Raw genomic sequence first — 54,825 nt, forward strand, 5'->3', positions numbered from 1 at the left:
CCGCGCTCGTGCCCCTGACCCTGTACATCGCGCCGTTTATCGCGCGACTGATCGAGCAGTCCCTCCTCGAGGTCAACCCGGGCATCACCGAGGCGGCCGACTCCATGGGTGCCAGCATGAGCCAAACCATCCGCTACTTCCTGCTGCCGGAGGCCAAGTCCTCTATCATCCTCGCCGTGACCACGGCCACCGTCGGCCTGATCTCCGCCACGGCCATGGCCGGCACCATCGGCGGCGGTGGTGTGGGTGACTTGGCGATCTCGTATGGCTACCAGCAATTCGACTCGGTGGCCATGCTCACCACGGTGATCATCCTGATCATCGTCGTCCAAGCGATCCAGTCGCTGGGCAACAGGCTCGCGCACCGCGCGCGGGCGTAGGTTTCGCGTATACGCCGCTGCAGCTTTATGGGCTGCGGCGGCGTTTTTCGTTGCGGGTCTGCTTGGTCGGGGCTGCTTGACCGTAACCCTGCTAGATGTCGAGACCGGCAGGTCGAGTTCATTGGTTTTTGTAAGGGTTCTCGACAACCAGGTCTCGACATTTGCGGTCGTTCCACGCAGGTAGCGCAAGCAGGACAGCGTTTATCCCGGTTTGGGACCGACTAACGCTGTCCAACTTGCGCTGTCTAGCCGCGCCCGGCGACCCGACCCGCACGCGCCCACCCCGCGGCAACCTCACGCGCAATTCGCTACGCTGCAGGGGCATGAGCTCCCACGCCATGACCACAAGCAAATTCCCTCCCGCCGACGGCATCTACGAGGCCGACGAAATCACCAGCCAGATTTCTCTCATGCTCTGCCACGGATGGCACCCCGATGAAATCACCGCGTGGCTGGAGGACGACATGGACTCCGACCCAACACCCCTGGTAGAGGAAGTCAGCGCAGAATACGCCTGCCTCGTGCCGGAGGCCTCCGAGGACGCCAAGCGCATCGAAGCCCTGCACGAAGCGCTGGCAAAGCGCAACATCTCGTTCTCCTTCGACGAGGGCTACACCAAGGCCGAAGCCGTTGAGGGCGGCGGCAGGGCCGCCGAAGAGGACGGCCACCGTGGCTATGCCTACTGCACCCAGCAGGACGTAGACAGCCTCATCCACAGCGGGCTGCTCTACTTCGGCTTCGGGGACAGAGAAAACCCCAGCCTGGAAACGGATGCCGAGGTTGCCACCCTAGTCGTCGAAGCGCTCAAAGAGATTGGCCTCAACCCCGTGTGGGACGGCAACGCAAATGCACGTATCACGTGCGAGAACCTTGTCTTTGAGCTGCCACTCAACCACTAACCCCCAACGCGAAAAGCCCGCCACCCCTTACACAGGGGCGGCGGGCCTTAAAGCGTTCTCAGACCCTGAGAGGCGCTTACGCCTCAGTGATGGAGCCGCCAGCAGCCTTGATCTTCTCGGCTGCGGACTTGGAGAACTTGTTGGCGGTGACGTCGAGCTTGACGTCGATGTCGCCGTTGCCCAGGACCTTGACCGGCTGGTTCTTGCGAACCAGGCCAGCTGCGACGATGTCCTCGATGGACACGGCGCCGCCGTTCGGGAAGGCCTTGGCCAGGTCGTTGACGTTGACAACCTGGAATACGACGCGGTTCGGGTTCTTGAAGCCCTTCAGCTTCGGCAGGCGCATGTGCAGCGGCATCTGGCCGCCCTCAAACGCTGCGGAAACCTGGTAGCGAGCCTTCGTACCCTTGGTACCGCGGCCGGCGGTCTTGCCGCCCTTGCCGGCTTCACCGCGGCCAACGCGGTGCTTCGGCTTGTTCGCACCCTTTGCCGGGCGCAGATCATGAAGCTTGATGATGTCAGCCATGTGCTATCTACTCCCCTGCAACTTCTTCGACGGTGACAAGGTGACGAACCTTGAGCACCTGGCCGCGAGTTGCGGCGTTGTCCTTCTTGATCACGGACTGGCCGATCTTGCGCAGACCAAGAGCCTCGAGGTTCTTGCGGGTCTGCGGCTTCTCGCCAACCTTGCCGTGGTGCAGTGTGATCTTCAGTGCCATTGTGGTTTACGCCTCCTGTCCTGCACGTGCGCGCAGCATACGGGCCGGAGCGACGTCCTCGAGGTCCTTGCCACGCTTTGCGGCGACCTCTTCGGGGCGCACCAGTTCCTTCAGGCCGGCAACGGTTGCCTGAACCACGTTCAGGGCGTTGTCGGAGCCGAGGGACTTGGCCAGGATGTCCTGGACACCTGCGCACTCGAGCACCGGACGGACTGCGCCGCCGGCGATCACACCGGTACCGGGAGCTGCCGGGCGCATCATGACGACGCCTGCGGCCTCTTCGCCCTGGACCGGGTGGGGGATGGTGCCGGCAATCATCGGGACGCGGAAGAAGTTCTTGCGAGCCTCTTCTGCACCCTTCTGGATTGCGGCGGGGACTTCCTTCGCCTTGCCGTAGCCGACGCCGACCATGCCCTGGCCGTCGCCGACGACAACGAGCGCGGTAAACGACATGTTGCGGCCACCCTTAACGGTCTTTGCGACGCGGTTAATGGTGATGACGCGCTCGATGTACTTATCGCGGTCGTCGTTCTGGTTGCGGCGGTCGTCGCGGCGGCCGCGGCCACCGCGCTCGTTCCTGTTGCCCTTGTTGTTCTGGTTGTCGGCGGAGCGTCCGCCGTCACGCCGTTCACGTTCGGCCATTACGCGATCCTTCCGTTGATGGTGATGGTTGCGGTGATCATTAGAACTTCAGACCACCTTCACGAGCTGCTTGTGCAAGAGCTGCGATGCGGCCGTGGAACTTGTAGCCGCCGCGGTCGAAGACAATGGCTTCGATGCCGGCTGCCTTGGCACGCTCTGCGACGAGAGCGCCAACCTTGGCTGCCTTGTCCTTCTTGTCCCCGTCCAGGTTGCGCACGTCCGGCTCCATCGACGATGCGGCAACGAGGGTGTGGCCGGCGAGGTCGTCGATGACCTGGACGTGGATGTGGCGGGAGGAGCGGTGCACGACGAGACGCGGGGTCTCCGGGGTGCCACGCAGGGTCTTGCGAATACGGTTGTGGCGACGTGCGCGGGCCTCGCGGCGGCGGGACGAGATGTCCTTGCCGACCGGGGTGCGCTTGGTGTTCTCTGCAGTATTGCTCATGATTACTTACCCGTCTTTCCGACCTTGCGACGTACCTGCTCGCCTGCGTAACGGATGCCCTTACCCTTGTACGGGTCATCCTTGCGCAGACGGCGGATGTTCGCCGCAATCTGGCCAACCTGCTGCTTGTCGGTACCTTCGATCGAGAACTTGGTGTTGCCGTCGACAGCGAATGCGACGCCCTCCGGAGCCTCGATGAGGATCGGGTGGGAGTAGCCGAGGGAGAACTCGAGGTCCTTGCCCTTCTGCTGGACACGGTAACCAACGCCGAAGATCTCCATGTTGATCTTGTAGCCCTCGGTCACGCCGACAACGAGGTTGTTGATCAGCGAGCGCGACAGGCCGTGCAGCGAGCGGTTCTTACGGTGGTCATCCGGACGAGACACCACAATCTGGCCGTCCTCGACGGCTGCGGTGATCGGGGCCGGGATGTCGACGGTCATGGTGCCCTTCGGGCCCTTCACCTCGACGGTCTGGCCGTCAATCTTGGTCTCGACGTTGTTCGGGATTGCGATGGGTGCATTACCTACACGCGACATAGTCTATTCAACCTCCCCTTTACCAGACGTAAGCGAGGACTTCCCCGCCTACACCCTTCTCTTGGGCCTGTCGGTCGGTCAGGAGACCGTGGGACGTGGAGATGATGGCCACGCCCAGGCCGCCAAGGACCTGCGGCAGGTCGGTGGACTTTGCGTACACGCGCAGACCCGGCTTGGAAACGCGGCGCAGACCGGCGATGGAAGCCTCGCGGGTCGGGCCGTACTTGAGGTCCAGGGTCAGGGCCTTGCCCACCTTGGCGTCCTCAACCTTGTAGTCAGCGATGTAGCCTTCCTGCTTCAGGATCTCGGCGATGTTCACCTTGATCTTGGAGGACGGCATGGACACGGTCTCGTGGCGCGCGTTATTTGCGTTGCGCACGCGGGAGAGCATGTCCGCAATCGGATCAGTCATGGTCATAGCGAGTGACCGGTTCCTTTCTCGTTGCGGTTCCCTGCGATTTTCATCAACCCACCTGACCCATAAAGGTCGCGTTTTCCGCATGGTCTGTCGGGGGCTACTTCACGCTCCCCACGCTCAGTAACGTGGGGCGCTCGCCGCCTCCCTTGCACGCGGTCCGCAAATCGGGCGGGGGGCCTGCAACAAAGTTGGATGTACATTTGGTCTTGTCGGCTTGTGGTTTTCACACAAGTCCGACGGATAACCCTATACGCAGGTCACCGCGCAGGGCAAATCGCTTATCGACGCCCACGCGTACACTCTCGCACATGAGCCCCCAGCCCGCACTGCAACCTATCCTCAACCATCTCGACAGCACCCGCGAGGCACGCGAAGCGGCGTACCGGTGGTTCCACCAGCACCCGGAACTGTCGATGCAGGAAGTGCAAACCACGCAGCGCATCGTGCAAGAGCTCGAGGCTGCCGGAATTTCGTTCACCCAGCCGAGTGAGACTGGCGTCGTCGCCACCATCGAGAACGGCCCTGGCCCCGTCGTCGCGCTACGGGCCGACATCGATGCGCTGCCGGTCCGCGAGACCTCCGGCAAGGAGTACGCCTCCACCGCCACCCAGGTCGACGAGGCAACAGGGACGGAGTACCCGGTCGCGCACGCCTGCGGCCACGACGCCCACCTCATCTCACTGCTGGGCGCGCTCGAAGCCTTCCACGCGCACCGCGACGCGTGGTCGGGCACGCTCGTCGGCGTGTTCCAGCCCGGGGAGGAGACCGCCTCGGGGGCTCGCGCCATGGTGGAGGCCGGCATCGCAGAGGCCATCCCGCGCCCTGACGTCTACCTCGGCCAGCACGTGCTCTCCTCGCTGCCCGGCGGCACGGTCGGCACCCAGGTCGGGCCGGTGCTGTCACAGGCGTTCTCCGCAAAAGTCACGGTGCACGGGACGGGCTCGCACGGCTCGATGCCGGAAAAGAGCGTCGATCCGGTGCTGCTCGCCTCCACCATCGTCACCCGGCTGCACCACGTGGTCAGCCGCGAGATCACCGCGGCGGAGACGGCGGTGCTGACCGTTGGCGCGATCAACGCCGGCTTCAAGTCCAACATCATCCCGGACTCCGCCACGCTGCTCATCAACACGCGCGCGTACTCGCAAGAGGTCAGCGACCACCTTAAAGAGGCGATCGAACGCATCGTGCGCGCGGAGTGCCTTGCTGCGCGCAGTCCCCGCGAGCCCGAGTTTGAGTACTACGACGTCTACCCGCTCATCAGCAACGACGAGGCTGTCACCGAAAGGGTGCGCACAGCGTTCGAGGCCCACTTTGGCGACGAGGTGACCGACCTGGGACGGGTGCCGGCCTCGGAGGACTTCTCCGTCATCCCCGACACGCTCGGTGTCCCCTACAGCTACTGGGGTCTGGGCGGGTTCGCCAGCTACCCAGATGCGCCGGGCAACCACTCGCCCGAGTTCGCGCCCGACCTGCAGCCCACCCTGGACCGCGGGGCGGAGGCGCTCATCGTCGCGGCGGGGGCCTGGCTGGTCCGAAACTAACGCCTGAAACTAACGCGCGTCAGAACGGCAGCGCAGGTCGCGCTGCAACCCGCTGCTGCCCGATGTCGGAGGCGTCGCCCGCCTCGTGTCCTTGCCGGTAGGCGTCCGGGTCGAAGGAGCGCTTCGAGGTGTCCGCATGCAGGTGGAGGCCGCGGTCTGCGGCGAAGTCGGCGAGGGCGTTGCGGGCCTGCTCGGCATCGTCGATAAGCGCAAGCGCGTAGGCCTGCGAAGTGTCGGTGACGCGGCGCTCGGACTGCGCGAGGCGCTGGCCGATGCGGGTGGCGAAGCCGGTCATGTACGAGCGGCGGGTCACGATGATGGATTCGCCCAGGTGCGTGGCGTGCAGGCGACGCGCGCCCGCCATCATGACCGGGACGAGCAGGCTATAGAGCGCGTCAACTCGCGCCAAGTGGTCGGTGTGACCGAAGAGCGTGGCCTGCTTGACGCGCGTGGAGTTGTAGGCGCGGTGGTAAAAGCCGGTGCAGTGCAGACTGTCGGCAATGGCGAAAAGGAGCTTGGCCTGCATGTCGGTGTACGCGCCGCTGATGTCGTAGGTGCGGCGCTCGATCGCGTTGCCCTGGCCAACGCTGGTCACGTCGCGCTCGCTCAGCCCGTAGACGGCCATGAGATCGAAGGCCTTGGCGTAAAAGGAGTCGCCTTCCGGTGTGCCTTCCCTATCGGCTGCCTGGCGCAGCAGCTTCTGGACGCGTGCCTTGAGCTTGTGAATGTCTTTCATGAGCTTTACCTTTCGTACGTTATGGTTGGTGCGTTTATTTTTACTACACATCGCCTATTCGCGCTACCCCTACGAAAAGCGCGCCGGTGGCTACTGTGGGAGACACACGATCAACGAAAAGGAGCACCCATGGCACGAGAGGAAAGCCTCCAATCCACCCACGCCTGGCTCGCGGCGCTGGCAGAGGAGTTCGACATCTCGCCGACGCTGGTGCGCGAGCTCGTCGGCGACATCCTGGAGCTGACTGCCGACGTCGCCCACAACGGCCCGTCGCGCCCAGCCGCGCCCACCACCGCCTTCCTCGTGGGTCTCGCCGCAGGCCAGGCCGGCCTACCCCAGGACGACACCGCGCAGGCAGAGCAGGTCCGCGCCCTGATCGCGCGCACCAGCGAGCTGCTCAAGCGCTACGACACGGGGAGCGCGGATGAGCAGGATTAACCGCCGTTTCGCCGTCACCAAGGTCACGGTCCCCGAAGAGGGGGAAGACGGGCCGAAGTTCTACACGGACACCCGCGCGGACACCGTCACGGTGGAAGAGCCCCTAGAGATCCGCGCGCAGGGAAAAACGCTGACCTCCACCATGCGCACCCCGGGGCATGACGTAGAGCTCGCGCACGGGTGGTGCTTCGCCGAAGGGCTGATCACCTCAGCGGAAGACGTGCGCACCGCCCGCTACTGCGCGGGCGCGGTCGGCGCGGGCGGGGAAAACACCTATAACCTGCTGGACATGGAGCTCGCCGAGACGGCGCAACCTGTCACGCCGGAATTCATCCGACTCACCCCCACCACCAGCGCGTGCGGGGTCTGCGGCACCCAGTCCATTAGCGAGCTACTCCACAAGGTGCGCACTCCGATTACACCAATCGAGCTGGACCCAGAGCTGATCGTCGAGCTGCCCGAGCGGCTGCGCGCCGAGCAGAAACAATTCCGCAAAACCGGCGGCATCCACGCCGCCGGGGCCTTCGACTTGAAGGGCAACCCGATCGTGGTGCGCGAGGACATCGGCCGCCACAACGCAGCCGACAAGGTCATCGGGCATTTGCTTCTCGACGGCGCGCTCCCGGCCCGCGACATGATCCTGGTCATGAGCTCACGTGCGTCCTTCGAGCTCGTGCAGAAGGCGGCGGTGGCGGGCTTCCCCGCGCTCGTGGCGGTCTCCGCGGCCTCTTCGCTCGCGGTGGAGCTGGCGCGCGAGGCGAACATGGCGCTCGCCGGCTTCGTGCGCAACCGCAGATTCAACCTGTACGCGGGCAACTTGCGTTCAGTAGAATCATAGGCATGACGCCCCGCCACGTACCCAAAGAAATCATCGAGATGTTCTACCCGCCTATGCAATTCTTGCGGGACAACACCGACCCGGACCACGCCCACCTGGTGTGCGTGCGGGCGACGGCGGTTAACGGGTGCCCGGTATGCACTGCGATTCACCGCCGCAACGCACGCGAGCACGGCTGGAGCGAGGACTACATCCTCAAGGTGGAGCAGTGGACTCGCCACGCGCGCGAGTTCAGCGAGACCGAGGCGCTTGTCCTCGAGCTGGCGGACGCGCTGACGGAGTTGGAGGACACGCCTGAGTCCTTGTCCGAGGACCTGTGGGAGCGCGCGACGGAGGCTTTCGGCGAGGAGTACGTGCGCGCGCTGATCGTTGGCGCGGTCGGGGTCAACAGCTACAACCGCCTCGGCATCGCCTTCCAGCAGGACCCGAAGAAGGTCCTGCGCGTGACGGAGTTCGATTTGGTGCCGGCGGAGGAGCGTTAGGCGTCGATAAGCGGGCGGGCGCTTAGTCCTTGTAGACGGTGTTGGTCTTGTTCAACCAGGCGTAGACCGCGCCGATGCCCAGGCCGCCGCCGACGAAGTTGCCGACCCACACGATGATCCAGTTCAGGGCGACTGCGCCGAAGGTGAAGCTCTCTGCCTGCGGGTCAGCGAACAGCTCCATCCCCATCAGGCAGAAGTTCGCGATGACGTGCTCGAGCCCGAGGCCGACGAAGATGGCGATCATCGGCAGGATCACGATGAACTTGGAGATGACCTCCTTGGACAGCAGCGCACCCACGATAGCCATGTTGACCACGAAGTTCGCCAGGACCGCCTCGATGAACGTGCCCCACGGACCCTTGTTCAACTTGCCCTCCACGAGGGTGGAGATCAGGTGTGTGTCATCCAGCGAACCGAACTTGGCCGACTGGCTTAAGATCCAGGCGATCAGCAGCGCGCCCACCAGGTTGCCCACGGTCGCGACAACGACGATCCAAATGCCTTTCCCCCAGGAGAACTGTCGCACGGTGGCGGCCCAGGAGGAAAACATCATGTCGCCGGTGGCCAGCTCGGCCGCGAGCACGACGATGGCGAACAGGCCGAGGCCGAAGAGCATGGCGAAGACCACTGCGCCGGAGCCGGGGAAGAGCTGCTCGGTCATGTTGCCCACCACGGCAGCGAAAGCGGTGCCCACCATGAGGTAGATACCGCCGAGGATCGAGCGCACGAAGAAGCGGGCGGGCTCGTTGTCCAGCAATTCCTCCTTCTTGCCTGCACCGGCTTGAATTGTGTCGTTGAGCGCCATCGCTCCTCCTTAGCTCGCGTACGCCCCAGTTTGCGTACATATGCGTGTAATACAGTGCATGATGCTAACGCATCGGCCGCCGATCCTTCGCCCGCAGCAGGGGTATCCGCGGGGGTGATCCCACCAGCGTGACCGCGCGGGTCCGTGCCCGCGCCCCTGTGCCAGAATGGTGGGCGTGAGCACTCCCCAATCCCCCGCCGAGCTGATCGCCGCAGTGCGCGAGCTGCGCGAGGCACTCGCCGGCACCGCGCTGCCGAGCGATCCGGCCGCGGCTGCCGACGCCCGCGCCGTGGTCAACCAACTCGACGATTACATCCTGCCGCGTCTGAGCAACCTCGACGCCCCGCTGCTCGCCGTCATCGGCGGATCTACCGGCTCCGGCAAGTCCACGCTGGTCAACGCGGTACTGCGCGAGCGCGTCTCCAACCCGGGGGTGATCCGCCCCACCACTCGCCAGCCGGTGCTGGTGGCCAACCCCGCCAACGCGGACTGGTTCAACTCGCCCGAGGTCCTGCCAGGTCTTGCCCGCTCCCACGGCGCGGGCGACGAGCAGTCCACCACGCTGCGGGTGGTGGAAACAGCCACCATCCCCGCAGGGCTCGCGCTTGTCGACGCCCCCGATTTCGACTCCATCGACGACCACAATAGGGCCCTGGCCTCTCAGCTTCTCGCCGCCGCCGACCTGTGGATCTTCGTCACCACGCCAGCACGCTACGCGGATCAGCTGGTGTGGAACTTCCTCCACGACGCCGCCGGTCGCGGCATCGAGGTCGTCGTCGTGCTCAACCGTCTCGACGAGGCCTCCGCCGAAACCGTGCCGTCCGACCTGCGCCGCATGATGGACGAGGCGGGCCTGAGTGGTGCGACCGTCTTCGAGGTCCCCTTCGTCACCGACCTCGGCGGGCAGGCAGGCGGGGAGTTTCTGCCGGATGAGCTGGTTGCGCAGCTGCGCGACTACCTCAACCGGCTTGCCGGGGATACCGCAGCGCGCCGCGAGGTGGCGGGCAAGACGGTGGCAGGTGCGCTGGGCGGGGTGCTGGTGCGCGTCGAGAAGCTTGGGGCACGCCGCGAGCAGCAGGAGGCCTTCGCTGCGCAGATCGACACCGCGATCGACGCGCACTACCGCAGCGCCTGCGACCACGTCATCGACGCCACCAGCGACGGCAAGCTTCTGCGCACCGAGGTCCTCGACCGCTGGCAGGACGTGGTGGGCACCTCGGACGCCTTCCGCGGGGTGGAGCGCTGGTTTAGCCAGGCCGTGGACAAGGTGGGCAGTTTCTTTACGGGCCAGCCCGCGCCGCTGCGCGAGGTGGAAACCGAGATCGAGTCGGGCCTGCACGCCGTAATCGTCGACGCCGCCGAAACCGCCGCCGCGAAATCCTGGTCGCACGTGGGTGCCGTCGCCCCCGAGCTGCGTGCGCAGGCCGCGCCCGAGCTGGCCCGGGCGAGCGAGACGATCTCCGAGGACGCCGCAGCACTTGTGCGCCAGTGGCAACAGGCACTGCTGACACGCATCCAGGAGACCGCAGGCCAGAAGCGGCAGCGCGCCCGCGTGATGTCTTTCGGCCTCAACGTGCTGACCGTCGCACTGATGCTCGTGGTCTTCGCCTCCACCGCCGGGCTGACCGGCGGCGAGATCGCCATCGCGGGCGGCTCCGCCGTCGTCGGCCAGAAACTCCTGGAGACCATCTTCGGCGAGGACACCGTCCGCCGCATGGCTGCGGACGCCCGCGCCGATCTCAACGAGCGCCTCGAAGCGCTGCTTGGGAGCGAGCGCGAGCGCTACCGCGAGATCACCGCGCCACTGCACGCTGGTACCGACGCCGCCGAGCTGCGCGCGCTTTCCGCCGAGGCTCGCACACAGGCCAGCGCGCGTTTCCCCGAAACGATGCCAGCAGCAGCGGCCGTGCCCGCGGTTGCTTCCGCGCCCGCGCCCGCTGCAACGCCCGACGCCGAGGCCGACTCCAAGCTGCGCGGCCTACTCGACCAGCTGCGTGGCACGTTTACCCGCCCGGCCCCGGAGGGAGACGCCAATGGCACTGCTGAGCGCTAAGCCGACCCTTGGCGAGCGCCTCACCGCGCTCGAGGAGGCCGCAGAGATCGGCCGCGGCTACCTCTCCCCCGCCCAGCGCGAGCGGCTGGAAAAGGTCGCCCGCGCCGGTGCCGAGCGCCGCGCCTTGTCCGCCGAGCACACCGTCGTCGGTTTCTTCGGCGCGACCGGCTCCGGCAAGACCTCGTTGTTTAACGCCATCGTCGGCGAGGACCTTGGCAAGGCCGCCGCCCGCCGCCCCACAACGTCCTCCCCGCTCGCCGCGATTTGGCAGCCCGCCGGCTCCGAGGAGCTGCTCGACTGGCTCGGGGTCGAGGACCGCCGCGCCCGCCCGGGCGAGTTCGCCCCCGACGCTGGCCCGCTCATCCTGCTCGACCTGCCCGACTTCGACTCGGTCGAAGCTTCCAACCGCGCGATCGCCGAGCGCCTCGCCGGCCAGGTCGACGTGCTCGTCTGGGTCTCCGACCCCGAAAAGTACGCCGACAGCGTCATCCACGAGCAGTTCATCCGCCCGCACGCAGGCCACGCCGCGGTCACGCTCGCCGTACTGAACAAGTCCGACTTGCTGGCCCCCAGCGACGTCGACACCGTCAGCGCGTCCTTCAAGGGGCTTTTGCTTGACGACGGCCTGTCCAACGCCCACGTCGTCCCCACCTCCACCCGCACGGGCGCCGGGATTGATGACCTGCGCGCCGCCATCACCCGCGTCGCCCGCGCCCGCACCGCGCAGTCCGCCCGCATCGAGGCCGACATCCAGTCCGCGACCGCAGACTTACTCCCTCCAGCCACCGGCAAGCAGCTGGCCAAGCAGGAGAAGAAGACGCGCCCGGACAAGCAGGCCAAACGCGATATGGACGCCACCCTCGCCGAGGCCGCGGGTGCCGACCGTCTGGCCAACAACGCCGCCGCCGCGTACCGCAAGCGCCTGCGCGAGCGCACCGGCTGGCTGCTGACCTCCTGGATCACCCGCTTCCGGCCGGATCCGCTCAAGCGCATGGGCGTGCGCGAGCAGTCCGACGAGGTGGGCGTACACCGCTCCTCCATGCCGGAACTCGACGCTGCATCCAAGGCCGTAGCCAACCGGGGCGTGCGCGACTACGCGGAAGCCATCGCGGCCGGGCTTCCCGAGCAGTGGGCCGCAGCCGTGACCGACCGCGCGAGCCAGGCTTCCGAGCAGGTACCCGAGGCACTTGACCGGGCGGTCGCGCGCACCCGCGTCCCGGCCCAGCCGTCGAAGGCCTGGTCGCTGCTGACCATCGTGCAGTGGCTCGCCCTGGTCGCCGCGCTCATCGGCGTGCTGTGGTACCTGCTCGTGGCGTTCGTACCCGGCATCCTCACTCCCCTGCTCGGCACCGACCTGGTCCCGGACGTCGAAGGCTGGCCCATCCCCACCCTGCTGATCATGGCCGGGCTCCTCACCGGACTGATTATCGGCCTGATCAGCGCCGTCTTCGGCGGGATGCTCGGGTCCGGAGTGCGCAGGCGCACGAAGACGGCGCTACGCCGGGAGATTGCCATCGTTTCCGAGGAAACTGTGGTGGCCCCGCTCAGCGAGATCCGCGAGGACTATGCCCGTTTTGCGCAGCGCCTCGCCTTCGCGCGCGGGTAGCGTGAAATTTTCCGCAGCGCGATCTTGCCGGTTCCTGCTGACCTGGGAAAATTGAATATAGCTAGTCTAACTATGCGAAATCTTTCACAGCCTGCGCCGATACCTTCCACTATCCGCACGGTGGGCGCAAAATATCTCTCGTATGCCAGACACCCAGTGGTAGGGTGGGCCGCACTTGGCAAGAAACCGAGGAGACCAACGGCAGAAATGTTTTACGACGAAGCAATCCAAAAGGCCGGTTCCGCCACCACGAAAGCCCTCGGTGCCCTCCAGACCGCGAAGGTGTTGCTCCACGGTTTCGCCCGCCCTTGCACGGCAAGGTGGCCGGAGGTCACCGCCATTATCAACAGCATCGAGTTCGATGAAGCGACAAAGGATTTCTCGCTTTCCGAAGCAGCCCAGGAGCGCATGGACGATTGCTATGAACAGCTCGACAAGGCGGCAGATGATGCATGGCCCGAAGACCCAGACCCGTCTGATCTCATAGCCACAAATGCGTTGGATGCCGTCGCAAATCTCGCTTCAAACACGGTGAAGTATTGGGAGCAGTTAGGGGTGGCATTGTCGCCCGATAAAGACGACCACCTCCACTTCCTTCGCCTGCTTGCCGCCGCACGCAGCCGGGTCACCGGGGAAACGCTCCACTTCGCTGAGATCGACAACGTGGGCAACGTGTTTGTCTTCGAGGAGTTCCTTCCCCCGGCACTGGCGGAGGCGGCTGGGGGCGGGAGCGCGACGTCGACAAGCACGCGCTTGGCCGACGTAATGATCAAGCGCGCAGACATAGAAGCAACCACCATCGCTGTCGCCGCTGAACCGGGAATGGTCTCCATCGTCGGAGACGTCAACACGGCGCGGGCCATCTACGACGCAAACTTGGAAGCCGAGGCAGCAGCACGCGCCAAACCCCCTGTTCAACCAGCCGAAGAGCGGGCGAACTACGAGCCACTCGTCGACTTCACCACCGACGCCCCGTTGAGTTTCAGGGACGTATTACACGCGATGGGAAATCCTGAGCCGAAGCCCATCATCGACCGTATGAATTGGAACACATTCCTCGGAAACGGATACCGGGCGAGCGTAACCGTCGGCGGGCACAAGTTTGCCGCCCAAGCAACCGAAAAGGACGGTGTGGTGGCTGAGTTGGAGATCAGCCCGGAAAACAACGCTAGTTTCCTCGGAATCCCGTTCCACATCCCCACGTCGAGGTTTACCGAAAAACTCGACGCCCTCGGCATACCGTGGGCCGACGATGGGCGATCAGGAATTGTCCTTTACGAGCACTGGGTAACGCTCTACAACGACGAGGGCCGGATCGAAGCCGTATTGTGGTACAACCCTGCAACGCTCACCGATATTGAACTGCTCGATATCGCGTTTCCGCCCGACTCGCAGAAAAGTTAAGTAAGCCGCATACACGAAAAATGCCCCCGGTTCTTCTAGTGAACCGGGGGCATCTGTGGAGCGCTCAAGCGAAGGCTTAAGCCTGCTTCATCTTGCCGTCCTTGTCCGCGAACGGGAAGCCGAGGTGGGTCAGCAGTGCGCGACCCTCTTCGTCGTTCGTGGCGGTGGTGACGACGGTGATGTCCATACCGCGCGGGCGGTCGATCTTGTCAATGTCGATCTCGTAGAACATCGTCTGCTCAGACAGGCCGAAGGTGTAGTTGCCCGCACCGTCGAACTGCTTGTCGTTCAGGCCGCGGAAGTCGCGAATACGCGGGAGTGCAACCGTCAGGAGACGATCCAGGAACTCCCACATGCGGTCGCCACGCAGGGTGACCTTCGCGCCGATCGGCATGCCTTCACGGAGCTTGAAGTTTGCGATGGACTTCTTCGCGCGACGCAGCTGCGGCTTCTGGCCGGTGATCGCGGTGAGGTCCTCGAGTGCGCCGTTGATGACCTTGGAGTCACGCGCAGCGTCGCCAACACCCATGTTGACAACAATCTTGGTCAGACCCGGGATCTGCATGACGTTGTCGTAGCTGTACTTGTCGTTCAGCTTGGTGCGGATCTCGTCCTGGTAGCGGGTCTTCAGACGCGGAGTGTAGTTCTCGCTCATGCTAGATGTCCTTCCCGTTCGACTTGGCAACGCGGACCTTCTTGCCGTCCTCGTCAAAGCGGTAGCCGACGCGAGTCGGGTTGCCGTCGGAGTCCAGGAGCATCACGTTGGACACGTGGATTGCTGCTTCCTGGGTGACGATGCCGCCGGACTCTGCGCCGCGCTCGTTGTAGGAGTTTGCGACGTGCTTCTTCACACGGTTGACGCCCTCGACGAGGACCTTGTCACGCTTCGGGTAGGCCTCGATGACCTTGCCCTGTGCGCCCTTGTCCTTACCGGCGATGACCTGGACCATGTCGCCCTTCTTGATCTTCATTAGTTAGATCACCTCCGGTGCGAGAGAAACAATCTTCATGAACTTCTTGTCGCGCAGCTCGCGGGCAACGGGGCCGAAGATGCGGGTGCCGCGGGGCTCGGTGTCGTTCTTGATCAGAACGGCAGCGTTCTCGCCGAAGGAGATGTAGGAGCCGTCCGGACGACGGGTTTCCTTGGTTGCGCGGACGATAACCGCCTTGACAACCTCGCCCTCCTTGACGTTGCCGCCCGGGGCAGCTTCCTTCACGGTGGCGACGATCGTGTCGCCGATGCCGGCGAAGCGTCGAACAGAGCCGCCGAGGACGCGGATGCACAGAATTTCGCGTGCGCCCGTGTTGTCGGCGACCTTCAGACGCGATTCCTTCTGAATCACAGTTGGTCTCCTGACCTGGATCGATGTGCGTCAGATTTCCGTCCTGTACGCACGTGGTCATGTGCTCATTGTGCCTTCGCTTATCGACGAACCACGTAAACGGTCGAAGGGTCTCGGACTTCCAACTCGGAAACGCGCTGCAAGCCCGACCAGCGAGAGACAACTGCAGTATTAAAGCATGTGTGGTGGGGAAACACCAAATCCCATCCGCCCCACAGCCGGTGGCGGACATCACCCGTTTTCAATTGGTAACCCCAATCAAAACCACGTATGGTGTTACCTATGAACTTTGACAGCACGTTGGCCGAATCAATCGGCTTCAAGGCGTACCTCTTCAACAACGAACTCCCCAAGTTCGCCGTACGCTCCATGCTCGCCGGGCTGTTCCTCACAATCATTACCGCGTTCGCCGCCGTGGCGGCCACAGCGGTCGAGGCTGAGGCACCTGGCTTCGGCAAATTTGTCTTCGCCGCCATCTTCGCTACGGCACTGTACGTCATGGTCGTCCTCGGTGCCGAACTAGCCACCGGCAACATGATGTTTGCCACTTACGGCTCAACCACCAAACGGCTGGGTTGGTTCAACGGCTTCGTTCTCGTTGTCGTGTGCACCCTGTTCAACCTGCTCGGCGTCCTGCTCACCGCGTACTTCATCACCAAATCCACCGCGTTTGAGGCGGTGGACCCGGAGAACTTTCTCGCCGGGCTCACCAACGTCAAGCTAGCCAAGGATCCCTGGCACCTCTTCTTGGAGGGCATCTTCGCCAACATCGTGGTGAACATCGGCATCCTCATGGCGGTACAGGCTGGCAAGGACTACACCGCCAAGCTCATCGCCATCGTTCTGGTAATCCCAGCTTTCGCTGCGATGGGTTACGAGCACTCGATCGCGTCCTTCGTCATCTTCTCCCTGTCCGGTTATGGCATCGGACCGGAGCACTTCGAAGGCTTCACCCTGGTCAACGGCCTGTCCAACTGGCTGTTCGTGTGGCTGGGCAACTACGTCGGCGGTGGCCTACTCATGGGCGGCGTCTACGCCTGGCTGAACAAGGGTGCCGCGCCTAAAGTCCGTTCGAACTAACCTCAAAGCGCCTTAGACAAACTGCCGCACCAGCGCGACCAACGCAACAACGACGATAATGCCGCGCAGCACGGAGTTTGGAAGGCGCTTTGCTATCTGCGAGCCGCCAATCCCGCCGATCAGCCCGCCCACGGCCACAATCGCCACCCCGGCCCACACGATCTCCGCACCATAGAAGGCCCAGGCCACGAGGTAGACCACGGCCGCGGTGACGTTGACAAAGAGCGAGAGGAAGTTCTTCACGGGGTTGACGTCTTTCAGCGAGCGCCCCGTGGCCACCGACATGATCGCCATGTACAAGATGCCCTGGGCGGCGGTGAAATAGCCGCCGTAGATGGCGGCCGCCCCCATCGGCGCGATCAGCTGCGGGCGCTTCCACGCCTCACCGACCGGCTCCCCCGCCGCAGCCGCCCCCACGGTGGTGCGCCGCGACAGCCACGCGGTCAGCTTCGGTTGGAAGACCACCATCAGAAGCGCCACCACGATCAGCACCGGCACGACGAAATCGAGCGTGCTGGACGGAGAAGCCAGCAGCAACAGCGAGCCCGTCGCCGAGGCCACGATGGTCACCACCACCATCGGCCCGAGGTAGGGCAGCTCCCGCGCAATCTCTTTGCGGTAGCCCAGCACCGAGCCGACGGAGGCGAACACCATACCGGTCGTGTTCGTACGCACCGCCACTCCGGGCGGCAGCCCCACCGCCATGAGCACCGGCAGGGTGAGCAAAGAACCGGAGCCCACCGCTGAGTTGATCGCCCCCGCCATAATGGCCATCACAAACAGCAGCAGCGCGCTGACCGGTTCCATCTGTTCCTACTCCTTTGTTGCTCCCGCCGGTTTTTCGGCAGACTCAGCCGCCGGCTTGGGTTCTACGTTAAAGCACGCCTCGCCAAAAGCGAGTTTCCCGGGGAGGTGGAGCGCGGGGTTGATCGCGCCGACGCGCTTGGTGTTGGACACCACAATTGGGGTGGTGACCTCGTAGCCTGCGTCCACGATCGCGTCGATATCAAAGGTGGCGAGCAGGTCGCCCGCGCGCACCTCGTCACCCTTCTTCACGTGCGCCGTGAAGTGCTCGCCCTTGAGGTTCACGGTGTCGAAGCCGATGTGCATCAGCACGTCGACAGCCTTGCCGTCGGTGCCTGTACCGCGGATGGCGTAGGCGTGGCCGGAGGGGAAGGTCACGGCCACCTTGCCGTCGAGAGGCGCGCGCAGCTCGCCCACGGTCGGCACAATCGCGATGCCTTCGCCAAGCTTGCCCTGCGCGAACATCGGATCCGAGACCTGCGCCAGCGCCACTGCCTCGCCGGTCAGCGGCGAGACCACGCGCAGCGCGTCCGCAGAGGGCGCAACCAGCGGTGTCTGCTCTGGCTCCGCCTGCTCCGGCGCGTCCGGGTCGATGGTGCCGTTCTTGCCCACCAGGTAGCGTCCGTAGCCGTAGGCTGCACCGAAGCTCAGCACGAAAGTCACCACCGCCAGGACGAGGAAGATGCCCATGTCGCTCGCGCGCATCGAGACCACGCCGATGAAGCCCGCGGCTCCGAGGGCCATGGCCTTGACGTCGAAAATCGCGATGAGCATTGCGCCTATCGACGCCGCGCCCATCCCCACATAGAACGGCCACCGCAAGCGCAGGTTCACACCGAAGATCGCAGGCTCAGTAATACCGAACACCGCCGAGATGCCCGAGGAGCCCGCCAGGCCCTTGAGCTTCGCGTTGCGGGTGAGGAAGTACACGGCCAGCGCCGCCGCGCCCTGTGCGATATTCGCCATCGAGGCGGTGGCGAAGATGAAGGAGCCGCCCTGCTTAAAGAGCTCGAGCTCGATGGGCGGGAAGGACTGGTGCAGGCCGGTAATCACGATCGGCGAGTAGACCAGACCGAAGAGGAAACCGCCGATCGGACCGCCGACCTCGTACAGGTTGGCCAGGCCGTGGATGAGCAGGTCGCCGAGCCAGCGCACGGCCGGGCCGACAGCGATGAAGGTGATAAACCCGGTGATCAAAAGCGTCGCCAGCGGGGTGACCAGGAAGTCGACCGTGCCCTTGAGGCGCTTGTGGAACCACTTTTCTATCGTGGCCAGGATCCACGCCACCGCCAGCACCGGCAGCACCGCGCCCTGGTAGCCGGCCTGGGCGACCGGGAAGCCGAAGAGGTCCCAGTAGGTCATGGAGCCGTCGGCCATGGCGTTTGCCACCTCGTAGCCGTTGATCAGCTCCGGGTGCACCATCGCCATGCCGATGCCCGCGCCGAGGTACTCGTTGCCGCCGAAGCGCTTCGTGGCGGAGAAACCAACCAGCACCGGCAGGAAGGCAAACGGCGCGGAGGCCAGCACGTTGATGATCTGGGTGAGCCCCTCGATCGCGGGGAACATACCCACGAGCGACTCACTACCAAACAGGCCCTCGGCGGTGAGCACGTTGTTTAGCGCCATCAGCAGACCGCCTCCGACCAGGATCGGGATCAGCGGCACGAAGATGTCGGAGAAGACCTTGATGAATCGCGTGAACCAGTTGCCCTGGTTCGCCGCCACCGACTTCAGCTCCTCGGTGGACACCGCAATGCTTTTCGACGTCAGCGCGTCCAACTCTTTAAACACCAGGTCCACATCGCCGGGGCCGACGATGATCTGGAACATGCCGCCGGTTTCAAACACCCCCTTGAGGTCCGGGTCGTCCTCCAGTGCGGCGGTGTCCGCCTTGCTCGGGTCCTTCAGCACCATACGCAGGCGGGTGGCGCAGTGGGCGGCGCCGACAATGTTGTCCTCGCCTCCCACCCCCTCCAGCACCCGGCGCGCGACAGCAGCGTGCTCCATAGCGTGGTCCTTTCCGGCAGGGGCTTACCCCCTGCTCATCTGGGAAAAGTAGGTTCTTCCCCAGTCAACCACGCGAGTGTCATACCTTCGCTGAACAAACTATAAAGTTCCCCTATTCGGGGCTATACGGAACGAAACAATGCCCATTCGTTTCCGTTTGGCGCGAAAACGGCGGAGGAGAACGCCACTTCCCCGCCACCGGCGGTCAGCTCCACGGCCGCGCCGTCGGCCGTGCACACCAGCTCGCCAGGCCCGCACTCAGCCCAGCGCACCAGCCCGTCCACGGTCAGCGAAAGCGTGCCGCGCCCTGTGCCCTCCTGTGGGGTCCACGCAAGGGTCGCGCCGACGTTGTCTTCCACGTCAACCAGTTCGACCTCCAACGGATCGGACCCGAGCTCGCAGCGCCAGACCACCATCTCGTCCTGGGCTTTGGGGAGACAGAGGGAGGTGTGCAACGTGGCGTCGATAAGCTTGAGCTCCCGCGGCAGGGTGAGCTGGTGGACCCAGCCCTCGGCCTGAATCGTGGGGGTGTCGTCGCGCGCGGGCAGGCCCATCCAACCCAGCATCAGTGCGCCGGAGCGGTAAGGGATGAGCTGCGGGGCGTAGAACTGGTGGCCGTAGTCCAGCGGGGTGAAACCGGTGATGACTTCGAAGCGCAGGCCGTCGAGACGGCCGACGACGTAGCCGCACTCGTCGGAATCCAGGAATTGGGGACAAAACACCAGCACATCAAGTACTTCGCCGGTGGTCTGGTCCTCCACGCGCATAAGGTTCGGGCACTCCCACATGTAGGCCGAGGCCGTGTTGTAATCCAGCCCTATGAACTCGATTGGGCCTGCCAGCTCCCAGGTATCCAGGTCCTGGGAGGTATAGACCACCACCGCGCCCGTGTTGTTCTCCCGGCGCGCGCCGATGACCATGCGCCAGGACCCGTCCGGGGCCTGCGTCACATGCGGGTCGCGGAAGTCTGCGGTAAAGCCCTCCGGGAAACCCTCGATGACAGGATTGTTCTCGCGGCGGCGGTACACCCCGCCCAGCGGGCCCTGCACATCCTCCACATCGACGATGTTCTGGCTGGTCACTCGCTCACCGTCCACCTTCAGGTTGCCGGTGTAAAACAGCCGCATCCGCCCCTCGTGCACCACCGAGGAGCCCGAGTAGCAACCGTTCGCGTCATAGGGAAAGTCCGGGTAGAGCGCATCCGGCAGGTGAAAATAGCGGCCGTCGCCCAGACGCGTGACCGCGTGCCCCCACCCGGTGCGCTTCGGGGTGCGCGGGAACGAGGGGTCGTGCTGGTAGAACACGTGCAGCTCGTCGCCGATCAGGGTCAGCCCGTTCGGGTCGTTCAGGCGCCCCTGCGGCGGAGTGAGGTGGAATTTCGGCCGGTACGTCATGGTGCATAGTCTACGGTGGGAAGCATGATTACTGTGTACGGCGAAGCGCTCGTCGACCTCGTGCCCACCTCTACTGACCCGCTCGCCCCGCTGCAGCCCGCGCTCGGCGGCGGCCCCTTCAACGTCGCCCGCGCGCTTGGCCGCCTCGGCGCGGATGTGGAGTTCCAGTCCCGGCTCTCGTCAGACGCCTTCGGCACCGCGCTTAAGCGCTCGCTTCTCGACGCCGGCGTGCACCTTTCCAACTGCCCCACCGGCCAAGAGCCCACCACACTCGCCGTGACCGCCCTGGCCGCGGACGGCTCGGCCACCTACACCTTCTACGTCGACGGCACCGCCGACCGGCTCGCCACCCCCACCCCGGTAACCGGTGGCTACGCCGTCTTCGGCACGCTCTCGCTCGCGCTCGAACCGGCCTCGCTGCGCTACGCCGAGGCAGCCTCCGCCTCAGCTAAGGCGGGTGCCGTAGTTTGCTTGGATCCGAACATCCGGCCCGCCTTCGCCTCGGAGAAGCACCGCCTGTTCCTGCGCGGCATGCTCGACGACGTCACCGTGCTCAAACTCTCCGACGAGGAGGTCGACTTCCTGGGCGACACCTCGCGGGTGCCCGTCGTAGTGACCACCCTTGGTGGCGAGGGCATCAGCGTGCGCGCCCCCTTCGGCACGTGCACTGTGCCTGCGCCAAAAGTGCAGGTGGCCGACACGATCGGCGCGGGCGACACCATCATGGCCGCGCTGACCTACCAGTTCCAGCACCGCGGTCTCGACCGCGCGGGCCTGCTCGAGCTGAACGAGCAGCAGTGGGAGGAAATCCTTAGCTTCGCGGTACACGCCGCAGCACTGACTGTCTCTCGTACCGGCGCAGAAACGCCCCGCTTGGAAGAAGTACTTTCCTTCCAGCGGGGCGAGTAAAAGCTCGCGGCGAACTACTCCACGGTCACGGACTTCGCCAGGTTGCGCGGCTGGTCCACGTTCAGGCCGCGGGCCTCTGCTACCGCGCAGGCGAAGATCTGCAGCGGCACCGTCGACAGGATCGGCTGCAGCAGACCTGCGGACTCCGGAATGCGGATGACATCGTTGGCGTAGTCGGTGACGTCCTCGTCGCCCTCCTCCGCGATCACGATGGTCACGGCACCACGCGCGCGCACCTCCTGGATGTTGGAGACGACCTTCGCGTGCAGGTTATTGCGCGAGTGCTTGGACGGCACGATGATGAAGACCGGCTGGCCCTCCTCCACCAGCGCGATCGGGCCGTGCTTGAGCTCGCCGGCGGCGAAGCCCTCGGAGTGCAGGTACGCCACCTCCTTCAGCTTCAGCGCGCCCTCGAGCGCCACCGGGAACCCGACGTGGCGGCCCAGGAAGAGCACGGACTTCGAGTTCGCCAGGTCCTTGCCCAGCTGCTTGACCTGATCCTCGTTGTCCAAAACCGTCTGCAGCTTGTCCGGCATCGTCTGCAGCTCGTTCACGATGGTGCGGATCTCGTCCGCGTACTTGTTGCCGCGCACCTGCGAGAGGTACAGCGCCAGCAGGTAGGAGGCGACGATCTGGGAGATGAACGCCTTCGTCGACGCCACGGCGATCTCCGGGCCCGCGTAGGTGTAGAGCACCGCGTCGGACTCGCGCGGGATGGAGGACCCCACCGTGTTGCAGATCGCGATGACCTTCGCGCCCTGCTCGCGGGCGTGGCGCACCGCCATGAGCGTGTCCATGGTCTCGCCCGACTGGGAGACAGCCACCACAAGCGTCTGCTCGTTGACGATCGGGTCGCGGTAGCGGAACTCGTGCGCGAGCTCCACCTCCGTAGGAATGCGGCACCAGTGCTCAATGGCGTAGCGCGCCACCTGGCCCGCGTAGGAGGCAGTACCGCAGGCCACGATGACGATCTTGTTGATGGAGCGCAGCGTCGACTCGTCGATACGCAGCTCGTCCAGCGTCAGTGCGCCGTTCTCGTCGAAGCGGCCGTAGAGCGTGTCGCGCACTGCCGCGGGCTGGTCGTGGATCTCCTTTTCCATGAAGGAGTCGTAGCCGCCCTTCTCCGCGGCGGTGACGTCCCACTCCACGCGGAAGGGCTTGCCCTCCGCCGGCTCGCCGTCGAAGGTGGTGATCTGGTAGTCGTTCGCGGTCAGGGTAATGACCTGGCCGTTATCAATCTCAACCGCGTCGCGGGTGAACTCAATAAAACCGGAGACATCCGAGCCGAGGAAGTTGCGGCCCTCGCCCAGGCCAATGACCAGCGGGGAGTTCAGGCGCGCAGCGACGATGCGATCCGGGTGATCCTCCTCGATCGCCAACAGCGTGAACGCGCCCTCGAGGCGGTTGGCGGTCAGCTGCATCGCCTTGGTCAGGTCGCCTGCGGCCTCGTTGTCGTAGGTGTCCAGCAGCAGGGTGGCCGCCACCTCAGAGTCCGTATCGGAGATGAAGGTGTAGCCCTTGGCCTCGAGCTGGTTGCGCAGGGTGGCAAAGTTCTCGACGATGCCGTTGTGCACCACCGCGAGGCGGCCACCGCCCACCACGTGCGGGTGCGCGTTCGCATCGGTCGGCCCGCCGTGGGTGGCCCAGCGAGTGTGGCCAATGCCGAGGTGGGAGTCCGGCAGTGGAGACTTTGCGATCTCCGCCTCCAGGTCGGCCACCTTACCGGCCTTCTTGCGGCATTCAATGGAGCCCTGCCCCATCACCGCGACACCAGCCGAGTCGTAGCCGCGGTACTCCAGACGACGCAGGCCTTCAATGATGACGCCCAGCGCGTCGTGCTCACCCGACGCCGGGTCACCTACATATCCAACGATTCCACACATAACGACCACGATACACGGGGCAGACCTTTTCCCCGATTTCGCGCGCGCCTAATGGAACCTAATTGGACACGACCACCTTCGCCTCTTCCCCTTCGCCGTCCAGACGCACCTTGAAGGTGGCAAGGGCGTGGTCATCGCCCTGCAGCGACGTACCGTCGTCAAGGAAGAACTTCTGCTTCAGCAGCGGCGAAGCAATCGTGGGACGCCCATCGACCTCGCCGACGATCCCGCGCGAGATCACGCCCACGCCGGTGTAGGGGTCCACGTTGTCCACCGCGAACAGCTGCTCGCCGTCCGCCGTGTGCAGCCGGAAGATCGCCACCTGCTGCTCACCGGGCAACAGCGCCGCAGCACCGACGCCCACTGAGAGATCCCGCAGTGCGCAAATTACTGTGTCAGCCATTTTTCTTGTACTCCCTTGCTCTACTTCGCGCCGACGGTCGGGGTCATCAGCGGCACCTTGCGGCCGCCCTGCGGGTGCTCTTCGAACTGCACCGTCGGATCCGGCGTATCCGGCGCGTTGATAAAGGACACGAAGCGCTTAAGCTTCTCCGGGTCATTGAGCACGTCCTGCCACTCGTCCGAGTAGTTGGCCACGTGGTTATCCATGAAGGACTCCAAGTCATCGGCGATGCCCAGCGAGTCGTCAACGACGACATCGCGGATGTGGTCCAAGCCGCCCTCGACGTCCGCCTGCCAGGCTGCAGTGCGCTGCAACCGGTCCGCGTTGCGGATGTAGAAGGCCAGGTAGCGGTCGATGTAGCGAATCAGCGTCGTATCGTCCAGGTCCTTGGCCAGAAGCTCCGCCTGCCGCGGCGTGGCACCAGCGTTGCCGCCCACGTACAGGTTCCACCCCTGCTCCGTGGCGATCACGCCGATGTCCTTGCCGCGCGCCTCCGCGCATTCGCGGGCGCAGCCGGACACGCCCATCTTCAGCTTGTGCGGCGAGCGCAAGCCGCGGTAGCGCAGCTCCAGGTTGATCGCCATGGCCACCGAGTCCTGCTGCCCGTAGCGGCACCAGTCCGTGCCCACGCAGGACTTCACCGCGCGCAGGGACTTGCCGTAAGCCTGCCCGGACTCCATGCCGACGTCGATCAGGCGACGCCAGATCTCCGGCAAGTCCTCCGTGCGCGCGCCGAACATGGCGATGCGCTGGGCACCCGTGATCTTCAAGTACAGGCCGAAGTCCTCGGCGATGCTGCCCATCTCCTGCAGCTGGGCGGGCGTGATGTTGCCGGCCGGCTGGCGCGGAATCACGGAGTAGGTGCCGTTCTTCTGCATGTTGCCCAACATGCGGTCGTTGGTGTCCTGCAGGCCCGCGGTCTCGCCCTCCAGCACGTGGCTTTCCGTGTGCATGGAAGCCACGATGTTGGCAAAGGTTGGCTTGCACACCTCGCAACCGCCGCCGGTGCCGAAACGCTCGATGAAGGTGGGGAAATCCGTAATCCCGGTGGAACGAGCGATTTCGAAGAGCTCGGCGCGCGACTGGCTAAAGTGCGGGCACACCGCCTTGGACTGCTCGATGCCCTCGGCTTCCAGGATGCCCTTCATCAGCGGGATGCACGAGCCGCAGGAGGTACCTGCGCGGGTGGCACCCATCAGCGTTTCCACCGAGTGGCAGCCCTGCCCGATTGCCTCGCGCACATCCCCCTTGGACACGTTGTTGCAAGAGCAAATCTGTGTCTCGTCCGGCAGGTCGCCCGCGCCAATCGCGGTGGTACCCGCACCCGTCTCGGGCGCGATCAGGCTCACCGGGTCGCCCGGCAGCTCGGAGCCGACCATCGGGCGCAGCACCGAGTAGTTCGAGGCCTCGCCCACCAGGATGCCGCCGATGAGTCGCTTGCCTTCCGCATCCAGGATGAGCTTCTTGTACACACCGGACACCGGGTCCTGGATGTGCAGCTCCTTATGGTCCGCCTCAGTGGAGAAGGCGTCGCCGAAGGAGGCCACGTCCACGCCCATGAGCTTGAGCTTGGTGGACATGTCCGGGTCCTCGAAGTCGGGCGCAGGCTCGCCTGCGAGGCGCGCGGCCACGATCTCCGCCATCGTGTTGCCCGGCGCGACCAGGCCGTAGGTCTTGCCGTCGACGGCCGCGCACTCACCAATCGCGGAAATGTGCTCGATCGAGGTGCGGCACTGCCGGTCGGTGAGGAAGCCGCCGCGCGGGCCGAGCTCCAGCCCTGCGTCCGGGCCCATCGTGTCGCGCGGGCGGATGCCGGCGGAGAAGATCACCAAGTCCGTCTCAATCACGCCGTCCTCACCCAGGTCCAGGGTCACCGCGCCTTCGCGCTCCGTGGAGGGCGTAATCGAGCGGGTCGTCGCGCCGACGTGCACGTCCACACCCATCTGGCGGATCGCCTGCGAGAGCATCTCGCCGCCCGCGTCGTCTACCTGCAGCGGCATCAGGCGCGGCGCCATCTCCACCACGTGCGTTTTTGCGCCCATGTGCTGTGCCGCACCAGCCGCTTCCAGCCCGAGCAGGCCACCGCCGATAACCACCGCGGTCGCCTCGCCGTGCTTGCCCACCACGCCCTCGATCGCGGCGCGGATGCCGTCCATATCGTCCAGCGTGCGGTAGACGTGCACCTGCGGCAGGTCATTGCCCGGCAGGCGCGGCACGAAAGCGCGGGAGCCGGTGGCGAGGACGAGTTCTTCGTAGGAGAACACGTTGCCGTCGGCAAGCACGAGCTCGCGCACCTCCGGCTTGATCGACACCGCGCGCCCCGGCACAACCGTGACGTTGTCCGGCAGTGTGTCAAGGTAGAGCGCCTCGCGGTCCCAGTTGCCCACATAGCTGGACAGCTGCACGCGGTCGTAGGCGTAGTCCTCAGTCTCGCGGTTGATGATGGTGATCTGCGCCTCCGGGCGGCGCTGCGCAAGCTCCTGGGCGAAGCGATGGCCTACCATGCCAAAGCCGACGACCAGGATCTCTGCGGGGTTGGTCTGCGTAGTCATGAATCTGTCCTTCTCGATGTCGGGGGACTTACTCCCGACTCTACCCAGGTAAATGGTCGTACGCTTGGGGGCTGCTTAGCCCACCGCGCCCGTGAGGCGGCCGTGGAAGGCGCTCGCCTGCTCGCTCATGCCGACAAACCGCACCCGCTTGTCGTACTGCGCGTAGCGCTGCTCAATGGAGTCCAGCGCCGCGATGGTCGAGGCGTCCCACAACGTGGCCTCAGTCAAATCCACTACGACCTCTTCCGGATCGGAGGAGTACATAAACAGCGTGGTCAGGTCGTTCGAAGACGCAAAGAGCAGCTGGCCGCGCACCGCGTAGTGGGCCACGCCGTCGATCTCCTCGCGCGTCACCTCCACCAGGTGCGCCACGTTGCGCACAAACACCACCGACGCGACCAGCACACCGACCACCACGCCGATCGCCAGGTTGCTGGTCACCAGCACTACCGCCACGGTGATCAGCATCGTGACGGTCTCAGAGACGGGCAACTTCCGCAGCGTCGCGGGCGTAACCGAGTGCCAGTCGAAGGTGCCCACGGAGACCATCACCATCACCGCCACCAGCGCGGCCATCGGGATCTGGCCGACCAGGTCGTTGAGCAGCAGCATGAGCCCCAGCAGGAATGCGCCGGCGAAGAACGTCGACAGGCGCGTGCGCGCCCCGGAGGCCTTCACATTGATCATGGACTGCCCGATCATCGCGCAGCCGCCCATGCCGCCGAAGAGCGCGGAGACGATGTTCGCCGTGCCCTGTCCGAAGCCTTCGCGGGTTTTGTTGGAATGGGTGTCGGTGATCTCGTCGATAAGCTTGGCTGTCATCAGCGACTCCATCAGCCCCACCAGCGCCACGCCCAGCGCGTAGGGCGCGATGATCTGCAGCGTCTCCCAGGTGAGCGGGACGTGCGGAATCACCAGCTCCGGCAGGGTGTCCGGCAGCTCGCCGCGGTCGCCCACTCGGGGCACGTCGATACCGAAGGCCATGCACAGCGCCGTGACCACCACGATCGCCACCAGCGGCGCGGGCACCACCTCGGTCAGCTTCGGCATGCCCACCATGATCGCCAACCCCAGCGCCACCAGCGGGTAGACGGCAAAGGGCACGCCGAACAGCTCGCCGAGCTGCGCGGAGAAGATCATGATGGCCAGCGCGTTGACAAAGCCGACCATCACGCTGCGCGGGATAAACCGCATGAGCTTCGCCACGCCGAGCACCGCCAGCACAATCTGAAACACGCCGGCGAGCATGATCGCGGCCAGCATGTACTCGTAGCCGTAGTCGCGCACGAGCGGCGCGATGACCAGGGCGACTGCCCCCGTGGCGGCGGTAATCATCGCGGGGCGACCGCCCGTAATCGCCACCACCATCGCCATGATGAACGAGGAGTACAGCCCCACCTTCGGGTCCAGCCCCGCGATGATGGAGAAGCTAATCGCCTCCGGGATCAGGGCGATGCCCACCACCAGCCCGGCCAGCACCTCTTTGCTCAAGATTCGCGGGTTTCGCAGGGCCTCGCGCACGGTGGGCCGTGGCGCGTAGCGCACGCCCTCCTGCGCAGTCAGCACGGTGGCAGCCATGATCTCCTCTTTGGTAGCGGGTACAACGACCCACATACTCTAGCCCCGCCCGCTTATCGACGCCCGCGCTCACCCCGCCTTACGCAAGTAGTAATGCGGAGACTCCGCGTAGAGCAGCGTGTTGCCGGTGAGCCCGCACCAGGCGCGCAGGTCGATGTCGATGGCCTCGTTGACCGAGCGCAGATGGAGCACCTCGCCTGCGGCAACCTGGTCGCGGAACAGCAGGAAGAGCCGCACAAGCACATCTCCGCACGCAATGTCTTGCGCGTCCCAATAGTGCTGCGAGGCGGGCGGCTCCTGCTGCGTTTTCACTGCTGCGCGTCCCCCGCTTGGTGCAGGTAGGTATCGCGGGCCTCGACGATCTGCGCCAGCTGCTGCTGCGCCAGCGTATCGGCCACGATCGGGTTATCCGCAAAGGTGGCGAACCCGCAGTCGGTGCTCAGCAGCACGCGCTCTTTGCCAAAAGCCTCCACGGCAGCTGCGATGCGGGCCACGACGTCCTCGGTCGGCTCCAGCACTTGCTGCTTCTGGTTGAGTACGCCGACGCAGACGCGCTGGTCCTCCCGGATCCCGTGCAAGGCATCCAGGCTGCCAGCGCGTGGTGTGGCCAGCTCGAGCGAAAGCGTGCCCACGTTCAGCGCCGCAAACAGGTCGACGAAGGGGGCGAAGTCGCCCTCGAGCGCGGCCGACTCGTCCGTGGTCCAGTTGCCGCGGCACACGTGCAGTGCGAGCCGCTCTGGGTCGAAACCCTCGGTGAGCTGGTCCAGCAGCGACTGCGCAAAGGCGAGCTCCTCGTCCACGCTACCGGCAAGCTCGTCGAGCGCGCCGCACATGAAGGTGCGCCCGCCGCCGTCGTGGCGGCCGTAGACCACCTCGGTGAGCACAGGTTCATCGATCTGGATCATGGCGGTGCCCAGCGAGTACAGCTCGTGGAGCTCCTCGCGCAGCACGCGCACAATGTCGGTGGTCATCTCCTCGCGGCTTTCGTACGCCCGGTCGGAGACGCACTCCATCCACATCGTGCGGGTCAGCAGATAGGGCCCCGGGAGGCACACCTTCACCGGCGCATCGGTGATGGATTGCAGGAAGCGGACCTCGTGCGCCACGAGCGGCTTGTCACGCCCGAGCGGGCCGAAGACCGCAGGGTGGCGAACCTCGCCGGCAGGCACGTCCAGCGCGCGCAGTTCGCGCTCGAAATCCTCCGGGTCCTCCACGTACGGAAGCAGGTCCGTAATGGGGATGAGCTGGCAGTTTTGCAGCCTGCCCGCAACGAAACTGGAGTAGTTGTCGCGGCGCATCTCCCCGTCGGTGACCACGTCCACGCCGGCGCGCTGCTGCGCCGCGAGCACGAGCTGCACCGCATCGTCCGCGGTGGCCTGGAACTCCTCTTCCGGCATCCGGCCCGCGAGGTGCTCGTGGACCGCGTGGAGCAGCCAGGGCTTGCGCGGCCACGACCCCATGGTCACGACCGAAAGCGGCGCGAGCTTCGGCGCGGGAGTAGGTGCAGGGAACTCGGTAGGCACCGTCGGGGTAACCACTTCCTGGGTCACCGGCATCTGCGGGCGCTTGCGCTGCTTCTTGGCGCGCTTCTTCGGTGTGGGTTCCTGCGCGGGCTCAGCTGCCGGTGTTTCCGTGGGTGCTTCCGTAAACGCCCCCTTGCACACCAAAAAGCGCCAGCGGGCCTGGTCGGGTTCCTCGATCACGTTGACCAGCTCGTTGCCGGTGAGTCGGCACCACGAGGGCAGGTCGACTGGCACGGTCGGCTCGTAGGAGATGATCTCCAGCAGCTGGCCCGGATCGAGCGGATCAATGTGCTGGCGAATCAGTAACAGCAGGCCGTTGCCGCAGTCGAGGTCTCCCCCGTCAAAGCTCGAATGGGGCGGGTACGGATGTTGAGTCTGTGGCACTTGCTGCGCGCCCTAGTAGGAGACGCTCGGCGTGCCGTCGGCGAGGAACTCGACGAGCTTCGCGCCGCCGACGATCTGTGCGCCCTCGATGAGCTGGTCCTCGGTGTAGCCGCGCTTCTTAATGCACGGTGCGCACACGTAGAGGGTGCCACCGGCAGCGATGAAGTTGTCGATGAGCTCCTTGAGCGGGGCGAAGCCCTCCTCGTGGATGTCGTCGGCGTAGCCGTCGACTGCCAGGTAGGCACCCTCGGAGGAGAGGAAGACCATGGTGTCCTGGGCGGATCCGACCGCAGCGTTCGCTACGACGAAGCCGACGGTGGCCAGGTCAGTGTCGTTCTTGGCGTGGGCAATGGTGACGCAAAATTTTCCGGTAGACATGCGTCCCACCATACGCAGAAATCAAAGGACGTGTGGACGTCGATAAGCATGCAAAAAGCCGCACCCCCGAAATTGGGGGTGCGGCCTTGGCGCGCTAGAGACTAGCGAGCCTTCTCGACGATCTCGACGAGACGGAAGTGCTTGTCCTTGGACAGCGGGCGGGTCTCCTCGATAAGGACCAGGTCGCCGACACCGGCGGTGTTGTCCTCGTCGTGAGCCTTGACGCGGTTGGTCGTGCGGACGATCTTGCCGTAAAGGGCGTGGGACTTACGATCCTCGACCTCGACGACGATGGTCTTGTCCATCTTGTCGGAAACGACGTAGCCGCGGCGGCGCTTCTGCACTGCCTTCTGGGTGTTCTGTTCAGTCACGTTTGCCTCACTCATGATTAAGCCTCAGCTCCCGGGACGACGGACAGGCCGAGCTCACGCTCGCGCAGCACGGTGTAGATGCGTGCGATGTCGCGCTTCACGGTGGAGATGCGGCGGTTGTTGGTCAGCTGGCCGGTCGCGAGCTGGAAGCGCAGGTTAAACAACTCTTCCTTCGCGTCGGACAGGCGGCTCTTCAGCTCTTCATCGGTGAGTTCGCGGAACTCAGATGCGGGGGTACCGTTCGCCATTAGTACTGGTCCTCCTTCTTGATGATGCGAGTCTTGCACGGAAGCTTCGCAGCCGCACGGCGCAGAGCCTCGATAGCAACCTCGTCATTCGGGTAGGACATCTCAAACAGGATGCGACCCGGCTTCACGTTGGCAACCCACTTCTCCACCGGGCCCTTACCGGAACCCATACGCACGCCGAGCGGCTTCTGGGTCAGCGGGCGGTCCGGGAAGATGTTGATCCAGACCTTGCCGCCACGCTTGACGTGACGGTTGATGGCAATACGGGATGCCTCAATCTGACGGTTGGTGATGTAGGCCGGCTCGAGTGCCTGCAAAGCCCAGTCACCGAAGTTGATGGTGTTACCGCCCTTGGACACGCCACGACGGGTCGGGCGGTGCTGGCGGCGGTACTTCACGCGCTTAGGGATAAGCATGTGTTTAGCCCTCCTGCTTCTTCTCGGCGCGCTGGCGGCGCTGGCCGCCACGACGCGGGCGGCGGTCGCCGCGGCCACGGCGCTCGTTGGACGGAGCGTTGAGCTCAGACTCGCGGACACCGCCAACGACGTCGCCCTTGTAGATCCAGACCTTGACGCCGATGACGCCGAAGGTGGTGTGGGCTTCTGCGGTGCCGTAGTCGATCTCCGCACGCAGGGTGTGCAGCGGCACACGGCCTTCGTGGTAGCGCTCGACGCGGGACATTTCTGCGCCGCCCAGACGGCCAGAGGTCATCACCTTGATGCCCTTGACCTGCGGGTTGCGCATTGCGGACTGGATGGCCTTGCGCATCGCGCGACGGAACGCGACGCGGTTCACCAGCTGCTCAGCGATGGACTGAGCAACGAGGGTCGCGTTGGCGTCAACGTTCTTTACCTCGAGGATGTTCAGGGCAACCATCTTGCCGGTGAGCTTCTCCAGCTCGCGGCGGATGCGCTCTGCCTCGCTGCCGCGACGGCCAATCACGATGCCCGGGCGGGCGGTGTGAATGTCGACGCGGACGCGGTCGCGGGTGCGCTCGATGACGACGTCGGCGATGCCGGCGCGCTCGAGGCCCTTGGACAGGAACTCGCGGATCTTGATGTCCTCGTGGACGTAGTCAGCGTAGTTCTTGTCGGCGTACCAGTGGGACTTGTAGTTAGCGGTGATACCCAGGCGCAGGCCGTGTGGGTGGATCTTCTGGCCCATTACTTAGCCCCTTCCTTGGACTCGACAACGACGGTGATGTGGGAGGTGCGCTTCCGGATCTGGAAGGCACGGCCCTGGGCGCGCGGCTGGTAGCGACGCATGGTGGGGCCTTCGTTGGCCCAGCACTCGGACACGACGAGCGTGCGCGGGTCCAGACCGAAGTTGTTCTCAGCGTTGGCGGCTGCGGATGCAACAACCTTCGCGACGTCCTTGGCCGCACCCTGCGGTGCGTACTTCAGGATTGCGAGGGCCTCGGAGACGGACTTCCCGCGGACGAGAGCCAGCACGCGGCGGGCCTTCATCGGGGAGGTGCGGACGAACTTGGCAGTCGCGGATGCAGTGGTGATTGTGTCAGCCATTGCTTATCGACGTCCCTTCTCTGCCTTGACGTGACCCTTAAAGGTCTTGGTGGGTGCAAACTCGCCGAGCTTGTGACCGACCATGGACTCGTCGACAAACACCGGGACGTGCTTCCGGCCGTCGTGGACGGCGAAAGTGTGACCGATGAAATCGGGGAGAATGGTCGAGCGGCGGGACCAGGTCTTGATGACCTGCTTGGTACCGGCCTCGTTCTGAGCATCCACCTTGTTGAGGAGGTGCTCATCGACGAACGGGCCCTTCTTCAGGCTGCGTGGCATGTCTGTTTACCTCCTCTTAGCGCTTCTTGTTCTTCGAGCGACGACGGCGCACGATCATGTTGTTGGAGTAACGGTTCGGGTTGCGGGTACGGCCTTCCTTCTGGCCCCACGGGGAAACCGGGTGACGGCCACCGGAAGTCTTACCCTCACCACCACCGTGCGGGTGGTCGACCGGGTTCATGACAACACCGCGGACAGTGGGCCTCCAGCCCTTCCAGCGCATACGGCCGGCCTTGCCCCAACGGATGTTGATCTGGTCTGCGTTGCCCACCTCACCGACGGTTGCACGGCAGCGGATGTCCACGCGACGAATCTCGGAGGACGGCATACGCAGCACGGCGTAGGAACCTTCCTTACCCAGCAGCTGGATGGAAGCACCAGCGGAACGGGCAAGCTTGGCGCCAGCACCGGGCTTGAGCTCCACAGCGTGGATGGTGGTACCGGTCGGGATGTTGCGCAGCGGCAGGTTGTTGCCAACCTTGATGTCCGCGTTTGCGCCCGACTCGATAACGGTGCCCTGCTTCAGGCCCTTCGGCGCAATGATGTAGCGCTTCTCACCGTCAAAGTAGTGGAGCAGTGCAATGTTTGCGGTGCGGTTCGGGTCGTACTCGATGTGAGCGACCTTCGCCAGCACGCCGTCCTTGTCGGAGCGGCGGAAATCGATCACGCGGTAGCGACGCTTGTGGCCGCCGCCGCGGTGACGAGTGGTGATGTGGCCGTGGGTGTTACGGCCACCCTTCTTCGGGAGCGGGCGCAGCAACGACTTTTCCGGAGTCGAGCGAGTGATCTCCTCGAACTCGGAAACGGAGCTGGCGCGGCGACCCGGGGTTGTCGGCTTGTACTTACGAATAGCCATATTGTGTCCTTTTCTATCGAGTCTTCTTAGGCAGTTGCGCCGAAGATGTCGATGGAGTCGCTGCCCTCGCGGAGAGTGACGTAGGCGCGCTTGGTGTCCTTGCGCTTACCGAAACCGGTGCGGGTGCGCTTGCGCTTGCCCTCGCGGTTGACGGTGTTCACCGAAGCGACGTCAACGCCGAAAATCTCTTCCACGGCGATCTTGATCTGGGTCTTGTTTGCAGACGGAGCGACGTAGAACGTGTAGGTGTTCTGCTCCATCAGCGCGTAGGTCTTCTCAGAGAGGACCGGAGCGATGATGATGTCGCGCGGGTTAGCAGTCTTAGCCATTTACTTCTCCTCCTCCGCTGCGGTGGCGGAAGCCTTCGCCGCGTCGCGGTTAATGAAGGTGTGCAGTGCCTCGACCGAGAAGACCACGTCGTCTGCGTTGAGGACGTCGTAGGTGTTCAGCTGCCCCGGCTCAAGGATGCGAACGCCCGGCAGGTTCCTTGCGGAAAGACGGGAGTTGACGTCCTCACGGCCGATGACCAGCAGAACGGACTTACGGTCGGTCAGGCGCTCGATGAAGGCGCGTGCAGACTTGGTCGAGGGCTTCTGACCCGGGACCAGGTCCTCAACGACGTGGATGCGTGCGTTACGCGCGCGGTCGGTGAGGGCACCAACGAGAGCTGCCTTAATCATTTTCTTCGGGGTGCGCTGCGCGTAGGAACGCGGCTGCGGACCGTGAACGGTGCCACCGCCGGTGAACTGCGGAGCGCGGATGGAACCCTGACGGGCACGACCGGTGCCCTTCTGGCGGAACGGCTTCTTGCCACCGCCGCGCACGTCGGCGCGGGTCTTGGTGGCGTGCGTTCCCTGACGTGCGGCTGCCAGCTGTGCGGTCACAACCTGGTGCAGCAGCGGGATGGAAGCTTCGCGGTCAAAAAGTTCTGCCGGAAGCTCTACGGAACCGTTGGTCTTTCCGTCAGCGGTGTGGACGTCAAGCGTCAGGTTCGTCATGCGTGAGCACCGCCCTTCACTGCGGTCTTGACGGTAACAACGCTGCCCTTGGCACCCGGGATTGCGCCCTTGACCAGGATCAGGTTGTTGTCGCCGTCGATGCGTTGGATCTTCAGGTTCTGGGTAGTAACGCGGTTACCGCCCATACGGCCAGCCATGCGCTTGCCCTTGAAGACACGGCCCGGGGTAGCAGCGCCACCGATGCCGCCGACGCGGCGGTGTGCTGCCTGGTTACCGTGTGCGGCACCCTGGCCGGCGAAGCCGTGGCGCTTCATAGCGCCAGCGTAGCCCTTGCCCTTGGTGGTGCCAACGACGTCGACGTAGGTGTCGCCGTCGAAGATGGTCGCGTTGTACTCCTGGCCGACCTCGTACTCGGAGGTGTCGTCCATGCGGATCTCCGCAACAACGCGGCGCGGCGTCACGCCAGCCTTCTTGAAGTGGCCGGTCTGCGGCTTGTTGGACTTACGGGGGTCAATGTCGCCGTAAGCAATCTGGATGGCGCTGTAGCCATCGGTCTCTTTGGTACGAATCTGGGTGACCACACACGGCCCAGCCTCGACGACGGTGACCGGAATTACACGGTTCTCCTCGTCGAAGACCTGGGTCATGCCGAGCTTCTTGCCCAGAATGCCCTTGATCTGGTTCTCAGACATGTATTGGTTCTCCACTACTTAAAAGTTCGGGGATCTCTACTGCTTACTGGATGTTCACGTCGACGCTTGCCGGAAGGTCGATGCGCATGAGCGCGTCAACGGTCTTCGGCGTCGGATCGAGAATGTCGATGAGGCGCTTGTGAGTGCGCATCTCGAAGTGCTCGCGAGAGTCCTTGTACTTGTGGGGAGAACGAATAACGGCGTACACGTTCTTCTCGGTGGGCAACGGCACCGGTCCAACGACGCGGGCACCCGTGCGGGTGACCGTAGCAACGATCTTCTTCGCAGATGCGTCGATCGCCTCGTGGTCGTAGGCCTTGAGCCTGATGCGGATCTTCTGTCCCGCCACGCTTACCTCTTCCTCGCATCCCCACGTTCAACTCCTCGCCCCGCTCGAATGTCGATCGGAGTGAGAAACGAAATCGAAGCGGTGGGGTTTGTAGCTTCTAGTTTCTCTATAACGTTGTCCGGGCTGGGCCCATGGCTCAACGCCAGTGTCGTTTCATTGACTTCTTGACACTTCCGGAAGATGCAAGGCACCGCAAATAACTGCTGCGCAATCAGTGCTTCCGCCGCGACCCAAAGGCCGGGGTGCAAGACTCGGAAGGGTGCGTGACCCTTGCGTACTGCCGCTGTTTATTTGCCATGGCGCCTTCTCCGGCCCTCCCCAAGGGGAAGGTCCTTCTACCGAAGGTGTCATGTTTGCCGGACCATCGCGCTTGCGCGCCATGTTTCGGCAACCCGAGTATTAAAGCACGTCGCGCTATAAAGCGCAAGCTCAGCTTTTCGACGCCCACCCGTCCCCCATCACCCGTCGAGAAGAATGTTGCGAAACGGTACCAATTCGCTGCCGGCACTGCTCCATCCCGAGCGAGGTGTAAGAATCTGTGTAGAGTTGATGAAAGCCCGGGTCCCCGAGGATTGCGGCGTTCGCAACGCCGATGTACCGGGCCCTTATATATAGGAACAAAATCCGCAGTGAAGGAAGGACCGTCATGGCCGATCACACTCTGAACGACAACACCCTCGCAACCACCGATTCCGCTACCGGCGTCGACGCTGAGCAGACCCGCCCGCGTAACGAGAACCTGGAGTCCGACAGCGGCACCACCGTCATCGACGACAACGTTGTGGGCAAGATCGCTGGTATCGCGGCCCGTGAGGTCTCTGGCGTGTACAACCTGGGCGGCGGCGCTGCCCGTATGTGGGGCGCAGTCCGCGAGTCGCTGACCTCCTCCACCAACGTCCAGCAGGGCGTCAACGTCGTCGTGGAGGACGGCCACACCTCCGTCGCCGTCGCCATCATCGCTGAGTACGGCGTGGCAATCCACGAGCTGGCAAACGCCATCCGCGAGAACATCACCGTCGCGCTGACCCGCATGACCGGCCTGATCGTCGACCGCGTCGACGTCACCGTGCACGACGTGCACCTGCCGGAGCAGGAGACCAACGCTGATCAGGACGAGTTCCAGCCGAACAACCAAGCACTGGGTCAGTAGTCATGGCGCGGACCCCCATCACCCTTGAGGTCGGGGAAGCCGTCCGCGACAGTGCGCTCGGCGTTCCTGGTGTCGCCGGTCTGCACCGCGGCCGCGTCGGCGAGGTGGCCCTGCTGCTCCCCAATGCCCGCATTGACGGGCTGCGACAGGCCTACCGAGACGGCGAACGGGGCATCGAAGTACACATCGTCTTTGATACCGCCTCGGGGCGCGACATCCAGTCCGTAGCTACAGATGTCCGCTCCGCGATTCTGGACGCGGCGGATCTCCCGTTCGTCGACGTCGTCGTCGCTGACGCGCAGTAGGCACCCGACCCCACCCGCGGCTACGCGCCCCTCCCCTCTCTCCATTTGCGGGGGAGCCGCGCGCGGCCACCAATACCTCCGAAATGTGGTTTTAATATGAATGCTTTTTCCAATAAGGCGGTAACCGGTGCCCTTATCGGCGTGGTTATCGCGTTCTTTGTGACCTTCGGCGGTTGGCTGGGTCTTCTGTGGCTGCTGCTGTTTAGCGTGGTCGGCGGCGTCATTGGTGCGCAGCTGGACGGCCGCCTCGACATTGCCGAGATCTTCAACACCAACTCCGGCAAAGGCCGTAGCTAATGGGTACGACGTTCTACCACATCAGCGAGCGCGCGGTAGAGCGCGTTGCTGAGGTGGCGGCCTCGTCGGTGCCAGGCACCCTTGCGGTGGACGCGAAGCTGGCCGGACTTGCCGGCCGCAGCTTCCCCAGGATTGATGTCCACCTCGACCGACAGTCGGGTGTCGCGGCGATCGAGGCCGAGATCGCGACCGCTTACCCAGCACCCATTGCGGCGATTACCGACGCCGTTCGCGCGACCGTCATCTCACACGTGCGCACCCTGACCGGCCTCGACGTCTCGCGCGTGAACGTCTCCGTCGCCAGTGTTGAGGCCCAGGGCCTCGACGGACGTGTGACCTGGGACGAGGTGGCGAGCCACTCCGCGTTCGCCATCCCCACCCCGATCCGCGTCCACCAGTTATCGGTGGAGTCCCCGCGCACGAAGCAGCGTGCGCCGCTTACGGAGATCCACGCGCGCTCGCTGGCAGACGACATGTGGGAATTCAACGCCCCTCGTCCGGCTGCAGTGCAGAGTGTGAAGGCACCTCGTCCGGCGAAGGTGCGCACCGAGGGCTTCGCGCCGGACGCAGTCCGGGTGTCCTCCGTGGACACGCCCACTCCGGCCAAACCGTGGACGCCGCACACGCCCGAGCCGCGTGTACCCGCGCCGTTCACCGTCACGCCGACGCAGCTGCGCCGCGTGCGCGTGCCGGAGCCTGCGGCAGTTCGCCGTGCCGACGTACCGCCGCGCCGCCCGTTGACCAAGGTGTCTGCTTCCGCCCCGGCGCAGCTCACCCCGGTGCGCACCGCGCCCAAGCGCCCGTTGACCAAGATCAAGGTCAACGCGACGCCGCTGCGCGAGGTTGCACCTCCTGCACCGGCACCGCTGGCGCGCCCGCGTGCACCGCGCCCGGCACCGCTCAAGCAGATCTCTATTATTCCGGTGGTGAATGACTATGACCGCACCCGCTAACGCTCAGCCCGCGGACCAGCCGGAGCCTACGCAGCCAGTCGGCCCGCACCCGGGTGATGAGCCCCGCGCCAACCCGGCAGCCCGCTGGCTCACGATCCTCATCGCGATTGTGTTGCTCGCCTGCGCCGTCGTCGTTGGCCGCGACCTCTGGTACTACTTCCAGAACGACGACTTCTCCGACTCCTGGCTACGCCCCGTCTTCGAGTTCGTTGGCCGTGCGGTTATCGACGTCCCCGCAGTCACCGTCGGCATCATCATCGCCATCGTGGGGCTGTTCCTGATCATTTACACCTTCATGCCGCGGGCGCACACCCACGTGCGTGTGAACTCGCCGGCCTCGATCTGGACCCGCCCGGTGGACATCGCCCGCAAAGCGACGCACGTGACCCGCTCCGAGGTAGGCAACTCCCGGATCCAGTCCCGCGCGGACCGCAAGAAACTGCGCGTCCAGGTGGAGGACGACGGCACGGGCGCATCCCTCCAGGAGCGCCTCTCCTACACGCTGCAGAACGAACTCCAGGGGCTCAAGACGCCGCCGGCGATCTCGGTCAAGGTGCTCCCGAAGGCACAGGACCCAGCTGCGGCAGCGGGTGCGCCTGGCACGTCTGCCGGGGCTGATGCGGCCGGCACGCCTGCTGCAGCAGACGCAGGGTCCACCGCGGTCCAGCCGCTTCCAGAGCAGACCCAGGGGGTACAACGATGAGCAAGACACTTTCCTTCTTCGACCGGCTGGTCGTCTTCCTGACCGGTCTGCTGCTCCTGGTCGCAGGCCTGGTCCCCGTGGCCTACTACTGGGAGATTCCCTACGCCAGCGAGTACCTGAACCGCTTCGACCGCGAATCTCTCGGTTACGTCCCTGACGAGACCTGGTACCGCAACGCGCTGATCGCCGCTTTCGTGGTGCTACTGGTGCTTGGCGTATGGTTCTTCCTGGCCAATATCCGCAGCCGCGCCTTCAGCACCCGCGAGATCCTCACCGCGGACTCCCAGCACGGCGAAAGCACGATTAACGTCGCCCGCGTCGCCGCTGCCGCGTGCGAGTTCTTGGAGAAATCCGAGATGATCAACCAGGCCAAGAGCAAGGTCGCGGTAGTGGGCAACCGGCCCACCGCCCGCTTTACTGTCACCGCGGATCCCAGCTACTCCTACGAGGACCTCACGCGCTTCCTGGAGGGCGCTGACGAGGACTTCCGCCTGGCCAACCACACGATGGAGATCGACACCGTGTGGGAGCTACAGCTCGACCGCATCACTGCCTAGGGATCAACCAGCACCACGCGTGCGACCCGCCCCAGCGAGACCGGATCACCGCCGGCCGCTGGGGCGATGTAATTTGGCTGGGTGCATGGCGCAGGCACATCTCCCAGGGCATTATCTTCTCGCTGGCTAGCGCGCCGCACACATTCCACCAACAGTCGCCTCAGTCACGCACGCTCAGATCTTCGCTGGGCTGTGCAGCATGCGATCTCTAGGCGAAAGTGCCGCCAGCCGGGCCCCCATTGCCGGTGAGAAGACAAGAACAGGCCTGCGTCTCATCGCGAGAAACAGACCTGTCATGTTGGAGTCGACTATACACTCGTCAATATCTACGGGGCCAAGGGCCACCAATGACTCTAGAGAAAATCCCTAGATGTAGACGCGCACACAAGCCTCCTCAGCGCTAAGACCACAAGGCACTTTCTTCACGAGTGACTGAGACCAATTCCGTCCGCCTCATACGCGAAAAGCACGCTAAGCAGTAATGCTTCCTCCACCGCCCACCGTCTAAAGGTCAACCAGCACGACGTGCGCTACCCGCCCCAGCGAGATCGGCTCACCGCCGCCAGCTGGGGCGATGTACATCTCAGCCCCCTGCTCGCAGGAGAGTACGCGTGCAAACTTATACGACTCCTGCGACGTCGCCCGTCGGCCCTCTGACCTCCACAGGGTGATCCGCTTTCCAACAATCGCGCGGGCTCCGTCTTCGAAGCCCACAAACCACCTAGCTCCACCGACGTCTGGCTGTTCCAGGCCTTCCAGCGGAGGCACCTCGTCGGGATCCAAAGCGTGCACAAGCGTGACGACACCTAACCTGTGCTCGATGCCTTCCGAGTCCGTCACGATGAGGCTTCGCCCGGGGCCGACTGCACGGAAGTGTGTCGCTTTCCACGCGCTCGGCATCCTTGCGTCCTCCCCCACAGGCCGCACGACGACGTCCGAACCGCTTAGCGTAACCCGCTGCTCTGGTGCAGTGGTTTGGACCGTCATAGGTGTCTCCGCGGGCCAGCGAACCAGCGATGGGTGCTCGGCCTCCATCGCGTTGAGAATCTCCAACATCTCTTCGTCGCTCGTCCCCCACCCGGCTCCGCGGTTACGCAGGGTGCCGAGTAGCGCGGAGAGGCTTAGATCCGGCTGGCCTTCCCAGACCCGCTGAAGCGCGTCGATAAGCTTCGGGATGCGTGTTGGGTCGTAGTTTTCCACGCCGGTGAATTCTAGCGGGCTCTCGTTGGCCCCAGACGCCGAGATCCAGGCATGCGAAAAGGGCCGCTCCCTCGCGGGAAGCGGCCCTGTTTCTATGCTCTGGTCAGTACCAGATCAGCGGCTGGAATTAGCCGAGGATCTTGGTGACGCGGCCAGCGCCAACGGTGCGGGAGCCCTCGCGGATAGCGAAGCGCAGGCCCTCGTCCATAGCGACCGGCTGGATGAGCTCAACGGTCATGTCGACGTTGTCGCCCGGCATAACCATCTCGGTGCCCTCCGGCAGCTTCACAACACCGGTCACGTCGGTGGTGCGGAAGTAGAACTGCGGACGGTAGTTGTCGAAGAACGGGGTGTGGCGGCCACCCTCGTCCTTGGACAGGACGTAGACGGAACCCTCGAACTTGGAGTGCGGGGTGTATGCGCCCGGAGCGATGATGACCTGACCACGCTCAACGTCCTCACGCTTGAGGCCACGGAGCAGCAGTGCAGCGTTGTCGCCAGCCTCAGCGGAGTCGAGGAGCTTGTTAAACATCTCGATGGAGGTGACGGTGGTCTTGGTGGCCTTGTCGCGGATACCGATGATCTCAACCTCGTCGTTGACGTTGAGGACACCGCGCTCGACACGGCCGGTCACGACGGTGCCGCGGCCGGAAATGGTGAAGATGTCCTCCACCGGCATCAGGAACGGCTTGTCGGTCTCGCGCTCCGGATCCGGGATGGAGTCGTCGCAAGCCTGCATGAGGTCAACGACGGACTGTACCCACTTCTCGTCGCCCTCGAGGGCCTTCAGAGCGGAGATCTGAACGATCGGAGCTTCCTCGTCGTAGTCCTGCTCAGCCAGCAGCTCGCGGACCTCCATCTCGACGAGCTCGATGATCTCCTCATCGTCAACCATGTCGCACTTGTTCAGTGCAACGAGGATGTACGGAACGCCAACCTGGCGAGCGAGCAGCACGTGCTCGCGGGTCTGCGGCATCGGGCCGTCGGTCGCAGCGACAACGAGGATCGCGCCGTCCATCTGTGCCGCACCGGTGATCATGTTCTTGATGTAGTCGGCGTGGCCCGGGGCGTCAACGTGTGCGTAGTGGCGCTTCGGGGTGTTGTACTCAACGTGGGAAATGTTGATGGTAATACCACGCTCGCGCTCCTCCGGAGCCTTATCGATCATCGCGTAGTCGAAGGCCTTGTTCTCCTCCGGGTACTGGTCTGCCAGCACCTTGGTGATCGCGGCGGTGGTGGTGGTCTTGCCGTGGTCGACGTGACCGATGGTGCCGATGTTCACGTGCGGCTTAGTGCGCTCGAACTTTTCCTTTGCCACTGATTGTCCTCCTGGACTTCATGGTGGCTACGACCTTCGCAGCCACGTAGTTTACATTTGCCCTGCCCTTGGCGGCGTTTTCACGCATCCGAGAGCAATGACCATTTCACAATGTGCCAGTTACCTGATCCTAGATAGTTCGTGACCGTTTTTCAAACCGGCCGACCCGAGAAAATCCGGATCCACCTAGTGCGTAACGGCCGGCTCAAGCTCCAACGCCGCAGCTCATAAGAGCGTTGAGAGCCTCAGCCCGACCGCTACCCACCGGCGAGTTGTGTCTACCCCCGTCACCCGGCCCTACCGCTGGCACGCGGTTGGGCCGTCAGGGAGTAGCACTTTCGGGCGAACGACTAGTTGCCGTTGCGCTCGTCGATGATCTCCTGCGCGACGCTCTGCGGAACCTCAGCGTAGGAGTCAAAGACCATGGTGAAGTTCGCACGGCCAGCGGTCGAGGAACGCAGGTCGCCGATGTAACCGAACATCTCGGACAGCGGAACCTTTGCCTTGACGACCTTCGCGCCGGAGCGGTCCTCCATAGCGAAGACCTGGCCACGACGCGAGGAGATGTCACCGTTAACGGTACCCATGTACTCCTCCGGAGTGACGACCTCGACAGCCATCAGCGGCTCGAGCAGGACCGGCTTTGCCTTGGCCACTGCCTCCTTGAGCACCTGGGAGCCAGCCATCTTGAAGGCCATCTCCGAGGAGTCAACCTCGTGGTAAGCACCGTCTTCCAGGGTGGCCTTGATGTTGACCAGCGGGAAGCCTGCCAGGTAACCGTACTGCATTGCGTCCTGGATACCAGCGTCGACCGACGGGATGTACTCCTTCGGCACGCGACCACCGGTGACGGCGTTCTCGAACTTGTAGGAAGCGGACTCGCCCTCCTCCAGGGTCTCCGGGTCCGGGTTGTACGGCTCGATGGTGACGATGACCTTTGCGAACTGGCCGGAACCACCAGTCTGCTTCTTGTGGGTGTAGTCCAGGGACTCGACCTTCTTACGGATGGTCTCGCGGTAGGCAACCTGCGGGTTACCGATGTTCGCCTCGACCTTGAACTCGCGCTTCATACGGTCGACCAGCACGTCGAGGTGGAGCTCACCCATGCCGCCGATGACGGTCTGGCCGGTCTCCTCGTCCAGCTGGACGGTGAAGGTCGGGTCCTCTTCAGCGAGCTTCTGGATAGCGGTACCCAGCTTCTCCTGGTCAGCCTTGGTCTTCGGCTCGATGGCCACCTGGATAACCGGATCCGGGAAGTCCATGGACTCCAGGATGATCGGGTGATCCGGGTTGCACAGGGTGTCACCGGTGGTGGTGTGCTTCAGGCCAATGAACGCGTAGATGTTACCGGCGTCAGCGTGCTCGACCGGGTTCTCCTTGTTCGCGTGCATCTGGAAGAGCTTGCCCACGCGCTCCTTGTTCTGCTTGGTGGAGTTGAGCATGTTCTCGCCCGGGATAGCCTGGCCGGAGTACACGCGCACGTAGGTGAGCTTGCCGAAGAACGGGTGCACAGCGATCTTGAACGCTAGTGCGGAGAAAGGCTCATCGACAGACGGCTTACGAGTCATCGGGGTCTCGCCGTCGACAGCGGTGCCCTGGACCTCGCCCACGTCGAGCGGGCTCGGCAGGTAGTCAACCACAGCGTCAAGAATCGGCTCGACGCCCTTGTTGCGGTATGCGGTACCACAGAAGACCGGGTAGACCTCGGAGTTGACGGTGAGCTTGCGGATAGCGCCCTTGATCTCTTCCTTGGTCAGCTCCTCGCCGCCGAAGTACTTCTCCATGAGCTCTTCGTCGGACTCTGCGACGGTCTCGAGCAGCTTCTCGCGGTACTCCTCAGCAAGCTCCTGCAGGTCCTCCGGAATCTCGGTGATCTGCGGCGGCGTGCCGGTCTCGACCTTGCCCGGCCACTGGAGAGCCTTCATGTCGATCAGGTCAACAACGCCGTCGAAGTTGTCCTCGGCACCGATCGGGATCTGCATTACCAACGGCTTCGCACCGAGACGGTCAACGATGGTGCCAACGGTGTAGAAGAAGTCCGCACCGAGCTTGTCCATCTTGTTGACGAAGCAGATACGCGGCACGTCGTACTTCGCAGCCTGACGCCACACCTGCTCGGACTGCGGCTCGACGCCCTCCTTGCCGTCGAAAACAGCAACAGCGCCATCGAGCACGCGCAGGGAACGCTCCACCTCAACGGTGAAGTCCACGTGACCCGGGGTGTCAATGATGTTGATCTGGTTGTTGTTCCAGAAGCAGGTCACGGCAGCGGACGTAATGGTGATGCCGCGCTCCTTCTCCTGCTCCATCCAGTCGGTGGTTGCGCCACCGTCGTGGGTCTCGCCAACCTTGCGGTTGATACCCGTGTAGAACAGGATGCGCTCGGTCGTGGTGGTCTTACCAGCATCGATGTGGGCCATGATGCCGATGTTGCGAACCTTGTGCAGGTCCTTAAGCACTTCTTGTGCCACGTTATTACCCCAACTTAAAAGTCGTCGACGCGCTGGGCCGAAACCCAGCGTGCGCCTATGGCGAATAATTTCTTTGTCAATTCTGCCACTTCTTGAAGCAAATGGCAGGATAAGTCGCATTCATCACTATGAGAAACACCCGGGTGCCACCTCACAACGCGACTGTGGGAAGCAGGTATTCAATTTGCTTCTGCTGTCTTGTTGCAGGTGACGTCCGGGTGTCATAGCTACCGTGCGCGCAGGTATTACCAGCGGTAGTGGGCGAAGGCGCGGTTGGCCTCTGCCATCTTGTGCATATCCTCGCGGCGCTTCACGGATGCACCGAGGCCGTTGGAGGCATCGAGGATCTCGTTAGCCAGGCGCTCAACCATGGTGTTCTCACGACGCTGGCGGGTAAAGGTAACCATCCAGCGCAGTGCGAGGGTGTTGGAGCGGCCAGGCTTGACCTCAACCGGCACCTGGTAGGTAGCGCCACCAACGCGGCGGGAACGAACCTCGAGGTCCGGGCGGATGTTGCCCAGAGCCTTCTCCAGGGTGCCGACCGGGTCGGTGCCGGTCTTCTCGCGACACTGCTCGAGGGCACCGTAGACGATGCGCTCGGCGGTGGACTTCTTGCCGTCCTGGAGGACCTTGTTGACCAGCTGGGTCACCAGCTCGGACTGGTATACCGGGTCCTTGACTACGGGACGCTTCGGAGCTTGCTGCTTACGCATATCTGATTACTGTCCCTTCTTTGCGCCGTAACGGGAACGAGCCTGCTTACGGTCCTTCACGCCCTGGGTATCCAGCGCGCCACGGATGATCTTGTAGCGAACGCCCGGGAGGTCCTTCACACGGCCACCACGCACGAGCACCATGGAGTGCTCCTGGAGGTTGTGGCCCTCGCCCGGGATGTATGCGGAAACCTCAATACCGGAGGTCAGGCGCACACGTGCGACCTTACGCAGTGCCGAGTTCGGCTTCTTCGGGGTGGTGGTGTACACACGGGTGCACACGCCGCGACGCTGGGGCGAGCCCTTCAGCGCAGCGGTAGCCACCTTCTGGCTCTTATCGTGGCGGCCCTTGCGGACCAGCTGCTGAATAGTAGGCATTCACGCTCTTTCTTGTTCTCGCGATCCGTGCGCAAGGTGGCCGTACATGCAAAAATGAGGGCTCTTCTTCGGGGCCCTGCCGATGCATGAACTACCAGCACTTTCACGAAACCGCTTGGAGTTCGTATTTTTCCGCCACGCGATAGGTCGCGAGCGAAACCTCGTATACCTTACAACACGCCAAGGTGGCACGGCAAATCCGTGCTATTCTGCGTTCCATGAGCGAGCCGAACCTCCCCCGCAAGCGACTCAGCAGCGCCGAGCGTGCTCGTGCTGAAGCCTCCCTCCACGACGCATTCGTCGATGGCCAGCTCACGGTCACAGAGTTCGACGAGCGATCCGCCGCCCTCTACAGAGCCACCTTTGTCGATGAGCTTCCTGCGCTTATCGACGATCTCTCCCCCGTCACTCCCCAACACAACCAACCCGCCCGGCAAGACGGCACCATGGCTCGCTACGCCACCGGCGAATCGGGCGGTTCCCCGTTCAGCCTTTCCATCATGGGCGGCAGCGAACGCGGCGGTGATTGGCTCGTCGCTCCGAATCACACGTCCATCACGGTCATGGGCGGCAACTCCCTCGACCTGCGCGAAGCGCGACTGAGCGCACACGAGACCATCATCAACGCGTTTGCAGTCATGGGCGGCATTGAAATCATCGTGCCGGAAGACGTGCGCGTGGTGGACGCCGGACTGGGAATCATGGGCGGATTCGGGGTGGAAACCCACCCGTCCTGCACCATCGCACTCGCAGACCTTCCGGTGGATGCGCCTGTCATACGCGTGCGCGGGCTCGCGCTCATGGGCGGGGTAGGCATCGTCCGCGCCGCCCGTGGCGCACGTGTTTAGTGAACGGCGCGGCGAATGAGCTCGCGAATGCGCGCCCGGGTATCGTCGTTAAGTTCTTGGATGGCGTAACTGGTCGGCCACATCGCGCCGTCGTCAAGATGGGCGTTCTCCTGGAACCCGAGCGTGGTATAGCGGGCGTCGAATTTCGACGAGACCTGCAGGAAGAGCACGACGCCGTCTGACCCTTCCCAGGCGGGCATGCCATAGAACGTCCGCGCGTCGAGTTGGGGCGCTTCCTCCGTGACCATCGTGTGGACTGCGGCGGCGAGGTCGCGGTCTTCCGGCGGCATGGCGTCGATCAGCTCCTGCACGGCCTCGAGATTCTTGGCCTTCTTGTTGCCGCCTTTTTCGCGACGCAGTTCTTCTGCGCGCTGGCGCATCGCCTCGCGCTCGGCTTCGCTAAATCCGCTCATGCCGCCACGATACGCATGGATTGACTTGCGCTGTTCAACGCCCTGATCGCGTGTCGGCGGTCTTCCTAAAAGTGTCTTCCTAAATGGAGCTAGCTCCATTTGAACCTACGCCGGTTACAAAAGCCCAGGTCGCACTTCGCCGAGCCCCCTAAATGGAGCTAGCTCTATTTGGGCCTGCGGCGTCGAGAAAACGCCAGGTCGCGCCTCAGCGATCTCTCTAAACGGAGCTAGCTCCATTTGGCCCCGCGCCGGTTGCAAAACACCAGGTCGCGCATCGGCGATTTCCCTAAACGGAGCTAGCTCCATTCACCCCAACCGCTCCCGGCAGCAAAGGTCCTCAAAAGCCACCCCAACGCTTTGGGGCCCACGCAGCCAGCAACGCCAACGGCCCGGCCCCCACGAAGGGAGCCGGGCCGTTAGCAGCAGACCGGAAAAGACCTAGCAGTCAGCCAGAAGGCTAGATCTGGTCGAGCCCGTACTCGTCGAGCGGGACGGAGGCACCGGTGTACTCGCCGAAGCCCTCGTCGCCGTAGATGCCCTCGCCGAAGCTCGGGATGGAGTACGCGGCGGAGCGCGCAGCCTCGGTCGGCTTGACCTGGATGTTGCGGTAGCGGGAGATGCCCGTACCGGCCGGGATCAGCTTACCGATGATCACGTTCTCCTTCAGGCCGATGAGCTGGTCGGAGCGCTTGTTGATCGCGGCGTCCGTGAGCACGCGGGTCGTCTCCTGGAAGGAGGCGGCCGACAGCCAGGACTCGGTAGCCAAGGAAGCCTTGGTGATACCCATGATCTCGGAGCGCATCTCTGCCGGCTGGCCTTCGTCCGCGACGGTGGCGGCGTTGACCTGGCGTGCCTCGGCGAGGTCGATCAGCGTGCCCGGCAGGAACTCGGTCGAGCCGGAGTCGATGACCGTGCCGCGGCGCAGCATCTGGCGGATGATGATCTCGATGTGCTTGTCGTGAATCGACACACCCTGAGTGCGGTAGACAGCCTGGACCTCGTCGATGAGGTGCTTCTCCACACCGCGGCGGCCGAGAACCTCGAGCACGTCGTGCGGATCCGCAGCACCGCGGAGCAGGCGGTCGCCGACCTCCACGTGGTCGCCCTCGCGCAGGGAGCGCTCGATCATGGCGTCCGGGTTGGACTCCATCGGGCGGCGCACCTGGGCCAGGCCCTGGCGCTTGGACAGCTTCTCGTAGACCACGTCGTCGGAGCCGTCGTCCGGGTGGATGGTCAGGGTCCAGAAGTTGCCCTCGTCCTCCAGCGAGATCGTACCGGCTACCGACGCGATCGGAGCGCAGTTCTTCGGCACGCGGGCCTCGAACAGCTCCTGCACACGCGGCAGACCACCGGTAATGTCGCCGCCGACACCACCCTGGTGGAAGGTACGCATGGTCAGCTGGGTACCCGGCTCACCAATGGACTGTGCAGCGACGATGCCGACGGCCTCGCCGATGTCCACCAGCTGGCCAGAGGCCATGGACTTGCCGTAGCACTTGGCGCAGACACCGGTCGGGGTCTGGCAGGTCAGCACGGAGCGGACCTTGAGCTCAGTGATGCCCTTCTCCACGAGCGTGTCGATGCGCTCCTCGGACAGCTCGGTGCCGGCCTCGAAGACCACGTTGCCCTCGGCGTCCTTGACGTCGGAAGCCAGCACGCGGCCGGAGACGGAGGTTTCGACCAGTTCGTGGCGGACGAACTTGCCCTCAGAAGCTTCAACCGCAACCGGAACCTTGACACCCTGGTGGGTGCCGCAGTCCTGCTCGCGGACGATGACGTCCTGGGCCACGTCAACCAGACGACGGGTGAGGTAGCCGGAGTCAGCGGTACGCAGCGCGGTATCGGCCAGGCCCTTACGGGAACCGTGAGAGTTGTTGAAGTACTCCATCACGGACAGGCCCTCGCGGAAGGAGGTCTTGATCGGGCGGGTGATGTACTCACCGCGCGAGTTCACAACCATGCCCTTCATGCCGGCCAGGGTCCAGATCTGGCGCATGTTACCGGCAGCACCGGACTTCACGATCATCGGAATCGGGTTGTCGTCTGGGTACAGGTCCTCGACGGCCTGACCGACCTTGTTGGTGGCGTCCTGCCACAGCTCGACCAGACGGTCGTAGCGGTTCTCCTCGGTCAGCGCACCCTTCTCCCAGTACTTGCGCTCGATCTCCTCGGCTTCCTTCTCGTAGCGCTCCAAGACCTCGGTCTTGTTTGGCAGCACGAGCACGTCGGACATCGTAATGGTCACGCCCGAGCGGGTGGACCAGTAGAAGCCAGCGTCCTTCAGCTTGTCCAGGGTCTGCGCAACAGTGATCATGGGGTACTTCTCCACCATGCCCTGGATGATGTCGCCAAGCAGCACCTTGCCGGAGCCGCCGCCCTTACGCACCATCGCGCCTTCCTGGTACGGGAAGTTGTACGGCAGCAGCTCGTTGAACATGATGCGGCCGAGCGTGGTGTCCATCATCCACGGCTGACCCTTGGTCCAGCCGTCCGGGAACTGCTCCTTTTCCACCTCAACCGTCGGGCGGAGGTGGTCGATGCGGACCTTGATCGGTGCCTGCAGACCAAGCACACCGCGGTCGTAGGCCATGATGGCCTCGCGGTAGGAGGAGTACACGCCGCGTGCCGGGCCGTTCTCGTCGGCAGGCGCGTACGCGCCCTCGCCGCCGACCTCGGAGGTGGACTTCTCCATGGTGAGGAAGTACAGGCCGGTCACCATGTCCAGGCGCGGGATCGCCAGCGGCTTACCGGACGCCGGGGACAGGATGTTGTTCGAGGACAGCATGAGCACGCGGGCCTCAGCCTGCGCCTCGGCAGACAGCGGCAGGTGGACTGCCATCTGGTCACCGTCGAAGTCAGCGTTGAAGGCCTCGCAGGCCAGCGGGTGCAGCTGGATGGCCTTACCCTCGACCAGCTTCGGCTCGAAGGCCTGGATGCCCAGGCGGTGCAGGGTCGGTGCGCGGTTGAGCAGCACCGGGTGCTCGGAAATCGCCTCTTCGAGGACGTCCCACACCTCGGGGCGCTGGCGCTCGACCATGCGCTTTGCGCTCTTGATGTTCTGCGCGTAGTCGTTGTCCACCAGGCGCTTCATCACGAACGGCTTGAACAGCTCGAGCGCCATCAGCTTCGGCAGACCGCACTCGTGCAGCTTCAGCTGCGGGCCGACAATAATCACGGAACGACCAGAGTAGTCGACACGCTTACCCAGCAGGTTCTGACGGAAGCGGCCCTGCTTGCCCTTGAGCAGGTCGGACAGGGACTTCAGCGGGCGGGAGCCCGGGCCGGTGACCGGACGGCCGCGGCGGCCGTTGTCGAACAGCGCGTCAACGGACTCCTGCAGCATGCGCTTCTCGTTGTTCACGATGATCTCGGGCGCGCCAAGATCGATCATGCGCTTGAGGCGGTTGTTGCGGTTGATCACGCGACGGTACAGGTCGTTCAGGTCGGAGGTAGCGAAGCGGCCACCGTCCAGCTGCACCATCGGGCGTAGCTCCGGCGGGATCACCGGGATCGCGTCCAGGATCATGCCGGCCGGGTCGTTGCCGGAGCGCTGGAACGCAGCGACAACCTTCAGGCGCTTGAGCGCGCGGACCTTCTTCTGGCCCTTGCCCTCAGCGATGATGGTGCGCAGCTCCTCGGCCTCGGCCTCGAGGTCGAAGTTGCGGATCAGGGTCTGGATCGCCTCGGCGCCCATGCCGCCGGTGAAGTAGTCCTCGTAGCGGTCGACGAGCTCCTCGTAGAGCACCTCGTCGATAATCATCTGCTTCGGAGCCAGCTTCTGGAAGGTCTGCCAGATCTCCTCGAGGCGCTCAACCTCGCGCTCGCCGGCCTCGCGGATGTGGGTCATCTCCTTGTCCGCGGCCTGCTGCACCTTCTTGCGGGCAGCGGCGGTCGCGCCGGAGGCCTCGAGCTCAGCGAGGTCTTCCTCCAGCTTGTGGGCGCGCTCGGCGATCTCGGAGTTGGCGTCCTCCTCGACTTCCTTCTTCTCCAGCAGCATCTCCGCCTCGAGGGTGGACATGTCGTTGTGACGTGCCTCCTCGTCGACGCTGGTGATGATGTTGGCAGCGAAGTAAATGATGCGCTCGAGGTCCTTCGGCGCAAGGTCAAGCAGGTAGCCCAGGCGCGAAGGCACGCCCTTGAAGTACCAGATGTGGGTCACGGGAGCGGCGAGCTCGATGTGGCCCATGCGCTCACGGCGCACCTTGGACTTGGTCACCTCGACGCCGCAGCGCTCGCAGATGATGCCCTTGTAACGGACGCGCTTGTACTTACCGCAGGCGCACTCCCAGTCGCGGGTGGGGCCGAAAATGCGCTCGCAGAACAGGCCGTCCTTCTCGGGCTTGAGGGTGCGGTAGTTAATGGTCTCCGGCTTCTTCACTTCGCCGTGGGACCACTTACGGATGTCTTCGGCAGTGGCCAGGCCGATGCGAAGCTCGTTGAAGAGGTTTACGTCAAACACGTAAATTCCCTTTCACCTCCCCCAGCTGGGGAGGATTGCGTGTGGATAGTTTCTTCTCGTTTTCTTTCCAGGCGTCGACAAGCGCATGCTTTACGACGCCCGCCTGGCGTCTAGACGGAATCCGCCGCAGAGCCCTCATCGCGCGAGAGGTTGATGCCCAGCGAGGAGCCGGCCTGATCAAACTCATCGTCGTCGCCGTCGAGCTCCATGGCGCTGCCGTCGGTAGAAAGCACCTCAACGTTGAGGCACAGCGACTGCAGCTCCTTGAGCAACACCTTGAAGGACTCGGGGATGCCCGGATCCGGAATGTTGTCGCCCTTGACGATTGCTTCGTAGACCTTCACACGGCCGACCACGTCGTCCGACTTGATGGTGAGCAGCTCCTGCAGGGTGTAGGCAGCGCCGTAAGCCTGCATTGCCCACACCTCCATCTCGCCGAAGCGCTGGCCACCGAACTGTGCCTTACCGCCCAGCGGCTGCTGGGTAATCATGGAGTACGGGCCAGTGGAGCGGGCGTGAATCTTCTCGTCCACGAGGTGGTGCAGCTTGAGCATGTACATGTAGCCGACCGAGATCGGGTACTTGTACGGCTCGCCCGAGCGACCGTCATACAGCTTGGCCTTGCCGTGCTCATCGACCATGACGTCGCCGTCGCGGTTCGGCTTGGAGTTAGCGAGCAGGCCCGCGATCTCATCGTTGGACGCGCCGTCGAACACCGGCGTTGCGGTGAGCGACTCCGGCGGCACGTCGTAAAGCTTCTCGGGCAGGGTCTCCAGCAGTGCAGCGTTGGCCGGGTCATCCGGGTTCACGGTCCAGCCGGCCTTAGCCAGCCAGCCGAGGTGCACCTCGAGGACCTGGCCAATGTTCATACGACGCGGCACACCGTGGGTGTTCAGGATGATGTCCACCGGGGTGCCGTCCTCCATGAACGGCATGTCTTCGGTCGGCAGGATCTTGCCCACGACACCCTTGTTGCCGTGGCGGCCGGCCATCTTGTCGCCGTCCTGGATCTTGCGCTTCTGCGCCACGTAGACGCGGATCATCTCGTTGACGCCCGGGGACAGATCGTCGTCGTCCTCGCGGGAGAAGCGGCGCACTGCAATGACCTTGCCGGTCTCACCGTGCGGCACCTTCAGGGAGGTGTCGCGCACCTCGCGAGCCTTCTCACCGAAGATGGCGCGCAGCAGGCGCTCCTCCGGGGTCAGCTCGGTCTCACCCTTCGGGGTGACCTTACCGACCAGGATGTCGCCGTCGCGCACGTCCGCGCCGATGCGGATGATGCCGCGCTCGTCGAGGTCCTTGAGCACGTCCTCGGAGACGTTCGGGATCTCGCGGGTGATCTCCTCGGCACCGAGCTTGGTGTCGCGGGCGTCAATCTCGTGCTCCTCAATGTGCACGGAGGTGAGGATGTCCTCCTCCACCACGCGCTGGTTGAGGATGATGGCGTCCTCGTAGTTGTGGCCTTCCCACGGCATGAACGCAACCAGCAGGTTACGGCCCAGCGACATCTCGCCGTCCTTGGTGCCCGGGCCGTCAGCGATGACCTGGCCGGCCTCAACACGCTGGCCAGCGGACACGATCGGCGTCTGGTTGTAGCAGGTGCCCTGGTTCGTGCGGTGGAAGGTACGCAGCTGCTGGGTGTCGCGCGTGCCGTCGTCGCCCAGCACGGTGATGTAGTCACCCGTGACGGTTTCCACAACGCCCGAGAGCGGGGAAATGACGGTATCGCCGGCGTCGTATGCGGCGCGCTGCTCCATACCGGTGGCCACGTAGGGGGCCTCGGCGCGCAGCAGCGGCACGGCCTGCTTCTGCATGTTCGCGCCCATCAGCGCACGGTTCGCATCGTCGTGCTCCAGGAACGGAATCATCGCCGTTGCGACGGAGACCATCTGGCGCGGGGAGATGTCGAGGTAGTCGACGCCCTGCGGGCCGACGACGCCGATGTCGCCGTCCTTCAGGCGGACCTCGATACGCTCGCCGGTCAGCTCGCCGTCCTTGGTCATCGGGGTGGCCGCCTGCGCAATCGCGTAGCGGTCCTCCTCGTCAGCCGTGAGGTAGTCGATCTGGTCGGTGAGCTGGCCGTTGTCCACCTTGCGGTACGGCGTCTCGATGAACCCGAAGGGGTTGACGCGCGCATACGAGGACAGGGCACCGATCAGGCCAATGTTCGGGCCTTCCGGGGTCTCAATCGGGCACATGCGGCCGTAGTGCGAGGGGTGCACGTCTCGGACCTCAATGCCGGCGCGCTCACGCGAGAGGCCACCCGGGCCCAGCGCGGAGAGACGACGCTTGTGGGTAAGACCAGACAGCGAGTTGTTCTGGTCCATGAACTGGGACAGCTGCGAGGTACCGAAGAACTCACGGATGGCAGCCGACACCGGGCGCACGTTAATCAGCGAGGTCGGCGTGATCGACTCTGCGTCCTGGGTGGTCATGCGCTCGCGCACGACGCGCTCCATACGGGACAGGCCGACGCGGACCTGGTTCTGGATCAGCTCGCCGACGGTACGCAGGCGGCGGTTACCAAAGTGGTCGATGTCGTCGGTGTTGATCGGGATGATCTCGCCGGACGGGGAGGTCATCTCGGTCTCGCCCGCGTGCAGGCGCACGAGGTACTCGAGCGTGGTGGCGATGTCCTCTTCGGTCAGCGTCATCAGGCCCTCGTGGTCACCGCCCAGACCGAGCTTGCGGTTGACCTTGTAGCGGCCCACGCGTGCCAGGTCGTAGCGCTTCGCCTTGAAGAAGGAGTTTTCCAGCAGGGACTGCGCAAGATCGCGCGTCGGCTGCTCGCCCGGGCGCTGCTTGCGGTAAATCTCCAGCAGCGCCTCGTCGGTGTTTGCCACACCGTCGTTCTCCAGGGTGGACATCATGAGCTCGGAGAAGCCGAAGCGCTCCGTGATCTGCTCGGTGGTCCAGCCCAGCGCCTTCAGCAGGACGGTCACCGGCTGACGACGCTTGCGGTCAATGCGCACACCGACGGTGTCGCGCTTGTCCACGTCGAACTCCAGCCATGCACCACGCGAAGGGATCACCTTCACGGCGTGCAGCGGGCGCTCGGTGGATTTATCAATCGTCTCGTCGAAGTAGACGCCCGGGGAACGCACGAGCTGGGAGACGACGACACGCTCCGTGCCGTTGACGATGAAGGTGCCCTTGTCCGTCATCAGCGGGAAATCGCCGATGAACACGGTCTGGGACTTAATCTCCTGCGTGTCGTTGTTAATAAACTCCGCGGTGACGTACAACGGCGCGGAGTAGTTGATGTCCTTGTCTTTCGCCTCCTCGATCGTGTACTTCGCGTCCTCAAAACGCGGCTCGGACAGCGTCAGGCTCATGTTGCCCGAGTAGTCCTGGATCGGGGAGATCTCGTCGAGGATGTCTTCGAGGCCGCTCTTGACGCGCGCCTCATCCCCGCGCAGCTCCTGCTCGCGCTCACGCCACTCAGGCGTGCCGACGAGCCAAGCAAAAGATTCAAGCTGTACATCAAGAAGACCCGGGACGGTGATCGGCTCTTCGATCTTGGCGAACGAGTAACGTTCGGGGGCCCCGGGAATTTCAGCCATTGACATGGTCTGGTTTGAGACTGCCAAGTTGGGTCCT

General features: G+C 64.2%; 58 protein-coding genes (2 of these 58 only partly in view). 18 read left to right on the forward strand and 40 right to left on the reverse strand.

Annotated features, from left to right (window positions below; translation table 11 throughout):
• Together HMPREF2550_RS04625 and HMPREF2550_RS04630 are read left to right on the forward strand one after the other, a co-directional pair.
• Positions 1–380, forward strand: partial view of a methionine ABC transporter permease gene (locus HMPREF2550_RS04625; protein ID WP_070790009.1) — the 3' portion only. It extends 307 nt beyond the left edge of the window; 380 of the gene's 687 nt are visible here — the last part of the coding sequence; the start codon falls outside the window, past its left edge; it ends in the stop codon at positions 378–380.
• A gap of 323 nt (positions 381–703) precedes the next feature.
• Entirely contained in the window at positions 704–1,279 is a 576-nt protein-coding gene (locus HMPREF2550_RS04630) for a DUF6891 domain-containing protein (RefSeq protein WP_083317037.1), read from the forward strand.
• A 76-nt stretch (positions 1,280–1,355) separates the two neighbouring features.
• On the opposite strand, the gene rplO is transcribed toward HMPREF2550_RS04630, so the two are convergent.
• The 6 genes from rplO to rpsH are packed head-to-tail and all read right to left on the reverse strand — an operon-like array spanning position 1,356 to position 4,042.
• Positions 1,356–1,805 (reverse strand): 50S ribosomal protein L15, encoded by a 450-nt coding sequence (gene rplO / locus HMPREF2550_RS04635; RefSeq protein ID WP_070763257.1) that lies wholly within the window; start codon positions 1,803–1,805, stop codon positions 1,356–1,358.
• A gap of 7 nt (positions 1,806–1,812) precedes the next feature.
• Entirely contained in the window at positions 1,813–1,998 is a 186-nt protein-coding gene (gene rpmD / locus HMPREF2550_RS04640) for a 50S ribosomal protein L30 (RefSeq protein WP_038588398.1), read from the reverse strand.
• A gap of 6 nt (positions 1,999–2,004) precedes the next feature.
• Positions 2,005–2,640 carry a 30S ribosomal protein S5 gene (rpsE, locus tag HMPREF2550_RS04645; RefSeq protein WP_070763259.1) on the reverse strand — a complete coding sequence of 212 codons (636 nt, stop codon included), beginning with the start codon at positions 2,638–2,640 and terminating at the stop codon, positions 2,005–2,007.
• Between the two features lie 40 nt (positions 2,641–2,680).
• Positions 2,681–3,085, reverse strand: coding sequence for a 50S ribosomal protein L18 (rplR, locus tag HMPREF2550_RS04650; RefSeq protein WP_038588393.1), 405 nt, complete (start codon positions 3,083–3,085; stop codon positions 2,681–2,683).
• Positions 3,086–3,087: 2 nt separating this feature from the next.
• Positions 3,088–3,624 (reverse strand): 50S ribosomal protein L6, encoded by a 537-nt coding sequence (rplF, locus tag HMPREF2550_RS04655; RefSeq protein WP_038588390.1) that lies wholly within the window; start codon positions 3,622–3,624, stop codon positions 3,088–3,090.
• A 19-nt stretch (positions 3,625–3,643) separates the two neighbouring features.
• On the reverse strand, positions 3,644–4,042 hold the full coding sequence (gene rpsH / locus HMPREF2550_RS04660) for a 30S ribosomal protein S8 (RefSeq protein ID WP_038588387.1): 399 nt from the start codon (positions 4,040–4,042) through the stop codon (positions 3,644–3,646).
• 308 nt (positions 4,043–4,350) lie between these two features.
• Here rpsH and HMPREF2550_RS04665 point away from each other — a divergent pair, with 308 nt between their 5' ends.
• Complete coding sequence (locus tag HMPREF2550_RS04665; protein ID WP_070790010.1) at positions 4,351–5,583, forward strand: amidohydrolase; 1,233 nt, start codon at positions 4,351–4,353, stop codon at positions 5,581–5,583.
• A 19-nt stretch (positions 5,584–5,602) separates the two neighbouring features.
• Here HMPREF2550_RS04665 and HMPREF2550_RS04670 read toward each other — a convergent pair whose 3' ends face one another.
• Positions 5,603–6,319, reverse strand: a complete 717-nt coding sequence (locus HMPREF2550_RS04670) for a DUF2786 domain-containing protein (protein WP_070790013.1) — start codon at positions 6,317–6,319, stop codon at positions 5,603–5,605.
• A 129-nt stretch (positions 6,320–6,448) separates the two neighbouring features.
• Between HMPREF2550_RS04670 and HMPREF2550_RS04675 the strand changes: the two genes are divergently transcribed.
• From HMPREF2550_RS04675 to HMPREF2550_RS04685, 3 genes are read left to right on the forward strand one after another with little or no spacing between them, the layout of a single operon-like run.
• Positions 6,449–6,757, forward strand: a complete 309-nt coding sequence (locus HMPREF2550_RS04675; RefSeq protein ID WP_070763263.1) for a DUF6457 domain-containing protein — start codon at positions 6,449–6,451, stop codon at positions 6,755–6,757.
• A complete protein-coding gene (fdhD, locus tag HMPREF2550_RS04680; protein ID WP_070763265.1) occupies positions 6,744–7,595 on the forward strand; it encodes a formate dehydrogenase accessory sulfurtransferase FdhD in 852 nt (283 codons plus the stop codon). Before HMPREF2550_RS04675 ends, fdhD begins: the two co-directional genes overlap by 14 nt.
• Before the next feature lie 2 nt (positions 7,596–7,597).
• Positions 7,598–8,077: a carboxymuconolactone decarboxylase family protein gene (locus HMPREF2550_RS04685; RefSeq protein ID WP_070763267.1), complete on the forward strand. Its 480-nt coding sequence runs from the start codon at positions 7,598–7,600 to the stop codon at positions 8,075–8,077.
• A 22-nt stretch (positions 8,078–8,099) separates the two neighbouring features.
• Here HMPREF2550_RS04685 and HMPREF2550_RS04690 read toward each other — a convergent pair whose 3' ends face one another.
• Positions 8,100–8,882 (reverse strand): formate/nitrite transporter family protein, encoded by a 783-nt coding sequence (locus tag HMPREF2550_RS04690; protein WP_070763269.1) that lies wholly within the window; start codon positions 8,880–8,882, stop codon positions 8,100–8,102.
• A gap of 175 nt (positions 8,883–9,057) precedes the next feature.
• On the opposite strand from HMPREF2550_RS04690, the gene HMPREF2550_RS04695 reads away from it, so the two are divergent.
• The 3 genes from HMPREF2550_RS04695 (at position 9,058) to HMPREF2550_RS04705 (ending at position 13,945) form a co-directional block, all read left to right on the forward strand.
• Complete coding sequence (locus HMPREF2550_RS04695) at positions 9,058–10,935, forward strand: GTPase family protein (RefSeq protein ID WP_246817467.1); 1,878 nt, start codon at positions 9,058–9,060, stop codon at positions 10,933–10,935.
• A complete protein-coding gene (locus HMPREF2550_RS04700; RefSeq protein WP_070790217.1) occupies positions 10,916–12,541 on the forward strand; it encodes a GTPase in 1,626 nt (541 codons plus the stop codon). Before HMPREF2550_RS04695 ends, HMPREF2550_RS04700 begins: the two co-directional genes overlap by 20 nt.
• Positions 12,542–12,748: 207 nt before the next feature.
• Positions 12,749–13,945, forward strand: a complete 1,197-nt coding sequence (locus HMPREF2550_RS04705; protein ID WP_070763275.1) for a hypothetical protein — start codon at positions 12,749–12,751, stop codon at positions 13,943–13,945.
• A 76-nt stretch (positions 13,946–14,021) separates the two neighbouring features.
• Here the strand turns inward: HMPREF2550_RS04705 and rplE are convergent, their stop codons facing one another.
• Genes rplE through rplN form a run of 3 tightly spaced genes read right to left on the reverse strand, consistent with a single transcriptional unit; the run spans position 14,022 to position 15,288 of the window.
• Positions 14,022–14,600 carry a 50S ribosomal protein L5 gene (gene rplE / locus HMPREF2550_RS04710; RefSeq protein ID WP_038588351.1) on the reverse strand — a complete coding sequence of 193 codons (579 nt, stop codon included), beginning with the start codon at positions 14,598–14,600 and terminating at the stop codon, positions 14,022–14,024.
• A 1-nt stretch (position 14,601) separates the two neighbouring features.
• On the reverse strand, positions 14,602–14,916 hold the full coding sequence (rplX, locus tag HMPREF2550_RS04715) for a 50S ribosomal protein L24 (protein ID WP_038588348.1): 315 nt from the start codon (positions 14,914–14,916) through the stop codon (positions 14,602–14,604).
• A 3-nt stretch (positions 14,917–14,919) separates the two neighbouring features.
• Positions 14,920–15,288: a 50S ribosomal protein L14 gene (gene rplN, locus HMPREF2550_RS04720; protein WP_038588343.1), complete on the reverse strand. Its 369-nt coding sequence runs from the start codon at positions 15,286–15,288 to the stop codon at positions 14,920–14,922.
• Between the two features lie 282 nt (positions 15,289–15,570).
• Here rplN and HMPREF2550_RS04725 point away from each other — a divergent pair, with 282 nt between their 5' ends.
• The gene (locus HMPREF2550_RS04725) at positions 15,571–16,368 is read left to right on the forward strand and encodes a formate/nitrite transporter family protein (protein ID WP_070790015.1); all 798 of its coding nucleotides are present in this window, start codon (positions 15,571–15,573) and stop codon (positions 16,366–16,368) included.
• Between the two features lie 12 nt (positions 16,369–16,380).
• On the opposite strand, the gene HMPREF2550_RS04730 is transcribed toward HMPREF2550_RS04725, so the two are convergent.
• From HMPREF2550_RS04730 to HMPREF2550_RS04740, 3 genes are all read right to left on the reverse strand, one after another.
• Positions 16,381–17,175: a sulfite exporter TauE/SafE family protein gene (locus tag HMPREF2550_RS04730; RefSeq protein WP_070763282.1), complete on the reverse strand. Its 795-nt coding sequence runs from the start codon at positions 17,173–17,175 to the stop codon at positions 16,381–16,383.
• Positions 17,176–17,181: 6 nt separating this feature from the next.
• On the reverse strand, positions 17,182–19,179 hold the full coding sequence (locus HMPREF2550_RS04735) for a sucrose-specific PTS transporter subunit IIBC (protein WP_070790017.1): 1,998 nt from the start codon (positions 19,177–19,179) through the stop codon (positions 17,182–17,184).
• 122 nt (positions 19,180–19,301) lie between these two features.
• Complete coding sequence (locus HMPREF2550_RS04740) at positions 19,302–20,573, reverse strand: glycoside hydrolase family 32 protein (RefSeq protein ID WP_070790019.1); 1,272 nt, start codon at positions 20,571–20,573, stop codon at positions 19,302–19,304.
• 24 nt (positions 20,574–20,597) lie between these two features.
• Here HMPREF2550_RS04740 and HMPREF2550_RS04745 point away from each other — a divergent pair, with 24 nt between their 5' ends.
• Positions 20,598–21,482 (forward strand): carbohydrate kinase family protein, encoded by an 885-nt coding sequence (locus tag HMPREF2550_RS04745; protein WP_070763287.1) that lies wholly within the window; start codon positions 20,598–20,600, stop codon positions 21,480–21,482.
• Positions 21,483–21,496: 14 nt separating this feature from the next.
• Here the strand turns inward: HMPREF2550_RS04745 and glmS are convergent, their stop codons facing one another.
• From glmS to rpsJ, 18 genes are all read right to left on the reverse strand, one after another.
• Complete coding sequence (gene glmS / locus HMPREF2550_RS04750) at positions 21,497–23,365, reverse strand: glutamine--fructose-6-phosphate transaminase (isomerizing) (RefSeq protein WP_070763289.1); 1,869 nt, start codon at positions 23,363–23,365, stop codon at positions 21,497–21,499.
• 58 nt (positions 23,366–23,423) lie between these two features.
• Positions 23,424–23,768 carry a nitrite reductase small subunit NirD gene (gene nirD, locus HMPREF2550_RS04755; protein ID WP_070790021.1) on the reverse strand — a complete coding sequence of 115 codons (345 nt, stop codon included), beginning with the start codon at positions 23,766–23,768 and terminating at the stop codon, positions 23,424–23,426.
• 20 nt (positions 23,769–23,788) lie between these two features.
• Positions 23,789–26,320, reverse strand: coding sequence for a nitrite reductase large subunit NirB (gene nirB / locus HMPREF2550_RS04760; RefSeq protein WP_070790024.1), 2,532 nt, complete (start codon positions 26,318–26,320; stop codon positions 23,789–23,791).
• Between the two features lie 75 nt (positions 26,321–26,395).
• Positions 26,396–27,898: a SulP family inorganic anion transporter gene (locus HMPREF2550_RS04765; RefSeq protein WP_070763295.1), complete on the reverse strand. Its 1,503-nt coding sequence runs from the start codon at positions 27,896–27,898 to the stop codon at positions 26,396–26,398.
• 69 nt (positions 27,899–27,967) lie between these two features.
• Positions 27,968–28,210, reverse strand: coding sequence for a sulfurtransferase TusA family protein (locus tag HMPREF2550_RS04770; protein ID WP_070763297.1), 243 nt, complete (start codon positions 28,208–28,210; stop codon positions 27,968–27,970).
• Complete coding sequence (locus HMPREF2550_RS04775) at positions 28,207–29,805, reverse strand: 5-methyltetrahydropteroyltriglutamate--homocysteine methyltransferase (RefSeq protein WP_070790026.1); 1,599 nt, start codon at positions 29,803–29,805, stop codon at positions 28,207–28,209. The genes HMPREF2550_RS04770 and HMPREF2550_RS04775 overlap by 4 nt, the downstream gene beginning before the upstream one ends.
• 12 nt (positions 29,806–29,817) lie before the next feature.
• The gene (locus HMPREF2550_RS04780; RefSeq protein ID WP_070790028.1) at positions 29,818–30,183 is read right to left on the reverse strand and encodes a DsrE family protein; all 366 of its coding nucleotides are present in this window, start codon (positions 30,181–30,183) and stop codon (positions 29,818–29,820) included.
• Between the two features lie 101 nt (positions 30,184–30,284).
• Positions 30,285–30,569, reverse strand: coding sequence for a 30S ribosomal protein S17 (gene rpsQ / locus HMPREF2550_RS04785; protein WP_038588273.1), 285 nt, complete (start codon positions 30,567–30,569; stop codon positions 30,285–30,287).
• Positions 30,570–30,571: 2 nt separating this feature from the next.
• Positions 30,572–30,802, reverse strand: a complete 231-nt coding sequence (rpmC, locus tag HMPREF2550_RS04790; RefSeq protein ID WP_038588270.1) for a 50S ribosomal protein L29 — start codon at positions 30,800–30,802, stop codon at positions 30,572–30,574.
• Complete coding sequence (gene rplP, locus HMPREF2550_RS04795; RefSeq protein WP_070763303.1) at positions 30,802–31,218, reverse strand: 50S ribosomal protein L16; 417 nt, start codon at positions 31,216–31,218, stop codon at positions 30,802–30,804. The genes rpmC and rplP overlap by 1 nt, the downstream gene beginning before the upstream one ends.
• A gap of 4 nt (positions 31,219–31,222) precedes the next feature.
• Positions 31,223–31,966: a 30S ribosomal protein S3 gene (gene rpsC / locus HMPREF2550_RS04800; RefSeq protein WP_070790029.1), complete on the reverse strand. Its 744-nt coding sequence runs from the start codon at positions 31,964–31,966 to the stop codon at positions 31,223–31,225.
• Positions 31,966–32,325 (reverse strand): 50S ribosomal protein L22, encoded by a 360-nt coding sequence (rplV, locus tag HMPREF2550_RS04805; RefSeq protein WP_038588261.1) that lies wholly within the window; start codon positions 32,323–32,325, stop codon positions 31,966–31,968. The genes rpsC and rplV overlap by 1 nt, the downstream gene beginning before the upstream one ends.
• A 3-nt stretch (positions 32,326–32,328) precedes the next feature.
• Complete coding sequence (rpsS, locus tag HMPREF2550_RS04810) at positions 32,329–32,604, reverse strand: 30S ribosomal protein S19 (protein ID WP_038588258.1); 276 nt, start codon at positions 32,602–32,604, stop codon at positions 32,329–32,331.
• Between the two features lie 16 nt (positions 32,605–32,620).
• On the reverse strand, positions 32,621–33,460 hold the full coding sequence (rplB, locus tag HMPREF2550_RS04815; protein WP_038588255.1) for a 50S ribosomal protein L2: 840 nt from the start codon (positions 33,458–33,460) through the stop codon (positions 32,621–32,623).
• 26 nt (positions 33,461–33,486) lie between these two features.
• The gene (gene rplW, locus HMPREF2550_RS04820; protein ID WP_070763305.1) at positions 33,487–33,789 is read right to left on the reverse strand and encodes a 50S ribosomal protein L23; all 303 of its coding nucleotides are present in this window, start codon (positions 33,787–33,789) and stop codon (positions 33,487–33,489) included.
• Positions 33,790–34,458, reverse strand: a complete 669-nt coding sequence (gene rplD, locus HMPREF2550_RS04825) for a 50S ribosomal protein L4 (RefSeq protein ID WP_070763307.1) — start codon at positions 34,456–34,458, stop codon at positions 33,790–33,792. It abuts the gene before it with no gap.
• A complete protein-coding gene (rplC, locus tag HMPREF2550_RS04830; protein ID WP_070763309.1) occupies positions 34,455–35,111 on the reverse strand; it encodes a 50S ribosomal protein L3 in 657 nt (218 codons plus the stop codon). Before rplC ends, rplD begins: the two co-directional genes overlap by 4 nt.
• Positions 35,112–35,154: 43 nt before the next feature.
• Positions 35,155–35,460 (reverse strand): 30S ribosomal protein S10, encoded by a 306-nt coding sequence (rpsJ, locus tag HMPREF2550_RS04835; RefSeq protein WP_038588232.1) that lies wholly within the window; start codon positions 35,458–35,460, stop codon positions 35,155–35,157.
• Between the two features lie 646 nt (positions 35,461–36,106).
• Between rpsJ and HMPREF2550_RS04840 the strand changes: the two genes are divergently transcribed.
• The 6 genes from HMPREF2550_RS04840 to HMPREF2550_RS04865 all read left to right on the forward strand — a co-directional run bounded on the left by HMPREF2550_RS04840 (position 36,107) and on the right by HMPREF2550_RS04865 (position 39,425).
• On the forward strand, positions 36,107–36,610 hold the full coding sequence (locus tag HMPREF2550_RS04840) for an Asp23/Gls24 family envelope stress response protein (RefSeq protein ID WP_070763311.1): 504 nt from the start codon (positions 36,107–36,109) through the stop codon (positions 36,608–36,610).
• 2 nt (positions 36,611–36,612) lie between these two features.
• Positions 36,613–36,915 (forward strand): hypothetical protein, encoded by a 303-nt coding sequence (locus tag HMPREF2550_RS11825; protein WP_083319779.1) that lies wholly within the window; start codon positions 36,613–36,615, stop codon positions 36,913–36,915.
• Positions 36,916–37,011: 96 nt separating this feature from the next.
• On the forward strand, positions 37,012–37,212 hold the full coding sequence (locus HMPREF2550_RS04850) for a hypothetical protein (protein ID WP_070763314.1): 201 nt from the start codon (positions 37,012–37,014) through the stop codon (positions 37,210–37,212).
• The gene (locus tag HMPREF2550_RS04855; protein WP_070790032.1) at positions 37,212–38,165 is read left to right on the forward strand and encodes an Asp23/Gls24 family envelope stress response protein; all 954 of its coding nucleotides are present in this window, start codon (positions 37,212–37,214) and stop codon (positions 38,163–38,165) included. The genes HMPREF2550_RS04850 and HMPREF2550_RS04855 overlap by 1 nt, the downstream gene beginning before the upstream one ends.
• Positions 38,149–38,868, forward strand: coding sequence for an Asp23/Gls24 family envelope stress response protein (locus HMPREF2550_RS04860; RefSeq protein ID WP_070790034.1), 720 nt, complete (start codon positions 38,149–38,151; stop codon positions 38,866–38,868). The genes HMPREF2550_RS04855 and HMPREF2550_RS04860 overlap by 17 nt, the downstream gene beginning before the upstream one ends.
• On the forward strand, positions 38,865–39,425 hold the full coding sequence (locus HMPREF2550_RS04865) for an Asp23/Gls24 family envelope stress response protein (protein WP_070790036.1): 561 nt from the start codon (positions 38,865–38,867) through the stop codon (positions 39,423–39,425). The genes HMPREF2550_RS04860 and HMPREF2550_RS04865 overlap by 4 nt, the downstream gene beginning before the upstream one ends.
• A 504-nt stretch (positions 39,426–39,929) precedes the next feature.
• Here the strand turns inward: HMPREF2550_RS04865 and HMPREF2550_RS04870 are convergent.
• From HMPREF2550_RS04870 to rpsL, 5 genes are all read right to left on the reverse strand, one after another.
• Positions 39,930–40,625, reverse strand: a complete 696-nt coding sequence (locus HMPREF2550_RS04870; protein ID WP_070790038.1) for a hypothetical protein — start codon at positions 40,623–40,625, stop codon at positions 39,930–39,932.
• Positions 40,626–40,752: 127 nt separating this feature from the next.
• Complete coding sequence (gene tuf / locus HMPREF2550_RS04875; RefSeq protein ID WP_070763322.1) at positions 40,753–41,943, reverse strand: elongation factor Tu; 1,191 nt, start codon at positions 41,941–41,943, stop codon at positions 40,753–40,755.
• Positions 41,944–42,293: 350 nt separating this feature from the next.
• Positions 42,294–44,414: an elongation factor G gene (gene fusA / locus HMPREF2550_RS04880; RefSeq protein WP_070763324.1), complete on the reverse strand. Its 2,121-nt coding sequence runs from the start codon at positions 44,412–44,414 to the stop codon at positions 42,294–42,296.
• A gap of 245 nt (positions 44,415–44,659) precedes the next feature.
• Positions 44,660–45,127, reverse strand: coding sequence for a 30S ribosomal protein S7 (rpsG, locus tag HMPREF2550_RS04885; RefSeq protein WP_070790040.1), 468 nt, complete (start codon positions 45,125–45,127; stop codon positions 44,660–44,662).
• A gap of 6 nt (positions 45,128–45,133) precedes the next feature.
• Positions 45,134–45,505 (reverse strand): 30S ribosomal protein S12, encoded by a 372-nt coding sequence (rpsL, locus tag HMPREF2550_RS04890; protein ID WP_038588209.1) that lies wholly within the window; start codon positions 45,503–45,505, stop codon positions 45,134–45,136.
• A 218-nt stretch (positions 45,506–45,723) separates the two neighbouring features.
• Between rpsL and HMPREF2550_RS04895 the strand changes: the two genes are divergently transcribed.
• Entirely contained in the window at positions 45,724–46,353 is a 630-nt protein-coding gene (locus HMPREF2550_RS04895) for a DUF1707 SHOCT-like domain-containing protein (protein ID WP_070763328.1), read from the forward strand.
• Here HMPREF2550_RS04895 and HMPREF2550_RS04900 read toward each other — a convergent pair.
• From HMPREF2550_RS04900 to HMPREF2550_RS04910, 3 genes are all read right to left on the reverse strand, one after another.
• Complete coding sequence (locus HMPREF2550_RS04900; RefSeq protein ID WP_070790042.1) at positions 46,350–46,766, reverse strand: hypothetical protein; 417 nt, start codon at positions 46,764–46,766, stop codon at positions 46,350–46,352. The genes HMPREF2550_RS04895 and HMPREF2550_RS04900 overlap by 4 nt on opposite strands.
• 457 nt (positions 46,767–47,223) lie before the next feature.
• Positions 47,224–51,225: a DNA-directed RNA polymerase subunit beta' gene (locus HMPREF2550_RS04905; RefSeq protein ID WP_070790044.1), complete on the reverse strand. Its 4,002-nt coding sequence runs from the start codon at positions 51,223–51,225 to the stop codon at positions 47,224–47,226.
• Between the two features lie 110 nt (positions 51,226–51,335).
• Positions 51,336–54,825 carry the 3' portion of a DNA-directed RNA polymerase subunit beta gene (locus tag HMPREF2550_RS04910; protein ID WP_070790046.1) on the reverse strand. The gene runs 8 nt beyond the window's last position, so 3,490 of the gene's 3,498 nt are visible here — the last part of the coding sequence; the start codon falls outside the window, past its right edge; it ends in the stop codon at positions 51,336–51,338.

It is taken from the genome of Corynebacterium sp. HMSC074A01, from assembly GCF_001831515.1.
GTDB lineage: Bacteria > Actinomycetota > Actinomycetes > Mycobacteriales > Mycobacteriaceae > Corynebacterium.

What these genes read in the sequence shown, in the direction of transcription:
- HMPREF2550_RS04630 (WP_083317037.1), top strand. Translation starts at nt 704, where the DNA reads ATGAGCTCCCACGCCATGACCACAAGCAAATTCCCTCCCGCCGACGGC.
- rplO (WP_070763257.1), bottom strand. Translation starts at nt 1,805, where the DNA reads ATGGCTGACATCATCAAGCTTCATGATCTGCGCCCGGCAAAGGGTGCG.
- rpmD (WP_038588398.1), bottom strand. Translation starts at nt 1,998, where the DNA reads ATGGCACTGAAGATCACACTGCACCACGGCAAGGTTGGCGAGAAGCCG.
- rpsE (WP_070763259.1), bottom strand. Translation starts at nt 2,640, where the DNA reads ATGGCCGAACGTGAACGGCGTGACGGCGGACGCTCCGCCGACAACCAG.
- rplR (WP_038588393.1), bottom strand. Translation starts at nt 3,085, where the DNA reads ATGAGCAATACTGCAGAGAACACCAAGCGCACCCCGGTCGGCAAGGAC.
- rplF (WP_038588390.1), bottom strand. Translation starts at nt 3,624, where the DNA reads ATGTCGCGTGTAGGTAATGCACCCATCGCAATCCCGAACAACGTCGAG.
- rpsH (WP_038588387.1), bottom strand. Translation starts at nt 4,042, where the DNA reads ATGACCATGACTGATCCGATTGCGGACATGCTCTCCCGCGTGCGCAAC.
- HMPREF2550_RS04665 (WP_070790010.1), top strand. Translation starts at nt 4,351, where the DNA reads ATGAGCCCCCAGCCCGCACTGCAACCTATCCTCAACCATCTCGACAGC.
- HMPREF2550_RS04670 (WP_070790013.1), bottom strand. Translation starts at nt 6,319, where the DNA reads ATGAAAGACATTCACAAGCTCAAGGCACGCGTCCAGAAGCTGCTGCGC.
- HMPREF2550_RS04675 (WP_070763263.1), top strand. Translation starts at nt 6,449, where the DNA reads ATGGCACGAGAGGAAAGCCTCCAATCCACCCACGCCTGGCTCGCGGCG.
- fdhD (WP_070763265.1), top strand. Translation starts at nt 6,744, where the DNA reads ATGAGCAGGATTAACCGCCGTTTCGCCGTCACCAAGGTCACGGTCCCC.
- HMPREF2550_RS04685 (WP_070763267.1), top strand. Translation starts at nt 7,598, where the DNA reads ATGACGCCCCGCCACGTACCCAAAGAAATCATCGAGATGTTCTACCCG.
- HMPREF2550_RS04690 (WP_070763269.1), bottom strand. Translation starts at nt 8,882, where the DNA reads ATGGCGCTCAACGACACAATTCAAGCCGGTGCAGGCAAGAAGGAGGAA.
- HMPREF2550_RS04700 (WP_070790217.1), top strand. Translation starts at nt 10,916, where the DNA reads ATGGCACTGCTGAGCGCTAAGCCGACCCTTGGCGAGCGCCTCACCGCG.
- HMPREF2550_RS04705 (WP_070763275.1), top strand. Translation starts at nt 12,749, where the DNA reads ATGTTTTACGACGAAGCAATCCAAAAGGCCGGTTCCGCCACCACGAAA.
- rplE (WP_038588351.1), bottom strand. Translation starts at nt 14,600, where the DNA reads ATGAGCGAGAACTACACTCCGCGTCTGAAGACCCGCTACCAGGACGAG.
- rplX (WP_038588348.1), bottom strand. Translation starts at nt 14,916, where the DNA reads ATGAAGATCAAGAAGGGCGACATGGTCCAGGTCATCGCCGGTAAGGAC.
- HMPREF2550_RS04725 (WP_070790015.1), top strand. Translation starts at nt 15,571, where the DNA reads ATGAACTTTGACAGCACGTTGGCCGAATCAATCGGCTTCAAGGCGTAC.
- HMPREF2550_RS04730 (WP_070763282.1), bottom strand. Translation starts at nt 17,175, where the DNA reads ATGGAACCGGTCAGCGCGCTGCTGCTGTTTGTGATGGCCATTATGGCG.
- HMPREF2550_RS04735 (WP_070790017.1), bottom strand. Translation starts at nt 19,179, where the DNA reads ATGGAGCACGCTGCTGTCGCGCGCCGGGTGCTGGAGGGGGTGGGAGGC.
- HMPREF2550_RS04740 (WP_070790019.1), bottom strand. Translation starts at nt 20,573, where the DNA reads ATGACGTACCGGCCGAAATTCCACCTCACTCCGCCGCAGGGGCGCCTG.
- HMPREF2550_RS04745 (WP_070763287.1), top strand. Translation starts at nt 20,598, where the DNA reads ATGATTACTGTGTACGGCGAAGCGCTCGTCGACCTCGTGCCCACCTCT.
- glmS (WP_070763289.1), bottom strand. Translation starts at nt 23,365, where the DNA reads ATGTGTGGAATCGTTGGATATGTAGGTGACCCGGCGTCGGGTGAGCAC.
- nirD (WP_070790021.1), bottom strand. Translation starts at nt 23,768, where the DNA reads ATGGCTGACACAGTAATTTGCGCACTGCGGGATCTCTCAGTGGGCGTC.
- nirB (WP_070790024.1), bottom strand. Translation starts at nt 26,320, where the DNA reads ATGACTACGCAGACCAACCCCGCAGAGATCCTGGTCGTCGGCTTTGGC.
- HMPREF2550_RS04765 (WP_070763295.1), bottom strand. Translation starts at nt 27,898, where the DNA reads ATGGCTGCCACCGTGCTGACTGCGCAGGAGGGCGTGCGCTACGCGCCA.
- HMPREF2550_RS04780 (WP_070790028.1), bottom strand. Translation starts at nt 30,183, where the DNA reads ATGTCTACCGGAAAATTTTGCGTCACCATTGCCCACGCCAAGAACGAC.
- rpsQ (WP_038588273.1), bottom strand. Translation starts at nt 30,569, where the DNA reads ATGAGTGAGGCAAACGTGACTGAACAGAACACCCAGAAGGCAGTGCAG.
- rpmC (WP_038588270.1), bottom strand. Translation starts at nt 30,802, where the DNA reads ATGGCGAACGGTACCCCCGCATCTGAGTTCCGCGAACTCACCGATGAA.
- rplP (WP_070763303.1), bottom strand. Translation starts at nt 31,218, where the DNA reads ATGCTTATCCCTAAGCGCGTGAAGTACCGCCGCCAGCACCGCCCGACC.
- rpsC (WP_070790029.1), bottom strand. Translation starts at nt 31,966, where the DNA reads ATGGGCCAGAAGATCCACCCACACGGCCTGCGCCTGGGTATCACCGCT.
- rplV (WP_038588261.1), bottom strand. Translation starts at nt 32,325, where the DNA reads ATGGCTGACACAATCACCACTGCATCCGCGACTGCCAAGTTCGTCCGC.
- rpsS (WP_038588258.1), bottom strand. Translation starts at nt 32,604, where the DNA reads ATGCCACGCAGCCTGAAGAAGGGCCCGTTCGTCGATGAGCACCTCCTC.
- rplB (WP_038588255.1), bottom strand. Translation starts at nt 33,460, where the DNA reads ATGGCTATTCGTAAGTACAAGCCGACAACCCCGGGTCGCCGCGCCAGC.
- rplW (WP_070763305.1), bottom strand. Translation starts at nt 33,789, where the DNA reads ATGGCTAAGACTGCTAACCCGCGCGACATCATCATCGCTCCGGTCCTC.
- rplD (WP_070763307.1), bottom strand. Translation starts at nt 34,458, where the DNA reads ATGACGAACCTGACGCTTGACGTCCACACCGCTGACGGAAAGACCAAC.
- rplC (WP_070763309.1), bottom strand. Translation starts at nt 35,111, where the DNA reads ATGTCTGAGAACCAGATCAAGGGCATTCTGGGCAAGAAGCTCGGCATG.
- HMPREF2550_RS04840 (WP_070763311.1), top strand. Translation starts at nt 36,107, where the DNA reads ATGGCCGATCACACTCTGAACGACAACACCCTCGCAACCACCGATTCC.
- HMPREF2550_RS11825 (WP_083319779.1), top strand. Translation starts at nt 36,613, where the DNA reads ATGGCGCGGACCCCCATCACCCTTGAGGTCGGGGAAGCCGTCCGCGAC.
- HMPREF2550_RS04850 (WP_070763314.1), top strand. Translation starts at nt 37,012, where the DNA reads ATGAATGCTTTTTCCAATAAGGCGGTAACCGGTGCCCTTATCGGCGTG.
- HMPREF2550_RS04855 (WP_070790032.1), top strand. Translation starts at nt 37,212, where the DNA reads ATGGGTACGACGTTCTACCACATCAGCGAGCGCGCGGTAGAGCGCGTT.
- HMPREF2550_RS04860 (WP_070790034.1), top strand. Translation starts at nt 38,149, where the DNA reads ATGACCGCACCCGCTAACGCTCAGCCCGCGGACCAGCCGGAGCCTACG.
- HMPREF2550_RS04865 (WP_070790036.1), top strand. Translation starts at nt 38,865, where the DNA reads ATGAGCAAGACACTTTCCTTCTTCGACCGGCTGGTCGTCTTCCTGACC.
- rpsG (WP_070790040.1), bottom strand. Translation starts at nt 45,127, where the DNA reads ATGCGTAAGCAGCAAGCTCCGAAGCGTCCCGTAGTCAAGGACCCGGTA.
- rpsL (WP_038588209.1), bottom strand. Translation starts at nt 45,505, where the DNA reads ATGCCTACTATTCAGCAGCTGGTCCGCAAGGGCCGCCACGATAAGAGC.
- HMPREF2550_RS04895 (WP_070763328.1), top strand. Translation starts at nt 45,724, where the DNA reads ATGAGCGAGCCGAACCTCCCCCGCAAGCGACTCAGCAGCGCCGAGCGT.
- HMPREF2550_RS04900 (WP_070790042.1), bottom strand. Translation starts at nt 46,766, where the DNA reads ATGAGCGGATTTAGCGAAGCCGAGCGCGAGGCGATGCGCCAGCGCGCA.